Source organism: Clostridium tanneri (assembly GCF_033659955.1).
In the GTDB taxonomy this organism is placed as follows: domain Bacteria; phylum Bacillota; class Clostridia; order Clostridiales; family Clostridiaceae; genus Clostridium_AM; species Clostridium_AM tanneri.
Map to the genome: position 1 here is coordinate 57,672 of NZ_JARUJP010000003.1, position 57,671 is coordinate 115,342.

The 57,671-nt window shown below is 32.6% G+C and carries 50 protein-coding genes (1 of these 50 only partly in view); 36 read left to right on the forward strand and 14 right to left on the reverse strand.

What is annotated here, in order from left to right; translation table 11 throughout:
- Positions 1 to 24: 24 nt before the first annotated feature.
- From P8V03_RS03755 to P8V03_RS03770, 4 genes are all read left to right on the forward strand, one after another.
- The gene (locus P8V03_RS03755; protein ID WP_318796816.1) at positions 25 to 318 is read left to right on the forward strand and encodes an SdpI family protein; all 294 of its coding nucleotides are present in this window, start codon (positions 25 to 27) and stop codon (positions 316 to 318) included.
- A 652-nt stretch (positions 319 to 970) separates the two neighbouring features.
- The gene (locus P8V03_RS03760) at positions 971 to 1,420 is read left to right on the forward strand and encodes a 4Fe-4S dicluster domain-containing protein (protein WP_318796817.1); all 450 of its coding nucleotides are present in this window, start codon (positions 971 to 973) and stop codon (positions 1,418 to 1,420) included.
- A gap of 239 nt (positions 1,421 to 1,659) precedes the next feature.
- Complete coding sequence (locus P8V03_RS03765; RefSeq protein ID WP_318796818.1) at positions 1,660 to 2,250, forward strand: hypothetical protein; 591 nt, start codon at positions 1,660 to 1,662, stop codon at positions 2,248 to 2,250.
- Between the two features lie 349 nt (positions 2,251 to 2,599).
- Complete coding sequence (locus P8V03_RS03770) at positions 2,600 to 2,965, forward strand: hypothetical protein (protein ID WP_318796819.1); 366 nt, start codon at positions 2,600 to 2,602, stop codon at positions 2,963 to 2,965.
- A 147-nt stretch (positions 2,966 to 3,112) separates the two neighbouring features.
- Here the strand turns inward: P8V03_RS03770 and P8V03_RS03775 are convergent, their stop codons facing one another.
- On the reverse strand, positions 3,113 to 3,706 hold the full coding sequence (locus tag P8V03_RS03775; protein ID WP_318796820.1) for a TetR/AcrR family transcriptional regulator: 594 nt from the start codon (positions 3,704 to 3,706) through the stop codon (positions 3,113 to 3,115).
- A 170-nt stretch (positions 3,707 to 3,876) separates the two neighbouring features.
- On the opposite strand from P8V03_RS03775, the gene P8V03_RS03780 reads away from it, so the two are divergent.
- The 6 genes from P8V03_RS03780 to P8V03_RS03805 all read left to right on the forward strand — a co-directional run bounded on the left by P8V03_RS03780 (position 3,877) and on the right by P8V03_RS03805 (position 13,199).
- The gene (locus P8V03_RS03780) at positions 3,877 to 5,862 is read left to right on the forward strand and encodes an oxidoreductase (RefSeq protein ID WP_318796821.1); all 1,986 of its coding nucleotides are present in this window, start codon (positions 3,877 to 3,879) and stop codon (positions 5,860 to 5,862) included.
- 323 nt (positions 5,863 to 6,185) lie between these two features.
- The gene (locus P8V03_RS03785; RefSeq protein WP_318796822.1) at positions 6,186 to 7,760 is read left to right on the forward strand and encodes a DEAD/DEAH box helicase; all 1,575 of its coding nucleotides are present in this window, start codon (positions 6,186 to 6,188) and stop codon (positions 7,758 to 7,760) included.
- Between the two features lie 623 nt (positions 7,761 to 8,383).
- Positions 8,384 to 10,306, forward strand: a complete 1,923-nt coding sequence (locus tag P8V03_RS03790) for an OPT family oligopeptide transporter (RefSeq protein WP_318796823.1) — start codon at positions 8,384 to 8,386, stop codon at positions 10,304 to 10,306.
- Positions 10,296 to 10,646, forward strand: coding sequence for a PqqD family protein (locus P8V03_RS03795; protein WP_318796824.1), 351 nt, complete (start codon positions 10,296 to 10,298; stop codon positions 10,644 to 10,646). The genes P8V03_RS03790 and P8V03_RS03795 overlap by 11 nt, the downstream gene beginning before the upstream one ends.
- Before the next feature lie 293 nt (positions 10,647 to 10,939).
- On the forward strand, positions 10,940 to 12,859 hold the full coding sequence (locus P8V03_RS03800; RefSeq protein WP_318796825.1) for an OPT family oligopeptide transporter: 1,920 nt from the start codon (positions 10,940 to 10,942) through the stop codon (positions 12,857 to 12,859).
- Entirely contained in the window at positions 12,849 to 13,199 is a 351-nt protein-coding gene (locus tag P8V03_RS03805) for a PqqD family protein (protein ID WP_318796826.1), read from the forward strand. Before P8V03_RS03800 ends, P8V03_RS03805 begins: the two co-directional genes overlap by 11 nt.
- Positions 13,200 to 13,250: 51 nt before the next feature.
- Here P8V03_RS03805 and P8V03_RS03810 read toward each other — a convergent pair whose 3' ends face one another.
- Together P8V03_RS03810 and P8V03_RS03815 are read right to left on the reverse strand one after the other, a co-directional pair.
- Positions 13,251 to 13,862 carry a cupin domain-containing protein gene (locus P8V03_RS03810; RefSeq protein ID WP_428978961.1) on the reverse strand — a complete coding sequence of 204 codons (612 nt, stop codon included), beginning with the start codon at positions 13,860 to 13,862 and terminating at the stop codon, positions 13,251 to 13,253.
- 96 nt (positions 13,863 to 13,958) lie between these two features.
- On the reverse strand, positions 13,959 to 14,669 hold the full coding sequence (locus P8V03_RS03815; protein ID WP_318796828.1) for a response regulator transcription factor: 711 nt from the start codon (positions 14,667 to 14,669) through the stop codon (positions 13,959 to 13,961).
- Between the two features lie 193 nt (positions 14,670 to 14,862).
- Here P8V03_RS03815 and hdhA point away from each other — a divergent pair, with 193 nt between their 5' ends.
- From hdhA to P8V03_RS03850, 6 genes are all read left to right on the forward strand, one after another.
- Positions 14,863 to 15,654, forward strand: a complete 792-nt coding sequence (gene hdhA, locus P8V03_RS03820) for a 7alpha-hydroxysteroid dehydrogenase (RefSeq protein WP_318796829.1) — start codon at positions 14,863 to 14,865, stop codon at positions 15,652 to 15,654.
- A 279-nt stretch (positions 15,655 to 15,933) separates the two neighbouring features.
- Positions 15,934 to 16,722, forward strand: a complete 789-nt coding sequence (locus P8V03_RS03825; protein WP_318796830.1) for a pseudouridine synthase — start codon at positions 15,934 to 15,936, stop codon at positions 16,720 to 16,722.
- A 180-nt stretch (positions 16,723 to 16,902) separates the two neighbouring features.
- Complete coding sequence (locus tag P8V03_RS03830) at positions 16,903 to 18,156, forward strand: 4Fe-4S dicluster domain-containing protein (RefSeq protein WP_318796831.1); 1,254 nt, start codon at positions 16,903 to 16,905, stop codon at positions 18,154 to 18,156.
- A gap of 230 nt (positions 18,157 to 18,386) precedes the next feature.
- Positions 18,387 to 18,755 (forward strand): nucleotidyltransferase family protein, encoded by a 369-nt coding sequence (locus tag P8V03_RS03835; protein ID WP_318796832.1) that lies wholly within the window; start codon positions 18,387 to 18,389, stop codon positions 18,753 to 18,755.
- Positions 18,748 to 19,170 (forward strand): HepT-like ribonuclease domain-containing protein, encoded by a 423-nt coding sequence (locus P8V03_RS03840; RefSeq protein ID WP_318796833.1) that lies wholly within the window; start codon positions 18,748 to 18,750, stop codon positions 19,168 to 19,170. The genes P8V03_RS03835 and P8V03_RS03840 overlap by 8 nt, the downstream gene beginning before the upstream one ends.
- 400 nt (positions 19,171 to 19,570) lie before the next feature.
- The gene (locus P8V03_RS03850; protein WP_318796834.1) at positions 19,571 to 19,870 is read left to right on the forward strand and encodes a hypothetical protein; all 300 of its coding nucleotides are present in this window, start codon (positions 19,571 to 19,573) and stop codon (positions 19,868 to 19,870) included.
- Positions 19,871 to 20,103: 233 nt separating this feature from the next.
- Here P8V03_RS03850 and P8V03_RS03855 read toward each other — a convergent pair whose 3' ends face one another.
- The 4 genes from P8V03_RS03855 to P8V03_RS03870 form a co-directional block, all read right to left on the reverse strand.
- Positions 20,104 to 21,345: a HAMP domain-containing sensor histidine kinase gene (locus P8V03_RS03855; protein WP_318796835.1), complete on the reverse strand. Its 1,242-nt coding sequence runs from the start codon at positions 21,343 to 21,345 to the stop codon at positions 20,104 to 20,106.
- A gap of 28 nt (positions 21,346 to 21,373) precedes the next feature.
- Entirely contained in the window at positions 21,374 to 22,066 is a 693-nt protein-coding gene (locus P8V03_RS03860) for a response regulator transcription factor (protein ID WP_318796836.1), read from the reverse strand.
- A 285-nt stretch (positions 22,067 to 22,351) separates the two neighbouring features.
- Complete coding sequence (locus P8V03_RS03865; RefSeq protein ID WP_318796837.1) at positions 22,352 to 24,838, reverse strand: ABC transporter permease; 2,487 nt, start codon at positions 24,836 to 24,838, stop codon at positions 22,352 to 22,354.
- Between the two features lie 24 nt (positions 24,839 to 24,862).
- A complete protein-coding gene (locus P8V03_RS03870; RefSeq protein ID WP_318796838.1) occupies positions 24,863 to 25,549 on the reverse strand; it encodes an ABC transporter ATP-binding protein in 687 nt (228 codons plus the stop codon).
- Positions 25,550 to 25,775: 226 nt separating this feature from the next.
- Between P8V03_RS03870 and P8V03_RS03875 the strand changes: the two genes are divergently transcribed.
- From P8V03_RS03875 to P8V03_RS03915, 9 genes are all read left to right on the forward strand, one after another.
- Positions 25,776 to 26,378: a DUF421 domain-containing protein gene (locus P8V03_RS03875; RefSeq protein ID WP_318796839.1), complete on the forward strand. Its 603-nt coding sequence runs from the start codon at positions 25,776 to 25,778 to the stop codon at positions 26,376 to 26,378.
- Positions 26,379 to 26,679: 301 nt separating this feature from the next.
- Positions 26,680 to 27,594 carry a ketopantoate reductase family protein gene (locus P8V03_RS03880; protein ID WP_318796840.1) on the forward strand — a complete coding sequence of 305 codons (915 nt, stop codon included), beginning with the start codon at positions 26,680 to 26,682 and terminating at the stop codon, positions 27,592 to 27,594.
- Between the two features lie 58 nt (positions 27,595 to 27,652).
- On the forward strand, positions 27,653 to 28,414 hold the full coding sequence (locus tag P8V03_RS03885; RefSeq protein WP_261673542.1) for an IclR family transcriptional regulator: 762 nt from the start codon (positions 27,653 to 27,655) through the stop codon (positions 28,412 to 28,414).
- A gap of 327 nt (positions 28,415 to 28,741) precedes the next feature.
- A complete protein-coding gene (panB, locus tag P8V03_RS03890; protein ID WP_318796922.1) occupies positions 28,742 to 29,605 on the forward strand; it encodes a 3-methyl-2-oxobutanoate hydroxymethyltransferase in 864 nt (287 codons plus the stop codon).
- 24 nt (positions 29,606 to 29,629) lie between these two features.
- Positions 29,630 to 31,087, forward strand: a complete 1,458-nt coding sequence (locus P8V03_RS03895) for a sodium:solute symporter family protein (protein ID WP_261673541.1) — start codon at positions 29,630 to 29,632, stop codon at positions 31,085 to 31,087.
- A 63-nt stretch (positions 31,088 to 31,150) separates the two neighbouring features.
- Positions 31,151 to 32,800 (forward strand): amidohydrolase, encoded by a 1,650-nt coding sequence (locus P8V03_RS03900; protein WP_318796841.1) that lies wholly within the window; start codon positions 31,151 to 31,153, stop codon positions 32,798 to 32,800.
- A 385-nt stretch (positions 32,801 to 33,185) separates the two neighbouring features.
- On the forward strand, positions 33,186 to 34,079 hold the full coding sequence (locus P8V03_RS03905) for an ABC transporter permease (protein WP_318796842.1): 894 nt from the start codon (positions 33,186 to 33,188) through the stop codon (positions 34,077 to 34,079).
- Complete coding sequence (locus P8V03_RS03910) at positions 34,042 to 34,797, forward strand: ABC transporter ATP-binding protein (protein WP_261673538.1); 756 nt, start codon at positions 34,042 to 34,044, stop codon at positions 34,795 to 34,797. Before P8V03_RS03905 ends, P8V03_RS03910 begins: the two co-directional genes overlap by 38 nt.
- 15 nt (positions 34,798 to 34,812) lie before the next feature.
- A complete protein-coding gene (locus tag P8V03_RS03915; RefSeq protein WP_318796843.1) occupies positions 34,813 to 35,772 on the forward strand; it encodes an ABC transporter substrate-binding protein in 960 nt (319 codons plus the stop codon).
- A gap of 79 nt (positions 35,773 to 35,851) precedes the next feature.
- On the opposite strand, the gene P8V03_RS03920 is transcribed toward P8V03_RS03915, so the two are convergent.
- A complete protein-coding gene (locus P8V03_RS03920) occupies positions 35,852 to 36,742 on the reverse strand; it encodes a sulfite exporter TauE/SafE family protein (RefSeq protein ID WP_318796844.1) in 891 nt (296 codons plus the stop codon).
- Between the two features lie 410 nt (positions 36,743 to 37,152).
- On the opposite strand from P8V03_RS03920, the gene P8V03_RS03925 reads away from it, so the two are divergent.
- Entirely contained in the window at positions 37,153 to 37,926 is a 774-nt protein-coding gene (locus P8V03_RS03925) for a PhzF family phenazine biosynthesis protein (protein WP_318796845.1), read from the forward strand.
- 228 nt (positions 37,927 to 38,154) lie between these two features.
- On the opposite strand, the gene P8V03_RS03930 is transcribed toward P8V03_RS03925, so the two are convergent.
- Positions 38,155 to 39,186: a proline racemase family protein gene (locus tag P8V03_RS03930; protein ID WP_318796846.1), complete on the reverse strand. Its 1,032-nt coding sequence runs from the start codon at positions 39,184 to 39,186 to the stop codon at positions 38,155 to 38,157.
- A gap of 90 nt (positions 39,187 to 39,276) precedes the next feature.
- Between P8V03_RS03930 and P8V03_RS03935 the strand changes: the two genes are divergently transcribed.
- Positions 39,277 to 40,650, forward strand: coding sequence for an ROK family transcriptional regulator (locus P8V03_RS03935; RefSeq protein ID WP_318796847.1), 1,374 nt, complete (start codon positions 39,277 to 39,279; stop codon positions 40,648 to 40,650).
- Positions 40,651 to 40,813: 163 nt separating this feature from the next.
- Here the strand turns inward: P8V03_RS03935 and P8V03_RS03940 are convergent, their stop codons facing one another.
- Positions 40,814 to 42,865 (reverse strand): methyl-accepting chemotaxis protein, encoded by a 2,052-nt coding sequence (locus tag P8V03_RS03940; protein ID WP_318796848.1) that lies wholly within the window; start codon positions 42,863 to 42,865, stop codon positions 40,814 to 40,816.
- 264 nt (positions 42,866 to 43,129) lie between these two features.
- Between P8V03_RS03940 and P8V03_RS03945 the strand changes: the two genes are divergently transcribed.
- From P8V03_RS03945 to P8V03_RS03965, 5 genes are all read left to right on the forward strand, one after another.
- Positions 43,130 to 44,434, forward strand: a complete 1,305-nt coding sequence (locus tag P8V03_RS03945) for a protein kinase domain-containing protein (RefSeq protein WP_318796849.1) — start codon at positions 43,130 to 43,132, stop codon at positions 44,432 to 44,434.
- A 12-nt stretch (positions 44,435 to 44,446) separates the two neighbouring features.
- Positions 44,447 to 45,061: a vWA domain-containing protein gene (locus tag P8V03_RS03950; protein ID WP_318796850.1), complete on the forward strand. Its 615-nt coding sequence runs from the start codon at positions 44,447 to 44,449 to the stop codon at positions 45,059 to 45,061.
- 112 nt (positions 45,062 to 45,173) lie between these two features.
- Positions 45,174 to 46,544, forward strand: coding sequence for a YARHG domain-containing protein (locus tag P8V03_RS03955; protein ID WP_318796851.1), 1,371 nt, complete (start codon positions 45,174 to 45,176; stop codon positions 46,542 to 46,544).
- A 40-nt stretch (positions 46,545 to 46,584) separates the two neighbouring features.
- A complete protein-coding gene (locus P8V03_RS03960; RefSeq protein WP_428978962.1) occupies positions 46,585 to 47,457 on the forward strand; it encodes an N-acetylmuramoyl-L-alanine amidase family protein in 873 nt (290 codons plus the stop codon).
- Positions 47,458 to 47,658: 201 nt separating this feature from the next.
- On the forward strand, positions 47,659 to 49,602 hold the full coding sequence (locus P8V03_RS03965) for a molybdopterin-dependent oxidoreductase (protein ID WP_318796853.1): 1,944 nt from the start codon (positions 47,659 to 47,661) through the stop codon (positions 49,600 to 49,602).
- Between the two features lie 112 nt (positions 49,603 to 49,714).
- Here the strand turns inward: P8V03_RS03965 and P8V03_RS03970 are convergent, their stop codons facing one another.
- The gene (locus P8V03_RS03970; RefSeq protein ID WP_318796854.1) at positions 49,715 to 50,395 is read right to left on the reverse strand and encodes a hypothetical protein; all 681 of its coding nucleotides are present in this window, start codon (positions 50,393 to 50,395) and stop codon (positions 49,715 to 49,717) included.
- Between the two features lie 411 nt (positions 50,396 to 50,806).
- On the opposite strand from P8V03_RS03970, the gene P8V03_RS03975 reads away from it, so the two are divergent.
- The 3 genes from P8V03_RS03975 to P8V03_RS03985 all read left to right on the forward strand — a co-directional run bounded on the left by P8V03_RS03975 (position 50,807) and on the right by P8V03_RS03985 (position 54,963).
- The gene (locus P8V03_RS03975; protein WP_318796855.1) at positions 50,807 to 51,583 is read left to right on the forward strand and encodes a sporulation protein; all 777 of its coding nucleotides are present in this window, start codon (positions 50,807 to 50,809) and stop codon (positions 51,581 to 51,583) included.
- Positions 51,584 to 51,666: 83 nt separating this feature from the next.
- A complete protein-coding gene (locus P8V03_RS03980) occupies positions 51,667 to 53,457 on the forward strand; it encodes an aminopeptidase P family N-terminal domain-containing protein (RefSeq protein ID WP_318796856.1) in 1,791 nt (596 codons plus the stop codon).
- A 213-nt stretch (positions 53,458 to 53,670) separates the two neighbouring features.
- Positions 53,671 to 54,963, forward strand: coding sequence for an NCS2 family permease (locus P8V03_RS03985; RefSeq protein ID WP_261672444.1), 1,293 nt, complete (start codon positions 53,671 to 53,673; stop codon positions 54,961 to 54,963).
- Positions 54,964 to 55,085: 122 nt separating this feature from the next.
- Here the strand turns inward: P8V03_RS03985 and P8V03_RS03990 are convergent, their stop codons facing one another.
- Positions 55,086 to 56,168, reverse strand: coding sequence for a GerMN domain-containing protein (locus P8V03_RS03990; RefSeq protein ID WP_318796857.1), 1,083 nt, complete (start codon positions 56,166 to 56,168; stop codon positions 55,086 to 55,088).
- A gap of 50 nt (positions 56,169 to 56,218) precedes the next feature.
- Entirely contained in the window at positions 56,219 to 56,938 is a 720-nt protein-coding gene (locus P8V03_RS03995; RefSeq protein WP_261672463.1) for an AAA family ATPase, read from the reverse strand.
- Positions 56,939 to 57,119: 181 nt separating this feature from the next.
- On the opposite strand from P8V03_RS03995, the gene P8V03_RS04000 reads away from it, so the two are divergent.
- Positions 57,120 to 57,314: a hypothetical protein gene (locus tag P8V03_RS04000; RefSeq protein WP_261672442.1), complete on the forward strand. Its 195-nt coding sequence runs from the start codon at positions 57,120 to 57,122 to the stop codon at positions 57,312 to 57,314.
- 79 nt (positions 57,315 to 57,393) lie between these two features.
- Here the strand turns inward: P8V03_RS04000 and P8V03_RS04005 are convergent, their stop codons facing one another.
- Positions 57,394 to 57,671, reverse strand: the end of a protein-coding gene (locus P8V03_RS04005; protein WP_318796858.1) for a MerR family transcriptional regulator. The gene runs 544 nt beyond the window's last position; the window shows 278 of its 822 coding nt (coding positions 545–822); its start codon lies off the right edge, out of view; it ends in the stop codon at positions 57,394 to 57,396.

The following is a 57,671-nucleotide window of genomic DNA, read 5'->3' on the forward strand; positions in this document are numbered from 1 at the left end:
TTTATTTTTTGTGGGTTTATTCTGATGAAGTTTCCACCTGAAAGAATTAATGGAGTTTACGGCTATAGAACGCCTTTTGCAATGAAGAATCAGGAGACTTGGGATTCAGCGCAGCAGTATGGTGGCTTCAGCATGATAATATTTGGAATCATCAATGGTTTTTTTTGTGCATGGTCATATCTTCAGCCCATGAATGTGAATAACCAAAACGCACAGTTACTATTCTTAGTAATAGGCTCTGTACTTATGATAGTTATTGATGAAGTGCATTTAAGGAAATTATTTAACAGGGATGGGACTAGAAAAGAGAGATTATGATAGAAAAATATATTTAGTTTGTAAATTCCTATCTAACGTAACAACTTAAAAAACCAATAATTTAAATGGGCACCGCACTATTCATGAACTGAATTTTGCGGTATTTTTACGTTATATTTCAAATATCATGTCTACTTGCTGTAAAACTGCAGTGGTTGGGCATTAGTAATTTATTATGACATACAACAGTATGAGATTGTTTTTGGCAAAGACGATTTGTCTGTTATTGTAGACATATATGCTAATAACTCTGACAGGATTTGTAGTTAAGCCCTGCCAAAAATACTGGAAATAATCTTATTGCAATTCTTGGGAATTTTACTTTGCAACAAACAATGAGATCAAGGAAACATAAAACAATAGACATTTGTTATAAGTATAAATTATAATTGTCTATATAAACCAAATATAGAATGTATTGTACATTTTAACATAAGAAAGGGGCTAGGTTTTTTATGAGAAAGCTTATTATGCATGCATAGCAAAGGCTATACAAAGGATTATTTCAGAAAAAAAGAAGATTAAATAATATAAAATGCGCTACATAATCTGTTATGTTTAGCGCATTTTCATTTATGAATCAAGTATGAGGTTGCTGTATCAATAAACGAAATGTTACCATTTAAGCAGAAGTTTTATAAATAAATTTATAATGGATAACCTGATTAGAGGTGTTATATATGTTGAACGAGGTTTTAAAGCCTTTGCTCAATCGGATGGAAATATAATAAATGGGTATTTTGAAGAAGCTACAAAAACTTCTGTACTCCCACATAAGAAAATTGCTATATTATCAGGAGTGGGATGGATTGGTAAAAACAACTTATTCATTACTAAAGAATATGGGTGTGCATTATGTATAGGCACCGTTTTAACAAATGCACCATTACCTATTGAAAATAGTCAGATAATAATACCTAAATGCGCCGGTTGTACTGTTTGTAAAGACATATGCCCTGCGAATGTAATTCATGGCACTACTTGGGAACCAGGTATGAATAGAGATTTAATAGTTGATGTATACCACTGTGAATGCTGCTTAAAATGCTTGGTACATTGTCCATGGACGCAAAAATATATGGAGAGTAATATAAAATTGTAATATGAATTAATTTACCTTTTTCTTTTTTCGCCTAACTATCGTAAGTCTAGGATAGTTAGAGATTATGAAAGTAAAGCCAAGTAACTTTTGAAAATGAAAATAGAAACAATGTTCTTTGAAAATTGAATAATGCGGTATAAAAATCAGAAGGAGTTTACGTTTATTACAGAAACAACCATCTAAAATGATATAACTATGATACAATTAGCAGTAGTTAAGTAAGTGAGGGAGAATGAAAAATGATTTATAGCGAACTATTGAAACAACAACAAGAGCTTCAGGTTGAGGTTAAAGAGATATTAACAGAATTAAAACTCAATGACCTGCTATCGCCAGTTGGGGAACCAGTTCAAGTTGGTAGCTCAGCTCTCGGATTAATGGTTTGGAGGGACATAGACATCACAGTGGTATGTTCTAAGCTCGATATTAATGCTGTAGCTCAAATAGCATCTAAATTAATTAGTTACAAAGGTATGCGGGAGGTTAAATTTATCAATGATTCTGGCATTTTCAACAATAGCTCTGATTACCCCGATGGACTATACCTCGGACTTAAGTATAAATCTCTAAAAGGAATGAATTGGAGCTTAGACATCTGGTTCGTTGATAGACCAGAAAAACAACCCGACCTTATGCATATTAGGGTTATACCTAAACAGCTTACTCCGGAATTGCGAGAATCAATCCTAACAATTAAAAGTATTTGGGTTACGAAGGATGAATACGGAAAAACAGTGAGGAGTTATGACATCTACACGGCAGTACTATATGATAATGTGCGGACACCATATCAGTTTCAAGAATGGTTAAGAATCAAATCCAAAATATAGTAGAAACGCAATAAAAAGATTTCAACAGATTTAGAATATTATTGTTTAACACAACAACTGAAAAAACGAATAATTTACATGGACGGCGCATTATTCATAATTTTGCCTAACTATCGTAAGATTGCTATAGTTAGGGATTATGAAAACAAAGTGACGTAACTTTTGAATATGAAGATAGAAGAAATTTTCTTTGGAAATTAAATAATGCACTGGTGAAAAGTAAAATTAAGTTACACTTGTTATAACAACAATCATTTAAAATTATGTAAATATGATATAATTATGATTGATTAAGTGTAAATAGCAAATTAATATAAGCTAGATAAATATGAATTTGAGGTGAAATGCTATGGACAAATATACAAGAGAAGAATTGTCAGAAGCGCTACAGGTTGTATCTTCAACTATCAGCAAATGTGAAAAAATGCAGCCTAAATTTGCAGAAGGTACCTCTCAGCACACACTCCTTAAGAACAGGATAAAGGCAATGTATATTTCAAAATCATTGATAACAGATGAAAATGCTATGGACAAATATACAAAAGAAGAATTGATAGAAGCACTACGCCCTGTATCTTCAGTTATCAGCAAATGTGAGAAAGCACAGCTAAAATTTGCGGAGGGGACGCCCCATCACACTGGTTTAAAAAAACTAATAAAAGCGATGTATACTTCTAAATCATTAATAACAGATGAAATTAGCAAAAGAGGTTAACTTCCAGTTACATACTGTTGCATATTAATGAAATATTGCCCTTAAGCAGAGTCTATAAGAAAAGACTAGGGACCAATTTTTATTAAGTTGGTCCAAATAAAAAACTCCAGTCTCTTCTTCTGGAGATTTAACTTCTGGTAGTTTTGCTTATATCTGATATGACCTAATATAATTTGAGGTCATTCTTCTTGCATACTCTAACATATCAACATTTCCATCACTAACACACCAATAATAAATAATTCCCCTAGCTAATATCAGTAGTTCTTCTATTAATAAATCTGCAGGAACATCTCTTCTAATTTTGTTTTCATCAATGGCTCTAAGAACCAACCTTCTTAACCCTTCAGGAAGCCCTCTTTCCTTAGATAAAAAAAATGTATTACCATTTTCTATCTGAGCTTTATATATATTTTTTACTAGGTCTTTTCCTGAATTTAGGGCATACTGACATTGAGTAACTAAATAAAGGATAATTGCTTCTATTGGTTCTTCATCTGTTACAGATTCCAAAACTTCATTAAAGAAGAATAAATCAATATCCCTATAAATCTCAACAACAATACCTGTTTTATTTTCAAAGTGATGGTAGAAGGCTCCAACAGAAACATCCGCTTTTTTACAAATATCCTGAATGCTTATTTCATCAAATGTGCGATGTTGTAATAATTCTTTTGCAACAGCAAGTATATGTGCCTTTGTATTTTCAGCTTGAATTTGTCGTGAAGTTTTCTTTATCACTTAATTCAACTCCTCTCTAATAGAATATTATACAAAAAAATATTCCCAAATAGAAGAAAAAGTTATTTTCAGAAAATTACATAAAGTATATTGACAAAACTATAACAGAGGAATAAAATGTTAATATAATCAATTCGCCGAATACGTTATGTGAAAGTGAGGGGTTTATTATGAAACGTTATCCACAGTTATTTGAATCTGCTTATATTGGTAAGCTAAAAATTAAGAACAAACTCTCTATGGCTCCAATGGGACCTGTAGGCTATGCTGATGCATTTGGAGCATTTAATCAGCGACTCCAAGATTACTATGTAGAACGTGCTAAAAATGGAGTTGGTTTAATTATTACCGGTATTTGCAATGTAGACATGGGAACAGAAGAAATGCCAACTATTGGATTACCTTGCCCTACTTCTAATCCAATTGCATTTATACATAGTACTTATCAGATGAATGAACGTGTACATGCATATGGAGCGAAAATATTTATCCAGTTAACAGCTGGGTTAGGTAGAAGTGCATTGCCTGGATTTGTAAACAAAAATATTGCACCATCAGAAAATGAAAATCGTTTTGATCCAAGAATAATCCATCGTGAAATGACAAAGGATGAAATTAGAACTTTAATCCAAAAATTTATTGCTTCTGCGGTAATTGCTAAGAAATCAGGCTTTGATGGGGTGGAAATTCACGCTGTTCATGAAGGTTATTTATTAGATCAATTTGCCATTTCTCTCTTTAACCATCGTACAGATGAATATGGCGGTTCTTTAGAGAATAGACTTAGAATTTCTACTGAAATAGTTAAGGGAATCAAAAAAGCCTGTGGAGAAGATTTCCCTGTAAGTTTACGTTACAGCCTTAAGAGTTGTATGAAGGGGATACGACAAGGCGGGTTACCAGAAGAAGACTATGAGGAAGCAGGTAGAGATATCGAAGAGGGAATCGAGGCTGCAAAAATATTAGTGGCGGCAGGATATGATGCCCTAAATGTGGATGCAGGAACTTATGATTCTTGGTATTGGAATCATCCTCCAATGTATTTTGAGGATGGAATGTACAGACAATTTGGAGAAATATTAAAGAAACACGTTAATGTACCAATTATCTTAGCTGGAAGAATGGATGATCCAGAGATTGCAATCTCTGCACTTGGAAAAAGCTGTGACATTATAAGCTATGGAAGACCTTTGCTTGCAGACGAAGAATATGTAGAAAAGCTTCGTACAGGAAGATTAGATGAAGTTCGTCCTTGTTTAGGTTGTCACGAAGGTTGTCTAGGCAGAATTGGCAATGCACCTATAAGTTGTGCAGTTAATCCAGCTTGTGGAAGAGAAAAAATATATGGTATTGAAGCTGCAGTCGCTAAAAAGAACATTCTTATTATAGGCGGTGGTGTGGCTGGATTGGAAGCAGCTCGTGTAGCAGCTATTCGCGGACATAAAGTAATGCTATGTGAAAAATCTGATCAGCTTGGCGGAAACTTGATTCCTGGTGGAGTTCCACATTTTAAACGTAATGATCATAAATTAGTTTCATACTATAAACGCCAGTTAGAGCTTCTTAATGTTGATGTAAAATATAATACTACTATTGCAAAAGAGGATATTAAAAAATATGATGTGGATGTTGTAATTGCTGCAACAGGTTCAACTCCTAAGAATATTAACTTTGAAGGTGTACAAGCTTCCTTTACTGCAGATCAGATATTGCTTGGAAAAGCAGAAGTTAAGGATGAGGTTATTATTGTTGGCGGCGGGTTGGTAGGATGTGAAACAGCTCTATGGCTAGCTCAGAAAGGTAAAAAGGTGGCTGTAGTTGAAATCGCAAAGGAAATTTTAGGCGGACATGGATCTTTACCTCATATGAATGAGTTTATGCTTTTAGATTTATTAAAGTATTATCATATAGATATTTACACAGGTACTTCTATTGTTAAGACAAAGGAAAATAGCGTAGAAGTAAAACAAGGGGACAAAATATTTGAACTTCCAGCTGAAACCATAATTACATCAGTAGGTTATACATCAAATGATAACTTATATAAAGAAATAAAAGATTTAGATATACCTGTTTATAATATAGGTGATTCTAATAAAGTACACAATATTATGTATGCTATTTGGAATGCCTACGAAGTTGCAAGGAATGTGTAGTTTGTGGAAAGTTATAACATAAAGCTTACATTAAGGAATATGGAACCATTATAGTTAATGAATAACGTTTTTTGTTAAAATAGATATAGAGTGAAGCATCTGCTGTGAAAATAGCAGGTGCTTTTTATCTGCTTAGGAAGAAAGCAAAAAGGTCATATATTATGCATAAAGGGAAGGATAAACACTGTAAATACATTAGTTAAGGGTTAAATAAAGTTCAAGAGACATACTTACCACATTTTACTACTATTATAAGATATGTTTTTTTATTTAAATTTTAAAAATTGCAAACACTAAAAATAAAACAGAAAGAAGGGTTTGCTATGGAAAGTAAAGGATTTAGTGAATTAGGTCTTGATGAAAATATTCTTAAAGCTTTAGATGTAATGGGTTTTGAGGAACCATCTAAGATTCAAGCTGAGGTAATACCCATTCTCTTAGAAGGGCATGATGCAATTGGGCAGGCACAAACTGGTACAGGAAAGACATTGGCATTTGCAGCACCAATCTTAAGTAGCTTTAGAAGGTCAGAGGGGAAGATAAATAGTATTATACTAACTCCTACAAGAGAGCTTGCCATTCAGGTAAATGATGAACTGAATCGTATAGGAAAATTTACTAAAGTTAAACTAATTCCTTTATATGGAGGTCAACCTATTGAAAGGCAGATTTCTGCTTTGCGTAAAGGTATAGATATAGTGGTAGGAACTCCTGGAAGAGTATTGGATTTAATTAGAAGAAAAGTTTTAGATTTAAGTTCTATTCGATTCCTTGTATTGGATGAAGCAGACGAAATGCTTAATATGGGTTTTATTGATGATATAGAAGAAATAATAAAAAATTCCAATGAAGATAGGCAGACAATGTTATTTTCTGCTACAATGCCTCCAGAAATCAAAAAGCTTGCTAAAAGATATATGAGGCCTGAAGCGAAACATATAGCTGTCTCAAAAGGCACAATGACGGTGGCCACAGTGGAACAATACTATTATGAAGTTAAGAATAGAGAAAGATTTGAATCACTTTGCAGAATATTAGATGTAGAAGAACCTTCAGCTGCTATTATCTTCTGCAAGACTAAGAGAGGCGTAGACGAACTGATGGAAGGTTTGCAGAGCAGAGGCTATGGTGTTGAAGGAATGCATGGAGATATGAATCAGAATCAGAGGATAAATGCCTTAAGAAGATTTAAGGAAGGAAGTTCAGAGTTCCTTATAGCTACTGATGTTGCTGCAAGAGGTATAGATGTTGAAAATGTAAGTCACGTAATAAATTACGATTTGCCTCAGGATGTAGAATCCTATGTTCATAGAATAGGTAGAACTGGCAGGGCAAATAAGGAAGGAGTTGCGTATACACTAGTTACTGCAAGAGAATATACTTCCCTTAAACATATTGAAAAGGCTACAAAGAGTAAGATAAGAAGAAGAGAGATTCCTACAGTAGATGAAATATTTGTTTCCAAGTATAAAACCATGCTATCCAGGATAAAAGAAACCTTAGAAGAGGATAGCTATAAAAGATTTATCCCACTAGCAACAGAGCTTGATGAAGAGTTTAGTCTTGTAGAAGTAGCAGCGGCTCTAATGCATATGTTATACAGCAAAGAAGTAAGCTATGATTACAGCGAAAATGCAATAGGTTCAGCGTCAGAGAGTAAGAGGTTGTTTTTAACTGTAGGACGTATGGATAAAGTTAATCCGAAGAAGTTAGTGGAATTCTTTAGTGAAAATGCAAAAATAAACAAGGAAGACGTTGGAGATATTGATATTCTTGAAAAGTTTTCTTTTGTAAATGTAACAGAGGCTGCAGCGGAATCTATAATAAAGTATTGCAGTGGAAAGAGGTTCGCTGGAAGAAAGTTGAATATTGAAATTTCAACAAAATCAAGGAAGTAATCTGTTCAAGAGCTTTAGTATTTAGCTATCTTCACTAAGATGGACTGACATATTGAAGTTACGATAAAACTGCAGATAAAATATATTCTCTCAAGCTTATGGTATGCACCTCAAAAGTTAGACACCAGTATAACTTTTTGGGGTGAATTCATTGGGTTGGGGGAATTTTACTTTATAGGTCATATTAGTATAAAATGCTGTAAAGTATTTTACATTATAGGTAGGTTATGGAATATGTATATTTTTTAGAAATGTATGAAATTTGAAGTTTTACTTGCGCTATTTAGTGACTAATCAGTATAGTGAATTCAATAATATTTAAAAATTCAAGGCAATGGTAAAACCTTTCAATAATTACATCAGTTACATGTTAAATTTTTCACCAAAAATAATTAATAACAATTTATTAATTTGTGCCTTTGCCTTGAAAATTAAAACTTAATAGAGAATTTAAAGGTATGCATATAAGCTGATTCATACTTAAATCGTATAATTCTAATTAGTGACACTATTGCTATTTTCTAAGCAAATCTATGTTCTTAATTCGTAAAATTGCAAAAAACTCCTTTTTACGATAATCATGTTATAATCATGTCGTAAAATAAAAAAGGAGGTACATCTTTATGGATAATAAATTGTCTAAAGATGCATATGGTGGCGTAGCAGGCAAAGACTACGTTCCTTATATTTCCAGTGGTTCGAAATCCGGTGGAAATGTTACTGTATTAATAATTGGTATTCTTTTAGCTGTTTTATTTGCAGCATCAACTGCCTATTCAGGTATGAAGTCAGGACTTACAGTTGCAGCTGGTATACCTGGTTCAATAATAGGTTCAGCCTTTGTAGCTGCATTTGCTAAACAAAAAGGTATTCTTGGAAAAAACTTAATTCAAGGTATGGCAAGTGGTGGAGAATCAATTGCTAGTGGTATGATATTCGTTTTACCAGCAGTTCTTTTAATAGGATCAAAGGTTTCCTTCTTAGAAGGTTTTGCTGTTGGTGTAGGTGGAGTTTTATTCGGTATAGGAATAGCTTCTCTTGTACACAATTACTTAATAGTTGAAGAACACGGTAAATTAATGTACCCTGAGTCAATGGCTATATCTGAAACACTTGTTGCTTCAGAAGGTGCTGGAGACTCAATGAAGTACATGGGAATAGGATTTGGAATAGGTGGTATCATAACTGTTATAACTGGTTCGTTCTTAAATGTAGCTAATAACGTTATAAGCTATGTAAACGAATCCTTCTACAAGTGGAAACTTGAAGTTGAAGTTAACCCTCTATTATTAGGTATAGGATTCATAGTTGGTTTAGATGTTTCTTTAACTATGTTTGCTGGTTCTATATTATCTAACTTTGGTATTATGCCTTTAATAGGTTACTTCTCAACTCTTGCGAATGATGGAGCAACAGTATGGAATGCTCCTGGTGTTGCTATAAATGCTATGAAAGTTAATAACATAGCTGGTAGTTATGTAAAATATATCGGTGCTGGTATGATGCTTTCTGGTGGTTTAATAGGTGCTATAAAGCTTATACCTACTATAATATCTTCTATAAAAGAAACTCTTAACGCTAAGTCTTCAAATAGTGGTGCTGGTAGTTCATCTGCTGGAAACATAATATTACTTGGTGGAGTAGTGGTAGGTTTCATAGGAGGATTCCTAATATCTGGTGGTAATATAGTTATGGCAATAGCTGCTTCTGTTTTATCATTATTCTTATCATTACTATTTGTTATAGTTTCTGGTCGTTTAACTGGTACTATAGGAACTTCAAACCTTCCTGTATCTGGTATGACTATAGCTTCTATAGTTCTTGTAACATTATTATTTGTTGTAATGGGATGGAAAGACCTTGAAAGTAATAGATCATTACTTTTATTCGGTACATTTATAGTTGTTGCTATATCTGCAGCTGGTGGCTACTGTCAATCACAAAAAGTTACCTTCGTAATAGGTGGAGACAAGAACGAAATGCAAAAATATTTTGCTATAGCTGGTGTGGTTGGTGTTGCAGTAGTTGTTGGTACTATATTATTACTTTCTAGCCAACTTTCAATGACTGGTGATAACGTTCCGTTTGCATTACCTCAAGCTAACTTAATATCAACATTAACTGCTGGTATAATGTCAGGCAGCTTACCTTGGGTTATGATAATTGTTGGTATCGTTATGGGAGTTGTTTTATTCTTATTAAACCTTCCTGTAATGACAGTTGCTATAGGTTTCTACTTACCAATAGCTACAACTTCTATAATATTAATAGGAGCATTAGTTCGTTTATTCGTAGAAAGAGCTTCTAAATCTGAAGAAGAGAAAGAAGTTAAGATTGCTAATGGTATAAGCTTATCTTCTGGACTTGTTGCTGGTGGTTCTATAATAGGTCTTATTGGTATAATACTTCAAGTAGCAGGTGTTATAAAAGGAAAGGGACCAAGCGGATTTGCTGGTTCTAACGGAATGGCATTTATACTATTGATAGCTTTAGTAGTAGCTACTGCAATACCTTTACTTAATAGTAAAGTGAAAGATGCCCAATAGTAACGAAGAGGTTTTAAATATAATATTTAAAATCTCTGATAACTTAGAATATGAAGTTGATAAAGACAATATTGTGACCATACTTGAAAAACAAGATCATAAGGTGCAAAATTTCTTTAGAAAACTTAAATTTAGAATTCCAGAATATAAAAAAATCACTCTAGACGAATATGGAAGTTATGTGTTTTTACAAATAGATGGCAAGAAAACTATAAAGGATATAGGAGAGAGTCTTGAAGCGAAGTATGGTGAGGAAGCTAACCCGCTTTACGAAAGATTACTGTTATTCTTAAACCATATCGATGTTAATTGTCACTACATAGAGAAAACAAACTTCTAACACAGAAGATGGCACTGCATTGCAGAGGCCATCTTTATTTTTTTGTATTATAAAGACAAAATTATCACAACCTAAGATACTTTCAGTAAAGATATAGGTGTTAGCCGAAGCTACAGTTAAGGAGTTAGTGAAGGAATATAAAATTCATAGGGAAGATGCATGTGTCCAATCATTTTTTTTATTCCTAAAATTAGAAATTGAATGTAAAGCATCTGCAAAAAAATGAAAAATATACCTTTTTGACCAAAATTATGTTATAATACTTAAATAAAACAAAAAAGGGGGTACGTCTTATGGATAAAAAACTATCTAAAGATGCATATGGTGGCATAGCTGGTAAAAACTATGTCCCTTATATTTCCAGTGGCTCAAAATCCGGTGGAAATGCTGCAGTATTAGTAATAGGTATTGTTTTGGCTGCTTTATTCGCAGCATCAACTGCCTATTCAGGTATGAAATCAGGACTTACAGTTGCTGCCGGTATACCTGGCTCTATAATAGGCTCTGCCTTTATAGCTGCATTTGCTAAGCAAAAAGGTATTCTTGGCAAAAATCTACTTCAAGGTATGTCAAGCGGTGGAGAATCAGTTGCCAGTGGTATAATATTTGTTTTACCAGCAGTTCTTTTAATAGGATCAAAGGTTTCCTTCTTAGAAGGTTTGGCTGTTGGTGTAGGTGGAGTTCTATTCGGTATAGGAATAGCTTCTCTTGTTTACAACTATTTAATAGTTGAAGAGCATGGTAAGTTAATGTATCCTGAGTCAATGGCTATATCTGAAACACTTGTTGCTTCAGAAGGTGCTGGAGAATCAATGAAGTACATGGGAATAGGATTTGGAATAGGTGGTATTATAACTGTTGTAACTGGCTCATTCTTAAATGTAGCTAATAACGTTATAAGCTATGTAAACGAATCCTTCTATAAGTGGAAATTTGAAGTTGAGGTTAATCCTCTATTATTAGGTATAGGATTCATAGTTGGCTTAGATGTTTCTTTAACTATGTTTGCTGGCTCCATATTATCTAACTTCGGTATCATGCCTTTGATAGGTTACTTCTCAACTCTTGCAAATGACGGAGCAACAGTATGGAATGCTCCTGGCGTTGCTATAAATGCTATGAAAGTTAATAACATAGCTGGTAGTTATGTAAAATATATCGGCGCTGGTATGATGCTTTCTGGTGGTTTAATAGGTGCTATAAAGCTTATACCTACTATAATATCTTCTATAAAAGAAACTCTTAATGCCAAGTCCTCCAATAGTGCTGATAGTTCATCTGCTGGAAACGTAATATTACTTGGTGGAATAGTAGTAGGTTTCATAGGCGGATTCCTAATATCCGGCGGTAACATATTGATGGCAATTACTGCTTCTATTTTATCATTATTCTTATCATTACTATTTGTTATAGTTTCTGGTCGTTTAACTGGTACTATAGGAACTTCAAACCTTCCTGTATCTGGTATGACCATAGCTTCTATAGTTGTTGTAACATTACTATTTGTTGCAATGGGATGGAAAAACCTTGAAAGTAACAGGTCTCTACTTCTATTTGGTACATTTATAGTTACTGCTATAGCCATGGCTGGTGGATATTGTCAGTCACAAAAAGTTACTTTTGTAATAGGTGGAGACAAGAACGAAATGCAAAAATACTTTGCTATAGCTGGTGTGGTTGGTGTTGCAGTAGTTGTTGGTACTATATTATTACTTTCAAGCCAACTTTCAATGACCGGTGATAACGTTCCATTTGCATTACCTCAGGCTAACTTAATGTCAACATTAACTGCTGGTATAATGTCAGGCAGCTTACCTTGGGTTATGATAATTGTTGGTATCGTTATGGGAATTGTTTTATTCTTATTAAACCTTCCAGTAATGACAGTTGCTATAGGTTTCTACTTACCAATATCTACAACTTCTATAATATTAATAGGAGCATTAGTTCGTCTATTTGTAGAAAGAGCTTCTAAATCCGAACAGGAAAAAGAAGTTAAGATTGCTAATGGTATAAGCTTATCTTCTGGACTTGTTGCTGGTGGCTCTATAATAGGACTTATTGGTATAATACTTCAAGTGTCAGGTGTTATAAAAGGAGCTGGACCAAGTGGCTTTACTGCTTCTAATGGAATGGCAATTATACTACTAATACTTCTAGTAATAGTTACTACAATACCAATAGTAAACAGTAAGGTTAAAAATGCCAAATAGCAATGAAGAGGTATTAAATATAATATTTAAAATCTCTGATAACCTGGAATATGAAGTGGATAAAGATAATATTGTAACCATACTTGAAAAACAAGATCATAAGGTGCAAAATTTCTTTAGAAAACTTAAATTTAGAATTCCAGAATATAAAAAAATTACTCTGGACGAATATGGAAGTTATGTGTTTTTACAAATAGATGGCAAGAAAACTGTAAAAGATATAGGAGAAAATCTTGAAGCAAAGTATGGTGAGAAAGCTCACCCACTTTATGAAAGGTTATTGTTATTCTTAAACCATATCAACGTTAATTGCCACTACATAGAAAAAACAAATTTCTAATACAAAAGATGGCACCCATTGCAGGTGCCGTCTTTGTTTTTAGTACACTTATTAACGATTGTGTTTATCTTCACCGGCTTGTGCAGCTGCCTTAGTTTTTTGAACTGTGCCACGTGGATGTTGAGGTGGTGCATAAATAGAATACAATTTAATTGGTTTGTTGCCTGTGTTTATGAGATTGTGCCATGTGCCGGCAGGTATGATAAAGGCAAAATCATCATAGACTTTTTGTTGGAAGTCCAATTTATCTTTCCTATTACCCATTTTAACAATTCCTTGACCTTCTTCAATGCGTATGAATTGATCAAGGTTAGGATGAATTTCCAAACCTATGTCTTCTCCAGGCTTAATACTCATCAAGGTAAGCTGCAAATGTTTTCCTGTCCATAAAGCGGTACGGTAAGTATCGTTTTGCTTAGTAGCCTTATCAATGTTAATTACAAAGGGTTCTGGTCCATAATCCTTCAATTGAAGTAAATCATTGTCTCTTAGTGGTTCTGAAAAATCAGATGTTGGTTCATATTCAATTTCATCGGTAAAAGATGGATACTGATCAGCAAATTGATCGGAAAAGTCTGAGTTGTACCTTGATGCGTTAACCCAGTAAGGACATGGATATTCCATGCAGTAAGAGCAGGGACATGGATTATAAGAGTTGTTCACATAGATCATTCCTTTCATAAACTTACAGTATCATCATATGCTCTGTATTTAGAGAAGGTGCAAAATTATTAGCTGCATTTCAGGGCAGCTATACTTCTAAGTTCTCTTTTTATCAACATCACAAAAAATTCTAAACCCGTAACCTCGTACCGTTTGAATAGCCACATTAGAATTGTAGAAAGTTAGCTTTTTTCTAAGTCGTTTAACAGCATCATCAGTAGCTCTTGAATCTAATTCCTTTAATTTAAAATTCCATATTTTTCTTAATAATTCTTCTCTACTAACTGCTCGATTTGAATTCTTTATTAGATATGTTATCAAAGAAAATTCCGTTTGAGTGAGATTAACCTTTTCGCCTTTAATAGAAGCACTTCTCTGTTGCTCATTAATAGTGATGTCTCCGAAGACTAAATCTAAGGAAAATACTTGAGGCTCTTGATCCAGTTGAATTCTTCTAAATATGGCCTTTACCCTTGCAACAAGCTCAAGATGTGAAAAGGGCTTGGAAATATAATCGTCACAACCTAAGGTAATTCCAGTGACTTTATCTATTTCACTATCAAGGGCAGATACTATTATTATTGGAACATTGCTAAGCTTTCTAAGTAAAGCACATATTGAAAGCCCATCCATTCCAGGCATTATTATATCTAGAATAACTAAATTAGCGGGGCTTACGTAAAACTCGTCAAGAAGGTCTATACCATTATTAAAAGTTTTAACTATAAAACCCTCCTTCTTAAGAAGAGAACTCATAAGCTCCAGTATGTTTTCCTCATCATCAGCTATATATATAGTTTTACTCAAAACAAGCAACTCCATTTCCGTAGTAAAATATATAAAAATATAACACAATAAAGCTTATATGTTAATACTTTGCCACAAAATTGCCACAATAGCTCCTTTGTTATGACAGAATTGCCACAGTATTATATAATCATGACTTGCAATTTATCATCACATATCATAAATTTAATTAATTTTTATGGAGGTAATAATTATGAAAAAGTTAGAAAATAAAGTTGCTATCATAACAGCAGCTACAAAAGGAATAGGTTTAGCATCAGCAGAGGTACTTGCCAGAGAAGGGGCCCTAGTCTATATAGCTGCTCGGTCTGAAGAATTAGCAAAGGAAGTAATCATGAATATACATGAAAAAGGTGGGATAGCCAAATTTGTTTACTTCAATGCTAGGGAAGAGGAGACTTACACTACAATGGTAAATAAAGTCGTAGAAGCAGAAGGCAGATTAGATATACTAATAAATAACTATGGTGCAACCAACGTTAGGCTAGATCATAATGTTACTGAAGGTGACAGTGATGAATTCTTCAAAATATTAAAAGATAACGTACAAAGTGTATATTTACCATGCAAAGCAGCAATCCCTCACATGGAAAAAACAGGAGGAGGAAGTATAGTTAATATATCAACTATAGGTTCAGTAGTTCCAGACCTATCGAGAGTAGCTTACTGTGTATCAAAGGCAGCTATAAATTCCTTAACTCAAAATATAGCCCTCCAGTATGCTAGAAAAAATATAAGATGTAATGCAGTGTTACCAGGTCTCATAGGAACTAAGGCCGCTCTTGAAAATATGAGTGATGAATTTAGAGATTCATTTTTGGGACATGTACCTCTTAATCGTGTAGGAAGACCGGAGGATATTGCAAATGCAGTTCTATATTATGCTAGTGATGATTCTTCATATGTAACAGGAATGCTCCATGAAGTTGCTGGTGGTTATGCTTTAGGAACTCCCCAATATTCTGAGTATTCCACAAGAGATTAATCAGCTTCTAAGGATTGTCTTTAAACATAGAAAAAAGCTAGAGTCGGCTAACTACTGACTTTAGCTTTTTTATTAAAGAGTAATAGAATGCTTGTGGTATAGTGATAATCTTATGAGCGTTCGAAAGAGAATTAGACAAGTTTCGACTTTGTGTTATAATAAGGCTATTAAATAAAGAGAAGATAATAGGTGGGAATATAGCATTTTATATTGCAACCTAAAAATATCAATCTAATGAAAAGGTAGATTTAATTTTCAAAGAAAGAGAAGTAGTAAAACATGAGATTAGATAAATTTTTAGCAGAATCATCTATTGGAAGAAGAAAAGAAGTTAGGATTTATATCAAAGAAGGTAAGGTTAAAGTTAATGGACAGGCAGTAACAGAACCAGCAGTAGAAATTGAAGAAAACTCTGATGTTATTGAGTACCTTGGAAAAGTAGTTGAGTATACTGGAAAAGTGTATTATATGTTTAATAAACCTGCTGGATGCATTACTGCAAGAGAGGATGCAGTTCACAAAACGGTCTTTGATTTTTTTGCTGATCTTAAGATGAAGGGAGTATTTCATGTTGGAAGATTGGACAAAGATACAGAAGGATTATTATTGCTTACCAACGACGGTGCCTTTGAGCATAAGCTAATGTATCCGGAAAAGCATGTTGAAAAAACCTACTTTTTTTGGGCCTTAGGCTCTTTAAGTGAAGAAGACAAAAAGCAATTAGAGCAGGGAATTTACATCGGAAAAGATGAAATGCCAACAAAGCCAGCAAAAATTCAGGTAGAAAACTGTGGAATATATAAAGATCTAAAAGATGAAACCGCTGCTAAGGAATTATGCAAAATAGATTTAAATCATTATAATCAGCCAGTTGTTTCTGGGTATCTTACCATTTCAGAGGGACGTAAGCATCAAGTAAAGCGTATGTTAAAGGCAGTAGGTTGTTATGTGGTGTATTTAAAAAGGGTTTCAGTTGGAGAGTTGCTGCTAGATGAATCATTGGAGAAAGGTCAGTATCGACCTTTAACAGAAGTAGAGATTCTAAATTTATTGGGACAATGTGAATAAGCCATAATTTTCATATTATATTTTAGTAGGAAATTGAAATTGTGCTATAATAATTACTATGGAAACTGGAGCACAAAGGTGAATAAAACTAATGGGCAAACGGGTATATCAATAAGAAAAATGATACAGATAAAATAATCTAAATAACATAGTAATGATTTAGAGAAGGGCTGTGAAAATATGTCACATATTTCAAATAAAGAAGCCTACAGGAGATTAGAAGAGCGTATTAATAGATTTCCACAAGGGGCACCTCCATCAAAAACATTGTATAAAATATTAAGCATGCTTTTTACTGAAAAGGAAGCTGAACTTGTAGCAATGCTTCCTATTAAGCCATTTACGGTTAAAACTGCAAGTTATATTTGGAAAATGGATGAGGTTCAAACTGAAAACATTCTTCAAAAGCTGGCTTCAAAAGCTATACTTTTAGATGTTGATTATGATGGAAAAAAAGAATACTGCCTTCCACCGCCTATGATTGGTTTTTTTGAGTTTTCTCTTATGAGAACTAGAGATGATATTGATCAAAAGGTTTTGTCGGAACTCTATTTTCAATATTTGAATGTAGAAGAGGACTTTATTAAAGATCTATTTTTAAGTACAGAAACAAGATTTGGAAAGGTTTTTGTGCAGGAAGGAGTTCTTTCAAATCAGAATCAATTGGAGATAATGGACTATGATAGAGCTAGTAATGTAATTAAAAATGCTAAATTTATAACTGCCAGTATGTGCTTTTGCAGACATAAGATGAAGCACTTAGAAAAAGCATGTAGTGCTCCCATGGATGTTTGTTTAACCTTTGGAGATAGTGCATATACCCTAAGTAAACATGGTTATGGCAGAGCTATAGAAGCAGCTGAAGGTCTGGAAATATTGAATATGGCATATGATTATAATTTAGTACAATGCGGTGAAAATGTTAGGGATGGGTCAGTATTTCTTTGTAATTGTTGTGGCTGCTGCTGCGAAGGCATGCAGGCAATTAAAGAATTCGGGTATTTAAATCCCATTCAGACTACTGCATTTCTTCCTAAGGTTATAGAAGATAGCTGTGTAGGCTGTGGTAAATGTTCAAAGGCATGTCCCATAGAGGCCATAAAGGTTGATCCTCTATCTAAAAAAGCTAAAGTTGATGAAAAAATATGCCTTGGTTGCGGCATATGTGTTAGAAATTGCTATAAGAAAAGCATATATCTAAAACATAGAGAAAAGGAAATAATAACTCCTGCTAATACAACTCACAGAATAGTGCTGCAAGCTATTGAAAAAGGCCAGCTTCAAGAGCTAATTTTTGATAATAAGGCATTATTTAGTCACAGAGCTATGGCAGCAGTTTTATCAGCTATTTTAAAACTTCCACCTATTAAGAGGGCTATGGCAAGCAAACAGATGAAATCGGTATATCTAGATAGACTATTAAGTAAAAAATAATAGGGATAAAATTTAGTATATTCGCCATCTTCTTTGTGAAGAAAGTAGATCTAAGTAAACAGGTAAAATCATTAATTGCAAAATATTGTTAAAAATGCCCACTTCGGATATAATTAAAATAGTTAAGAAGAATGGAGCAATAGAAAAGATATAAATATCCTATGATTATAAAGTATAAGAGTTTTTGCAGTTCGCTATTGTGTTTAGAAAAAAGAAAGCGAGGCTATTATATGGAGTTACAAAAACTAATAGTAGATATTGCAGATAAATATAATTTGCAGTCTGCTGGCATATTTGGAAGTCGTTCTAGGGGGGATTATAGAGAGGATTCGGACTATGATATCTTTATAATCGGAAATTTGACTTTAGCTGAAGAATTAAATTTGGAATCAGAATTAGAAAAACTACTTAATTACAGCGTTGATATAGTAAAAATAGATGAAAATACTGATAAGCTGCTATTAAAGAACATTCTTAATGATGCTGAGATTATTTATAACAAAAATAATTCTTATGAAAATTTATATAAATTGGTAGAGAAATTTTTTAAAGAAAACAGCGATTTTATTCGCCTAAGGGAGGCTGACTTGCTTGATTAATCGAGATAGGACATTAAAATTAATTAGTGATTTCAAAGAATGGGAACAAGATTTTAAAGAATGTTTAGCTTCAATAGATTCTAGTGGGGACAAGATAAAGAAGTTTCTTTATCATAGTATAAGAGCGTATTTTTTAGATTTTCATATACTATGTGAGGACTATATATCCATAACTTTAAAATATCTAAATAAATTTAAAATAGACATATCGGCAATAGAGGGTATGGAGATAATCAAAAATTCTAATAAAGTAAGCGAAGAGTTTTTTGAGTTTTATAGTTCATCAAGAAAGTTAAGAAATAGATTAGCACACAGATATAAGATGCCAAAAGACGAAGATTTGCTTTTAAATTTGAAAGATAATGTAAAATATTTAGAAGAATTAGAAGAAGCATTAAAAGAACTGCTGAAATAACAATAAAAAAGAAATTTAATATTTTATGTCCCTACATAAGTAAGTTACTAGAAAGATAGTTTGAAATATAGCTATCTTTTTATTTAGCTTATACATTAAGAGGTGTACTCTTATTAGAAAAGATAAAAACTCACCTTGGTTAATTGACGAGATAGGAGAAGGCTAACTATATTATAATAATTGAGCCACAGTTGTAATTTAAAACGAAGTAACTATTGAAATGGAACATATGAACAATGACCTTTGATAATTGAATAATACTGTGTTAAAAAATAAGAGAATGTTATATTGTAAATATATCTTGCTGTAATAATGTGGGAAACATGATATAATTTTTATAGTAGTTAAGTCTGAGTGGTAAAAAAATATCATGCGACAATACTATAGAAAGGTGAATAAAATGAGAAGAATCCAAACTTGGGAATTTAAATTAAGCATACTAATACTTATAATTGTTTCATTTATTGTACCAGCAAATATAAGACAAAACGGAACTTTAATAGTATATAATTTTGGGTTTCCCTGTGAGTATTGGTCAATATATCAAGGTAATAAAGGAAGTTCTCAACTCTTTAGCAATCTATTTAATGGAAATAAAGGAATGATGATTAATATACTAGGCCTATTTGCTAATGTGTTTATTATTTATGCCTTATTGGTAGTAATAAAGAAAATATATATAAAAATTAAGACAAAATAGAAAAACTGAACAATTCATCCGGACACCGTATTATTCTTATGTAGAGTTATAGCTGATGTATCTAAAAGATTTAGATATACTGCTTGATAACTTCTCAAAAAATAATATATTAGTTAAATGACGTTAATGCTCAATGTTTTTTATTATTTATAAAATTATGAGAAACTACTAAATAAGGTCGCCTATATAAAACAACCTTATTTCAGCATTTACTATAATTAAATGAGCTATTTCTAAAACTTCAGAAAGGTTAAAGTAAACCTAGTGCCGATACCTATCTTGCTCTCAGCTTCAATAATACCATCATGTGCTTCTACTATAGATTTAGCAAGGGCTAGGCCTATACCAACAGAATCACTTTTTTTAGAGGTCCTTGCTTTATAAAACCTTTTGAAAATATTAGGTAAATCATCTTCACTTATACCTTCTCCAGTATCCTCTATTATAATTCTTCTATAAACAGGATTTTCATAAAGGTTTATAGTTACTTCTCCGTCTTCCAATGTGTGCTCTATGCCATTCTTAATAATGTTAATTAATGCCTCTTCAAGCCACAACCTGTCATGTTCAAAGTTAACTTCTTCTTTTTCTATGAAGTTAACCTTAACTCTATGCTCTAAAGCTTTGCTTTCCAAGGAATCTATTGCTTCCTGTATGGTTTCATTTAGACTTTGTTTTTCTCTATCAAGTTCTATAGCTTTAGCATCTATCTTGGCTAGCTTTAAAATACTATGTATAAGGTGATGCATTCTATCAAGTTGATTTTGATTACTTAGCAAAAATGTCTTACTTTGCTCTTTAGAAAGCTCCTTACTTAGCATAATGTCATTGTATACAACCATTGAAGCTAGTGGGGTTTTAAGCTGATGAGATATATCTGACAAAAGGTCAACTAAAAACTGCTTTTCCTTCTTAAGTTCACCTATATTATTTTTTATTATTTCTCTCATAGAATTAAAGGAAACTGCAAGCTTAGACAGGTCTCCTTCCTTGTTTTCATTTATAGTTAAGTCGTAATCTCCATCCACAACTTTTTTTGCACCAATAGTAAGCCTTCTTATCTTTTTATAGAAAAAAGCATACTGCAAATAGTTAAGTAGTAAGAATAGAGCAGTCATCACTATAAATATTAAAAGAGTAAAATAGTTGCTCTTTTTAGAGGTTTCATTTATATAAGGAAAAAGTCCGTTATCTAAGTTTGTTGTTAAACTATATTGGCTTAAGAAAGCTTTTCCTTTTGATTGATCTTCTTGTGATATTTCCTTTGTAACAAGGGGCATAATTTCTTTCTCTAAGCTAGGATTATGCTCCACTATTCTTGCAGCAACAGCTCCTACACTTCTAAGGTAGTCATTTTTTAAATCATTATAATAGAGCCTTTGAACAAATACATTTGCTATGAAAAATAAAATCATTGATAAAAAAAGAATAACTGAGCTCATTTTAAGCTCAGGATTTGTAAAATATCTCTTCATATTTTATACTTCTCCTTATATGAATATCCTAAGTAACTTCTTTATCCCACTTATAGCCTAATCCCCTTAAGGTAACTATATACTTAGGTTCTCTAGGGTTATCTTCTATTTTTTCTCTTACTCTTTTAATATAAACAGATAGTGTATTTTCATCAAAGAAAACCTCAGAGTCTTCTGTAAGTTCTCTTAGTATCTTCTCACGCTTCATTAAAATCTTTGGGTTATTCATAAATATCAGTAAAAGTTTATACTCCTGAGCTGTTAAAGTAACTGGCAAATCCCTTTTCTTAACTATTGCAGTTCCCAAATCAACTTCTATTTCTTCACTTATAAGCTTATTGGAAGGGGACATAGTGCTATTAGAGCTTCGTCTTAACAGAGCCTTTACTCGTGATAAAAGTTCTCTTACCCTAAAGGGTTTAGTTATATAGTCGTCTCCTCCAATTTCTAATCCAAGGATTACATTAACTTCATCATCCAAGGCAGTTAAGAATATTATTGGTACGTTACTTTTTTCTCTAATATATTTGCAAAGGTCGTATCCGCTTCCATCTGGTAAATTTATATCTAATATAAGAAGATCGAAGGGCTCGGAATTAAATAGACTTTTACTTGCTTCAATAGTTGCAGCTCTTGACACCTCATAACCTTCATCCCTAAGTGAGAATTCTATGCCCAATGCTAAAGATTCATCATCTTCAACTAATAATAGTTTATTCATCTGTTTCACCTCAAACTATATTATACCAGAATACCACATTCCTCAAAAAATTTATTTCTACTGTCAATATTCTTGTTAACCAATTCTTTTGAGAAAAACATTAATACGACGCATATATAAATAGTTTCTAACATATTTTTAATTTTAACCATTTTTTGCTTTCCTCCTATAAATTTTTTATTTACTATGCCTTAATTATATATAGTAGAGCTTTTTATATCTATATCTCTTCTCTTACAAAATAACAGGCTGTCTTACAGTTTAGTAAGACAGCCTATAATAATTTTACTCTTCTCTAATAGCTTCAATTAAATTTTCATTTTTTATTCTTCTAAGTGGTGCTAGCACTGAAATATATCCAATAACTATTGCAGAAGCTGCCGCAATAGCTATGGCATCCCAAGGAATAGTCCATGGGAACTCTCTTACGCTGCCTAGGCCTATATACATTCCGTAGGAGGCTGCGCATCCTATAACAGAACCATATATAGAGCCTACAAGACCATATAGAAGCCCCTCCAGAGTAATCATTTTCTTAAGTCCTTTTTGAGTTAAGCCTATAGATTTTAAAGCTGCAAACTCTCTTTTTCTTAATATAATGTTTGTAGTAAGTGTATTTATAATGTTAACGCTTCCAATTAAAGATACTACTACAACAAAACCATATACTAGAATCTGCATCATAAGTATTGAGGTTTTACTTTTTCTATTATTGTCTATATTGTTTATTGTTTTTAAAGAAGGGTCTGATTTTATCACATTTTCAATGTCATTTAAGGCTTTCCCTTCACTTTGTATATCTTTAATTTTAATATTTAAATTTACCGGCTTAATATCCTTTTTGCCAGATAAAGCCTCTGCCACCTGAGAAGTAGATATCATTTTAAGACCGGATTGATTTCCACGGTAGTTAAAAGGTTCAGTATCAAGTATAGCCATAACCTTCACCCTTTTAACTGCATCTTTTCCGAATTCTTTTCTTTCAGGCTGTTCTACCTTATCATCATAATATTGGAGTTCTATTTCATCTCCAACCTTTACATCCGCTATTGGACCCATATAGGATTTTTTTGTTGCACCATTAAATATTTTATTTTTGTTTATTAAGATTACTCCATTTTCTTTATTAATTTTCTCTATATCAATATTACCTGATGACAGGTATTTTTTAGCTGCCTCTAAGGACTCACTGTCATATACTACTAAAGAACTAGATAAAATACTTTTTTCATTAACCTGAGTATATATACCACTAATTTCTTTAACTTCACTAATCTCTTTATCTTTGCTAATTGCAGCATCAAAGGAGAAGGAATCAAATACCCTATAAACCTTGTCAACAGTACTTAGATTATTTAAAGCTTTCACCATTTTTTCATCTATTACCTTATTTTCTTCTGTAGCTTGATAATCTCTTATTACAGAAAAGTGCATATCCTTTGATTCATTTGGTGTGCTTGTAATATTCAGACTCATATCCATAAAAGATTTAAAGGTAATAAAGAGCACAACACTTATTACTACAGAAAAAACAGTAATTCTATACCTTTTTCTGTTTCTTCTTATATTTTTACTGGCAAGGGCTCCTTCAAAACCTAATATTCCTTGCATAAGCCTGTTTTTTCTTCTCTTTATTTTTTCCTTTGTTATAGAGTTTCTGCTGCTTATAGCAACTAAAGGGGATATCCTGCCTGCAAAATAAGCTGGTATCAATGCAGAAATGTATATGGATAGGAGACCAATTACTCCGCTTATAGCAAGTACTTTAAATGAGATGTCAATACTCATTGGAAATACTGAATCTCCACCTATTATATTGAAAGAAATAATTATACAATTCACTGCTAGGATTCCAAATAATAATCCTAAAGGAATGCTGATTAATACCAAGAGGGTAGCTTCCCTTAACACAAGCTTTCTGATTTGCTTTGGTGTTGCACCTATAGCTCTCAACAACCCAAATTGCTTAATTCTTTCTACTACACTTATCTGGAAGGAGTTGTATATAACAGCAATGGTACATATAACCACTATTCCAATTATTATACCTAAGGTTAAATACAATCCATTCATACTATTACCTTCACCTACGCCCAGCATCATAAGAAGTTCAGCGTTTTCAGCAACAGTGTCCTTTGGAGCCAAAGCCTTAAGTTCACGTAGAGCAGTATTTAAATTTGTTTTGCTGCTAATTTCTACAACTAGCATTGAGTTACTCTTATCAATGTTATTGCTTTTAGATAACAGTATTCCTTTATTATCTACTTGATTGCTTATATTGTTTTCTAGAATACCTGTAAGTTTATATTCTTTGTTATTAAAGTTAATTATGCTTCCTACTTTGGCAGTTTTATCAATATAACTAAGAACCCAGTTTTCAATTGCTACTTCCTTATTATTGTCAGGAAGCTTTCCCTCTTTGACTCTATAAGGAAGCAGTTCTAAAGCGCTATCTGTAGCAGCTGTTTCTGTAACCTTTAATTTATTTGTCACATCAACTGGCTCGTTAAAACTTAAAAAGCCATATCTTGAAACCTTAGGATTATTAGCAATTTTTGAAACCAAGCTTTCATCTGCCTTTTGAAATATTAAATGAAATGCCCCATAGTTGTTTTTGGCCTCTTGAACTTGCGATACCTGCATACTGTGAAAGAAAAGCCCTATAGTTGATATTAGTGCAACAGATAAAACTATTCCTAAAATAGTAAGGGCAGTTCTCTTCTTAGTTGCTCTTAAATACTTTCCAGTAAGCTTTCTATATGAATCTATCATTATATTAACTCCTTTTATAAAATTTTAGTTGTTTTTCATATACTTATCAGAGACTATCTCGCCGTCCTGTATTGTGATTACTCTATCAGCCATAGAAGCTATGTTTATGTCGTGAGTAATTAAGATAAGTGTTTGGTTATACTTTTTAGCAGTGAACTTTAACAATTCAATAACCTCCTTTGAATTTTTACTGTCTAAGTTTCCAGTAGGCTCATCTGCAAGCACAATAGAGGGTCTGTTTAATAGCGCTCTGCCTATAGATACTCTCTGCTGCTGTCCTCCGGAAAGCTCTGAAGGAAGGTGATTTTTTCTATCTGTAAGTCCTAGCAACTCTATAATCTCATTGAGGTAAGTACTATCAACCTTCTCATTATCTAAAAGAGCTGGAAGTGATATGTTTTCCTCTACATCTAAAACAGGAATGAGGTTAAAAAATTGAAAGATAAATCCTATCTTACGTCTTCTGAATATGGCAAGCTTTTCTTCTTTATAATCATAAATATTTTCACCATCAATAATAATGCTGCCTGTTGTAGGTTTATCCAGCCCTCCTAATAAATGAAGTAATGTACTTTTACCGGAACCTGATGCACCTACAATGGCAACAAATTCTCCTTTGTTAACGGATAAATTCACGTTTTTAAGTGCTTCTACCTTGTTTTCTCCACTACCATAGGTCTTATTTAAATTTTTAACTTCTAATATCTTCATAAATATCGCTCCTTTTTTATACTATGGATTAATTATATCCAATTACTGTTTTTAGCTCTATGTCTATAGACTTACAAAAGTCTCAAACTATCTTACAATTTAGTAAGAGAGTTTGAGGCTAAGTTTTTCCTTATTTCATTTAATAGAGCATATGTTAAACCGTATTAAAATTTCATAATGATAAATAATATGAAATATCTATGAATTTGCTTAAGGAGGAAAAAATATGGACTTAAGTTGGGTTTGGCAAGCAGCTCTAATATTTATCATAGGAACATTTGTTTTAAGAATAGGTGGAAGAAAATCAATTTCTCAAATGACAATATCACAAACTATTGTGATGATAGGATTAGGTTCATTGCTTATTGAGCCTGTAGCTGGAAGAGGTCTACTTATTACATTTTTGGCAGCACTAGTTCTAACTGTACTTATGATGATTACTGAATATTTACAAGTGAAGGTAGATTTTTTAGAAACCATATTTTCAGGCAAAGCAGTAATTGTTATAGAAGATGGTAAACCAAATATTGAAAATCTAAAAAGGCTTAGGATGACAATTGATAAACTTGAAACTCGATTAAGACAGGCAGGTATATCGTCTATAGAAGATGTTCAATATGCAACAATTGAAGTCAGTGGTCAGCTTGGATATGAGTTGAAAAGCAATAAAAAACCCTTAACACAGGAAGACTTTGTCAAGTTAATGGGTGAAATATCTGAATTGAAAACAATGATTAATAGCAAAACAAAATCAACTAATGAAAGAAATGATATTTTTAAAGAGATAAAGAATGAAAGCTTTGAAGGAAACAAAAATGAGCCCCAATAAGTATTTTGTGTAACAACTATCTTTATCTGAGGAAAATAACATGATGAATAGAGAAACTCCCTATAGGTATTGCCTTTGCAGTAACGGAAAATACAAAAATCAATATTAGGCGATGTAAATTTGATGAAGAACTTAAAACCCGTTGTGTTAATATTTACCGTATTGGTAGGAATTAAAAAGTTTTTACTGAATATCTTTATAGTAAAGGTGGAACTGAGTTCTACTGTATAGAATAAAAGCAATGTATGATACATGAAAGTTTTTCATCAAATAAAACAATATATATGAGGGGGTATTTATTGTGAAAATTGCTATAATAGGTGCAGGGGCAATGGGTAGCTTGTATGGCGGCTATCTTTCAAAGGTTGCCAAGGAGGTATATTTAGTTGATATATGGCAGGAACATATAGAGGCCATAAATAAAAGTGGTCTTAAGATAGAAGAGGCAGATAAAGATATAGTGGTTCATCCAAAGGCTGTAACCACTGCTGAGACTGTTGGACATGTTGATTTAGCTATAATCTTTGTTAAGTCTATTATGACAGGTATGGCACTAGAGAAAAACTCAGCTCTTTTGGGCCCAGACACTATGGTACTTAGCCTGCAGAATGGTTACGGAAATATAGATCAGATATGCAAATATGTAAAAATTGATAATGTTATAGCAGGAACTACTGCCCATGGAGCAACAATGTTGGCACCGGCTCATATTAAACATGGAGGCACAGGAGAAACTCATATTGGCTTAGTTGTGAAGAAGGAAGATAAAAGAATTCATAATATAGCTAAGCTTTTGAGAGAGGCAGGCTTTAGTACTATTATTTCAGATAATGTTATGGAACTTATATGGTCCAAGCTAATAATCAATGTAGGAATCAATGCTCTTACCGCTATATTTAAAGTGGAGAATGGAAAACTTCTAAAATTTGAGGAAACAAAAGATCTTATGACAATGGCAGTTAAGGAAGCTGTTAAAGTAGCAAAGGCATCAGGGATTATTTTTGATGAAGAAGCTATGATAAAAAAAGTTATGGAGGTTACCTATAATACTTCTGAAAATAAATCCTCTATGCTTCAGGATATTTTAAATAAAAGAAAAACAGAAATAGATACAATTAATGGAGCTATTGTAAAAGAAGGTGAAAAGTATTTAATTAGTACCCCTGTAAATCTTGTACTTACTAATATGATTAAATCATTAGAAAAAGGTATTTAAGCAATAGATAAAATAGATTACCGTAGAGCTTCACTATATATTGAAAGGGAGATAAGCAATGGAGCAAAAAAATGATTATAATATAAATTCACTTATTAGGTCTTTAAATATACTAGAATATTTAGTAGACAACGGTGAGGTAAGTATATTAGAGATGTCAAACTCCTTTGGCATGGGAAAAAGTACAGTACACAGAATACTTGGAACCTTTAAGACAATGGGATATGTTGATCAAAACAAAGAAAACAACAAATATTATGCAACACTAAAAATATTTGAACTAGGTAATAAAGTTGCAAATAGAATTCCATTAAAGAAAATCGTAAGACCATACTTAGAGGAATTATTTGAAAAGTGTCATGAGACTGTTAACTTTGCCATTGTAGATAAAAATGAAGTTGTATTTCTAGATAAAATTATTACTGCAGAGCCTTTAAGAATAGAGCTTGAGGTAGGGAAAAGGGTACCTGTTCACTGCAGCGCCCTTGGAAAGGCATTTATAGCTTTTAAAAGAGATTTAGATATTTCTCAATTGAAGTTAACTAAAATAAACAATAATACTATAGATTCTGCAGAAAAACTTATGAGTAATCTGGAAGAGATAAGAAGAAATGGATACGCCTTAGATGATGGAGAGTATATAGAGGGGCTTATATGCATTGCAGTACCAATAAAGGATCAATTAAACAATGCTATTGCTGTAATAAGTATTGCTACCCCTGCAGTTAGGATGGAAGAAGAAAAAAAACAGATATATGTTAGATTATTACAGGAGACTGCCTTAAGGATATCAATGCATAGTGGATTTGTATCCAACTGATAGTAGGAGAGAATCCTGCCAAATTAGATTAAGTTTTATTAAGAAGTTTATAGTAAGGCCTGCAGTAATTCATATAAACAGAGTTTAGCACTGAAGATAATCTTATTTTCAGTGCTAAAGCTTTTATATTAAAAGTAGCTAAAAATATCTTATAAAATTGTTTAAATTCATAAGTGAATTCCTATTAATTTTTAATTTAATAATAAAATGTGAAAAATAATGGTAATTTTTCAATTTATAAAGAATATATATTAAATATAAAACAATAATGGAATTCAGTTCTACAATGTAGAACTGTTAAAGGGAGGAATAAAAGTGAAAAAGAAAATGACTGTTTTAGATTTCCAAAAGTATAAGGATGAAGGTAAAAAGTTTACCTATGTAACAGCTTATGATTATACAACAGCTTCTATTGTAAATGACAGTGAGTGTGAGGTTATTCTAGTAGGTGATTCACTTGCTATGGTTATGTTAGGCTACACAAGTACAACTGCTGTTACTATGGAAGACATGATTCACCACATTCGTCCAGTAGTTAAAGGTGCTCCTAATACATTTATTGTTGGAGATATGCCTTTTGGATCTTATAATGTTAGCTGTGAGCAGGCTATTGCCAATGCAAATCGACTTATTAAAGAAACTGGCTGTGACTGTATAAAGTTAGAAGGCGGCATTGAAATGGCAGATAAAATTGAAGCCATTGTTAAAGCAGGAATACCGGTAATGGGCCATTTAGGACTTACACCACAAACTACCAGCCAGCTTGGAGGTTTCAGAGTACAGGGCTCTACTCCTGAAAGTGCTGCAAAGCTCATTGAAGATGCTAAGACAATTGAAAAAGCAGGTGTATTTTCTATTGTTCTTGAATGTGTTCCTAGTTGTGTGGCTAGAGCAATGGCGAAGGCTGTTAAAGTCCCTGTATTAGGTATTGGAGCGGGACCTGATGTGGATTGTCAAGTATTGGTTACACAGGACTTATTAGGAATGTATGGAGATTTTAAACCAAAGTTTGTTAAACAATTTGCACAAATTAGAACTGCCATGGTAGAAGGCCTTAATCAATTCCACAAAGAAACTCTTGAGGGAACTTTCCCTTCACCTGAATTCAGTTTTAATGCAAAGGTGCCAGGATATGAAGAAGGTGCTTGTGCAGGAGAACTGAAGGAAGAAGTACTAAAAAAACTATATTAAAATATTATTAGGGGGCATAAAAATATGAATATTTATATATTGGGAATTGCCTTATATTGTATAGCTCTAATAATTATAAGCGTAGTGGTATCTAAATTTGTAAAGAGTGGAAGTGACTTTATAGTTGCAGGAAGAAGATTTAATTCTGGACTACTCTTTGCTACATTAATAGGAGGAAATATAGGGGCTGGCTCTACTGTTGGTATTACAGGGCTTGCATATACCTCTGGTATATCAGCAGTTTGGTGGATGATCATGTCAGGTATTGGAAGTTTAGTTCTTGCATTTTTCGTAGGACCAAAGGTTTGGGAATTATCTGTTAAATATAACTTACTTACAGCCGGTGACTTTTTAGATAAGAGATATTCCAAAAAGTTTAAAGGTGTTTTTTCTACAATGATGGCAATTGGAACCTTAGCACTATTTGCAGGACAGCTTATGGGTGTTGCTTGGATATTAAATGTTATTGCAGATGTGCCTAAAACTACAGGAGTAATTATTGGTGCATTAGTTGTTACAATATACTTTGCTTTTGGAGGAATAGTATCTGCTGCATATGTAGGAATATTAAAATTAGTAGTAGTCTTAGCAGGATTTATAATAGCGGTGCCTTTTGCACTAGGACACGTTGGAGGTTTTAGCGGACTACACACAATGGTATCAGCAAATTTGGCAGATGTAGCTAAAACAAATAGTTATTTTAGTTTCTTTGGTTTAGGGGCTACCGTAATAATAGGATACTTCTTTATGCTTACTCCTTCCTTCTTTGTATCTCCTGGTCTAGTTGGAATAGTATTTGGTTCTAAGGACAAATCTACCATAAGAAAAGGCACTACCTATAATGCAATTGTGCAGTTTGTCTTTGCATTTATTCCAGCAATACTTGGAATGTGTACCTTCGCAATGTTTCCACATTTAACACAACAGGATTTAGCATTGCCTACAGCAATGAAAGAGTTACTACCTACCTGGGTGTCAGCAATAGCTTTAGCAGCAGTTTTTGCAGCAGAAATAAGTACCGCAGATACTGTTCTATATATGTTAACCACATCCTTCACCAATGATATATATAAAACCTTCTTTAAGCCTAAAACTACAGATATTGAACTGCTTAAACTAAGTAGATATGTTACTTTTATTTGCGGAGTTCTTGGTGTTGGAATGTCCCTATTACTTCCTAATATAATAACTGCTCTTTCAATTTTCTATACGCTAATGTCTGTATCCTTAACAGCACCATTACTTTTTGGTATATTTTCAAATCGTCCTACTGCAGCAGCAGCTTCAGTTTCAGCAATTTTAGGTGTTGCAGTTACAATTATTCTAACCTTTGGTATCAAAGTGAAACTATTTGGAATTCTAAATGCTCAAACTACCGGAATGATTGTATCACTTATTATAATGGCTATAATGATGTATGCATTCCCAGCTAAAGCCTTTAAAGAAGGAAAGAAAGAAATAGAGATGGAGTCGATGCAATAAATAAATATAAGTAGTATTTATTTGTTTTGATTAAAATAGTTCTTAGAATTGGGAGGAAATAAAATGGTTTTTGATTATTCATATGCAGACTATGCTTTTAAAAATGGAAAGGTAATTACAGTAAACCAGAAGGATGAAATTGCCGAGGCAGTAGCTGTAAAGGATAACAAGATAGTTTACGTAGGGGATAATGAAGGATTAGAAAAGATTATTGATTCTAATACTAAGGTTATTGATCTTAAAGGCCGTGCTTTAACGCCTGGCTTTATTGATACCCACTATCATCCTATCTTAAACGGATTCTTCGGAAATACAGAAGATGCTGCAATTATAAACACTGGATATGCTAATTGTAAATCAATTAAGGATATTGTCGAATTAATAAAAAAAGCTGCTGCAAAGAGAAAACCTGGTGAGTGGATTTCAATGATGGGCTATGATCAAAACAGAGTAGAAGAAAAAAGGCATATAACAATAGAAGAAATGGACGAAGCTGCACCAAATAACCCTGTACAGTGTATGAGAACCTGTGGACATATTTGCATGTATAATACAGCTGCTCTAAATGCAGTAGGAATATACACTGCAGAAGATGCTAAAAAGTTTGCTCATGATGAGGTAGTAGTTGAAAATGGCAAGTTAACTGGTATGGTCAAGGATCACACACATTTTTACCTTTGGAGCAAGGTAGTTTATACTGATGAACAGCAGAAGGCTGCTGCTATGAAATCAAATGATTTACTTCTTAGAAATGGAGTAACTTCTGTACATGATGCAGGGGAGTGTGATAGACCATCCTATCACATTATGCAGAGTCTTTGTAGATCTAGAGAATTTAAGCCTAGAGAATACATGATGCTTCATAGTATCTTTGGAAAGCCAGTTTCCCTTGAAGATAACGATCATTTCCTTAAACTAGGACTTCAGTCTGGAATAGGAGATGAACATTTCAAAATTGGTACTTGTAAATTTATGATAGATGGCGGCACCAGCGGACCTTCCTGTGCAACAAGAGAGCCTTACTGTCACGATCCTAACATGCCTGGTATTCTTGGCTGGGAAAGGGAAGAGGTAGCAGATTATATTAAGATGATAAACGATGCTGACTGCCAAGCATCAGCTCATGCTGTTGGTGACTTGGCTGTAGAGTTTATGGTGGAAGGTTATGAAAAGGCCTTTGAAACCAATCCAAGACCAGGTGCAAGACACAGAATAGAACACTGTGCCATTGTAGATCAGGATCTCATTGACAGGATGGCTAAACTAAATATTTGCCCAAGTGTAAACCCTGGATTTATCGCATGGAATGGAAGAAATTATTTCAAGTTCTATGGTGAAAGAATGAAATATTTTGCTGCTCTTAGAAGTATGATTGATGCAGGAATTATGGTTTCAATCGGAAGTGATGCTCCTTCAGGCCCTGTAGAATCAATGTCTATACTAGATGCCTGTGTAAATAGAACTGACAGAGTAACAAATGAACCAGTAGATCAGACTCAGAAAATCACTATGCTAGAAGCAATAAGACTTTACACCTATAACGGAGCTTATTCAAGTTATGAAGAAAAAGTTAAGGGAAGTATCGAGGTTGGCAAGCTGGCTGATATAGTTGTTTTATCTGAGGATATTCTAGCATACCCACAGGATAAGATACTTGATATCAAAGTTGATATGACTATGATTGATGGAAAAATTGAGTATGAGAGAAAATAGGTGCTGTAACAATAATACTGTAATATTATCTTTTAATAAAAAGTTACTTGACTTTAATAAATGAAAGTGATACACTGGTAACAATAAATTTTTAGGAGGAATTAATTATGAAAAACTTATCAATTATAACAATGCAAGTTGTCTTTAATAGCCAATTTAGATAGGTTTGTACCTAATAATTTTACATAGGTGCAAACCACCTAATTCATGGAATTAAAAGGTTTGTATCTATGTTGGCTATAAAGTATAAGTTTTTCAGTAATTATTTTATAGAAGCCACATAGATAGTCTATGTGGCTTTTTCGACTTTTTGTATGCATTTACAGGCCACATGGAGTACCATGTGGCTTTTTGCATACAAAAAAATATGGAAGGGAGAATTTTTATGGAAGCAGCATCAGGTGTATTAGTTCAAAGCTTAATCTTATCAATTATGGTATTGGGGGTTTATATAAGTTATAAAATTTTAGACTTTCCTGATTTATCTGCAGATGGAAGTTTTACTTTAGGAGCAGCAATAATAGTTACAATGTTAAAGAAAGGAGTATCTCCTGCCTCAGCTATGTTGATTGCTCTATTAGCTGGATTAGCAGCAGGGTTTTTAACAGGAATACTACATGTAAAGCTTAAGATATCAAATTTACTTTCTGGAATTTTAGTAATGGGAATTTTGTATTCATTAAATTTAAGAATTATGGGAAAGGCTAATATTCCTATATTTAGCCAAGCAAATATATTCTCTGATTTTAATCCTTTAATAATTGCCTTTATTCTTGTAGTCATAGTTAAAGTTTTCATTGATGTATTTTTGAAAACAGGACTAGGGTATACCCTGAAGGCTGTTGGAGATAATCCTCAGATGATTAAATCCTTAGGAATAGAGGTAGGAAGCATTAAAATATTAGGACTTATGCTATCTAATGGACTTATAGCACTTTCAGGAAGCATGATGGCTCAATACCAAGGCTTTTCCGATATTTCTATGGGAATTGGCACACTAGTTTTAGGAATAGCATCAATAATTATTGGAACATCAATAATAAAAAAGAGAACTCTTATTAAGGACACAACTCTTGTAATATTAGGCACATTGATTTACCAAGTTACTATATATTTTGCCATGAATGTAGGACTAACTCCAGTTGACCTAAAGATGATAACATCCTTAGTAATTATTATATTCTTAGCTGTCAGAGGAGTTAAAAACAATGAAGAGAAAAAAATGGGGAGGTGGATTATAAATGTTAAAAATTCAAAACTTATCAAAAAGCTTTCATAATAACTACATAGGTGAAAACAAGCTGTTCTCAAACCTTAATCTAAAGATTAATAAAGGTGACTTTGTAAGCATAATTGGCAGCAATGGTACTGGTAAATCAACGCTATTAAATATAATTTCAGGGGTAATTGAAGAAACTTCAGGCAGCATTTTACTTCAAGATAAGGATATAACTAAAATGCCTGAGCATAAAAGAACTAGGATTATAAGCAGGGTTTTTCAAAATCCAGCATTAGGTACATGCCCTTCTATGACAGTAAGAGAAAATTTATCTTTAGCACTAAATAAGGGAAAATTGACTAACCTTAAATATTGTCTAAGATACAAAACAGACTACCTAAGAAAATTACTAGAAGGCATATCCCTAGATTTAAAAGGCATGCTAGATGTAGAGGTGAAATATCTTTCAGGAGGACAAAGACAAGCTTTATCACTAATAATGGCAAGCATATGTGAACCAAAACTATTGCTTTTAGATGAACATACCGCTGCCTTAGATCCTAAAACCTCTAAAGAGGTGATGAAACTTACGGAAAAAATTGTGAAAGAAAAAAATATTATTACGTTGATGGTAACTCACAATTTAAAAGATGCAATAGAGTATGGTAACAGACTTATTATGTTACATAAAGGTGAAGTTATCTTGGATTTAGATGAGAAGAAAAAGAAGGAAATAACTGTAGAGGACATATTAAAAAAATTTGAATATGCAGTATAAAGAGGAGATGGGATTATGAAAAAGATAGTTGTTGGAATATTAATAGCCGCTAGTGTGATGACAGGCTGTGCAAAAACAGAGAGTAAAAAGAAAGTAATAAATATAGGTATAAGTCAAATTGTAGAGTATGTTGCCTTAGATGAAAACAGAAAAGGATTTATAAAAGCTCTTGAGGAAGGGGGATATAAAGAAGGAGAAAATATAAAAATAGACTATCAAAATGCTCAGGGAGATATAGCAGTAGCTCAAACTATAGCAAAGAAATTTTCCTCAGATAAGAAAGATTTAATTTTTGCTATAGGTACTCCAGCAGCACAGGGGGCATTTAATACAACAAAGAAAATACCAATAATGATTAGCTCTGTTACTGATCCAGTAAAAGCTGAATTAGTTAAATCTGTAGAAAAGCCTGAAACTAACGTATCGGGAACCTCAGACTATTTGCCGGTGGAAAAACAGTTGGATTTAATAAAGAAACTTGTACCAAAGGCGAAGAAAATAGGATTTATATATAATACAAGTGAAGTAAATTCAGAAGTTCAATTAAATGAACTAAAAAAGGTTGCCAAGGGTTACGAAATTATTCCAGCAGGAGTAACCAGTACGAATGATGTAAACAGTAATATAGCTAGTTTAGTAAAAAAGATAGATGTACTATATGTACCTACAGACCAATTAGTTGTATCATCAATGCCTATAATAGCTAAGCATACATTAGAGGCAAAGGTGCCTATAATTGCAGCGGAAAAGGGAAGTGTAGAAGCAGGAGCCCTTGCTACCGTAGGAATTAATTACTATAAATTAGGTTACGAAACAGGAAAAATGGCAGTTTCAGTATTAGAGGGAGAAGATATTTCTAAAATACCAATTAAAATATCAAATGAAACTGATGTATATATAAATGAAGATAGCCTAAAAAAGCTGAATATTGAAAAACCTTCAATGGAGAATGTTAAATATATCAAAACCAAATAATTTTCAAGTATAATTATTAAGACAGGAATTAAAAAAGGAATGCTGTGACACATTCCTTTTTTAATTCTGATATATGGTTTTAAGCTGTATAAACATCAGATTGTTTTTTACTATTAGCCTTTGAGGATTTAAACATAATAAAGGAGGTATATACTATTACGCAGGCAACTACCCATTTTAAAATATCTAAAGGCAGTGATTTTACAACATATGCAGCTATTAATACGCCTATAGAACCTAAAATAGCTATAGCCACTGAGGCCTTTGTTGAATAGGCTCCATTTTTTATGAATTGATAAGATGAAAAAGGCATTAACAATGCACAGGATCCCATCATTATAGGGAAAGCTACTTGAGGCCCCATGCCTAGTGCAAAGACTAAAGCCATACAAGGAGCATAAAGTCCTATACCTATGGTCATAAGTGCACCGAATAGGAAGTTACCAGCAAGTCCAATTATTAGCTTGACTCCTGTAAGAGCAGTTTCATTTCCGCCTACAGGGAAAAGCTTTAATTGTCCTGCAACCATAAGTGCAGCTACTGCTAAAAGGGCTAAACCCATGGAAATCTGAATAGTTTTTTCATCAAATTTGGAAACTACTTTAGCACCTACTACAGCACCTAGAACTGCAGCTGCTAACATACTAAAAAGTGTTACAGGTTCTACCTTTATAACTGTCATAAATATAAGTGCCTCTAATATAGTAGGTATAGTATTAGCCACATTCAAGGTTCCTGGAAGTTTTTTATCCTCTATTAACTTGAAATTTTTGAATAATGAAGTTTCTATGGCAAAACTTCCTATTCCTAGAGTATCAAAAAAGTTAGCTAACATACCAATAAGTCCAAGTTTTATAAAGCTTCCTTCCTCTAAAGTACCTTCCTTTTTCTTTTTAATATAGTCTTTGATGAGTATGAAAGAATACCAGATACTGCTTGCTACCATAAATAATAGTACGATTTTTAACATATTTATCCCCCTTGTTTTTATTGTTTTCGAGTATTTTCTATTTATAGTGATTTAATTTTACAATAAATTCTCTCTTTTTTCAATATAGTTTAAATTTGTGAAATTGAATTTTTGATATTGCAAATTTAAGCACTCAATTATATAATTGAGCTTAAAATATTAAGATAAGAATGGATGATGTCTATGCCTGTGAATTCTTTTGAAAATTACCCCATGAGTTGGAAACCAAAATTGACTGAGAGTAGTCAACCGTTATACTTAGCCATTGCAGAGCTGTTGGAGGTATAGATTTGAAACAAATAAGTACCAAAAATACACCAGCAGCTATCGAACCTTATTGCCAGGCATGTCTAGCTGGGTATTATATGTTTACATTAGGATTTGGAAAATTAGAGGAGGGAGATTAAATTATGAGACAATATGTAGTGGATGCATTTACTGACAAAGTATTTGGTGGAAATCCAGCAGCAGTTTGTGTTATGGACAAATACCTTGATGATGAAACTATGTTAAAGATTACTATGGAAAATAACTTATCTGAAACTGCCTTTGCAGTAAAGGAGGGTGAAAGCTACAAGCTTAGATGGTTTACTCCTGGAGGTGAAATAGACCTTTGCGGGCATGCGACCTTGGCTACGGCATATATAATAACAAGATTTGTAGAACCAAGTTTAAAGGAGGTTCGTTTCGAAACTTTAAGTGGCATTTTGACAGTTAATAAAAATGATGAACTTTTAGAAATGAACTTTCCAGCATATGATTTAAAAAAAGTGGAAGTAACGGATGCCATGGCTGAGGTAATTGGTGTACGCCCCCTTGAGGCATGGATGGCTAGAGACCTTCTTTGCATATTGGAAAATGAAGAAGATGTTTTAAACATGAATCCTAATATGGAAAAAGTTAAGGAATTAGATGGTCTGCTTTTACATGTTACAGCGAAAGGAAAAAATTTTGATTGTGTATCACGCTCATTTGCTCCTAAACTGAATGTACCCGAGGACCCGGTTTGCGGATCAGGCCACTGCTATATAGTTCCCTTTTGGGCAAACAAGATAGGAAATAACAACATTATTGCATATCAGGCTTCAAGAAGAGGTGGAACCTTGTATTGCAAAGTTGAGGTCAACCGCATTAAAATGAGTGGAAAAGCGGCACTGTATTCTATAGCAGACATCAATTTCTAGTAAAACTTTTATGCAAAGTTAGGTACTTTATAATAGTGTCAAATCAACACCATAATTTATTATTACTTAGTATAGATGACCAAGCATAAGAAAGTATTAGAGGGTATTTTGTGCCTGTTAACGGTAAAACTACGATAGTTGAGTATTAGTAATTAAGAGATGTATGGTAAAAACCAGCACCATTTAGGTGCTGGAAATGTCCTTATAGAATTTAATTAATCCAAAATACTATTTTCCAACTTGGAAACCATATTTAAGAGGATCATCGTTGTCGATAATATAGGTAGATACGCCTGTTAAATAAGCACTGCCTGTAATCTGTGGAATTACTGCAGGAAACTCACCGGCTTTTGTTTCTTCTTTGATAACGCCCTTAAATGTTGTTCCTATAAAACTTTCATATACAAATGGTTCACCAATTCCAATTTTACCTCTTCTATAAAGAGTTGCTAACTTTGCACTTGTACCAGTTCCGCATGGAGAGCGGTCTGCCATGTAATCACCGAAAATAACCACGTTCCTCATGTCACATCCAGATGTAGAGGTTGGACAATATAATTCTGCTAAATCTACAGATGTAATATCAAGTTCAGGGTGTTGGATATGATTTTCTTTATTTGCATTCTCAATTAATTTCATACCAAATTCCGTAAGTGAAGGAATATTTTCAGGCACTATATCAAGTCCAATCTGAGTAACATCACATAAAGCAAAAAAGCTTCCACCAAAGGAAATATCATATGTAACTTCCTTACCATCTATAATTGTTTTTAAGTTTTCTTTATAAAGGAAAGCAGGAACATTTGTAAGGGTAACATTTACAACTTTTCCGCCTTTTACTTCTGCCTTTGTGCGAATTAATCCTGCAGGAGCATCAAGAACGACTTCTGTATAAGGCTCCTTTGCTTCTAGGAGTCCACCTTCTATGATGGCAGTAACAGTACCAATGGTACCATGTCCACACATATTTAAATATCCACCTGTATCCATGTAGATAACACCGTAATCTGCTTCTGAGCTAATTGGTTTTGTTACTATGGAACCGAACATATCGTGATGTCCACGTGGTTCAAACATTAAAGCTTTTCTGTACTCATCGCAATGTTCTTCTAGATATTTTTTCTTTTCAATCATAGTGTTTCCTGGAATTTCAGGAAATCCTGACAATACTACACGAGTAAATTCTCCTACGGTATGAGTATCCACAGCAGTAAAGCTTTTTTCGTAAATACTTAAATTAACATTTGGTCTTAATTCCATAAAAATACCCCCATAAGTTATAAAATAATGTTTCGTAACGTTATTTTATAACTTATTTTTAGAAAAGTCAACAGGATATAGAAAATATAAATGACAATGCTGGAAATGAGAATAGAAATATGGTATCGTATACCTAAACAAAATGAAAAATTAAAAAAATACATAGAAAAGAAGTTTTATAAAAATGAAAATATGAGGTGGAGCATGGGAAAAGAGGAAGAAAAGTATACAAAAGACGCATCCATGCCTTCTGATTTGAAGTATTTAAACAGGAAGCGTATTTTGCAAATGATAAGAAATGAGCAAGTTGTATCTGTAAATGATATAAGTGAAGCTACAAGGATCAGTCGCCCAACGATAAAAAGAGCAATTCAAAGTTTTGAAGAGAAGGGGCTTTTAGTTTCGGTAGGGAAAGGATCTTCTACAAATACCGGTGGAAAACGTCCGGAATTATATACCTTTTGCTGTGAAAAGGTGATTTTGTGTATATATTTAGAAAAGAAATACATTCATTTTGCGATTTTAAATATGAAAAATGAATGTATACGAGAAAAAGAGGTTTTATTTAATTACGAGGATACTTTCGAAAAATTTCAGCATATCTTAAGGCATAATATATATTTAATTTTACAAGAAGCGGAAACTTCCTATGAAGACTTATATGGAATTAGTCTAGCAATAGGGGGATTTGTAGACCGTAAACTTGGAATTGTACGGTTTTGTGCGCTGGCTCCAGAATGGGGAAGGAATATTCCGATAAAAGCTTGGTTGGAAGAATTATTTCCTAAACAAGTTATTGTTGTAGAAAATCTTGTAAGAATTGCAGGAGGTTCTCTTCTTCTAGAGGAAAAATATCGTAGTAAAAGGATAGTTGCCATATATACTGAGGAGGGTATTTCTGCATGCTACATAGATGGAGAAGTCCTTACTGGGAGAAATGCATTAATTGGTGAAATTGGACACATGACAATTGATTATAGTGACAAAGAAGTATGTTCCTGTGGAAGTAGAGGCTGTTTTGAAAGAATGGTCAGTGAAGATAGAATAAAAGAGAAACTAAAGGAAAATCCTAAAAAGCTACCTTGTTCCACTATGAAACAGTGGATTGAATCAGATGAACTTATACGACATTTGTTTGAGGAAGCTGATAAAGGGGACGAATTAGCAAAGGAGATTGTCAGTTATGTTGCGGAAATGTTTTCTTTGATATTAAAAAATATAGCTATTAATTTTGATCCAGAAATCATTGTAGTACAAGGAAAGTATGCTTATGCGGGGGAGTATTTTGAAAGTGAGCTTAAAGAAGCAAGAAAAAAGGCAGGCTTTTTTCCAGAAGAAACAGCTTCCAAATTATACTATGATATGCGTCCACTAAGAGAATTACAAAGGTTTGGAGGATACCATGAACTGGCAGAAATGTTTTTTGAAAATCCACAGTTTTATGAAGGAACTACATTAGAATAGAATATTAAGTGGAAAAATCTGCTATTTTCATTAAAGTACTAATCAAGGAATATACTATAGTAATTTTGAATCATTTTAATTAGAGATTACTTTGACAACAAATAGGTAGCCTAAAGGGGCTGCCTATTTGTTTAAATGCACAGATTAATAATTTAAGAAAGTTTTATATTTTAAATTTTGAGATTAAATTTTTTAAGGAGTTAGTTATAGTGTTTAGTATATTTGAACTTTCATTTAAAGTATAAACCGTTTCCTCTTGTTTTACGTTATATTCCAATATGTCGTTTATAGAGAGTTCTATCTTATTAGAAGAATCGGATATATCCTTTAAGGACTTATTTATTATGCTGCTTGCTTTTTTCTGAGTTTCTACTAAATTGCTTAGTTTTCTTGAAAACTCCTCAAAGGTACTTAAGTTATTGACTATATCATTTAAGACTAATTGAGAATTTTTTATTTTACTTAATTCCTCCATAGTATTTTTTACATCCATATTCATAGATTTAGCTGCAGAATTAGATTCAACTATTATTTCATTTATAAGCTTTTCTATATTTCTTAAAACCCCTTCTGTTTCATTTGAAAACTTTTTAATTTCCTGCGCAACTACAGCAAAGCCCTTTCCTGATTCACCAGCTTTGCCAGCCTCTATACTTGCATTTAAGGACAACATCTTAGTTTGTTTAGATATTTTCTTTATTGACTCCAAGGTTCCTTCTATTTGCTTTGTTCTCTCTTCCAATTTATTTATGGAATCCACTGCAAATTTTACTAAATCTATAACATTACCTAGCTCTCTTATAGAGGTTTCTGTAATATCTTTAGTAGTATTGATAGCTTTAACACTTTGTATGGTTTTGTTTACATTCTCCTCTGATAAGTTATATATATTGTCCATAAAGCCATCAATTTTATGAAAACTAGCATAAATGTCATCAATGTTTTTATTTTGAAGGTTTATATCTGACTGTACACTTCTTATTTGGGATATTATATCACTACTTGTCCTAGATATGCCTACGCTGCTATTTTGTAATTCACTTACTATGCCATTTAATCTGAGAATATCCTTACTTATACCTCCTACAATAGTTCTTATAGACTTGGAGGATTCATTCATAGCGTTTATCAATATACCTATTTCATCCTTCACCTCTAAGTTAACATTATAGGTCAAATCTCCAGTAGAAAGAGCTTTTGATAATTCTACACCTTTATTAATATTTTTTAAGATACTTTTACTTATTAATATAGAAGTTAAAATCGTAAGCATAATCCCTATAAACAACCCTACTATATCTGTTAACAACAAGGCATAAAGTTCATTGGTTATTATATCAACTGGATAAGCTATCAATAACTGCCATCCCGTAGAACTAATTTTTTCATTAAATAGGTAATATTCCTTATTTTCCATAACCACATTACTAAAATCCTCTGAATTCTTACTAAGTTTACCGCTTAACGCTGATAAAGGGTCATTGGTATCGGATATTTTTTTCTTTAGCACATATTCCTTATTAGGGTGATATATATAGGTTCCCTTTTCTGAAACTAAGAAACAAAAGGCTCCTTTTTCCAGCTTTAGTTCTTTCATTATATTTTCTATTCTATCCATATTTACATCTATTCCTGACACACCTATGAAATTTCCATCTTTATCTACCATTTTTTGTACACCGGATATAAGTTTTCTGCCAGTGGCTTCTTCATAATAAGGTTCTGTCCACTTATAGCTTTCATAACCTTGTCCTATTTTATACCAATCCTGCTCCCAATATTTAAAGTCATTGATATCTGATGCTGTAAAAGGAATAGCGCCTTTTTCTTTATCTCTCATAATACACTCATAAGGCAGCTCATTATCTATCCTCATTTCTGGTTTAAAGAAGGTATAGGCAGTTTCTAGGTCTTTATTACTTTTTAATATTTCTGATAAGGATTGTTGAAGATAATCCTTTACTTCTACATAATTATTCTTATCATATTTAAGCCTTTCACTCATCAGGGAAATAGAGGAGCCTATACTTTGAATTTCTTTCATATTTTTATCTATGTCACTACTTATCTTTTCAGCAACAGCCCTCTCATTTGCTTGTAGTTGATCCTTAAGTTTATTCTTAGTTAGATTAAAATTCAGCATACTTGTAAATATTAAAATAACACTCATAGACAGAGAAAACCACAGAATTAATTTCCTCTTCACACTCTTCATAGGGGTAAATCCTCTCCTTTAGGCTTACTATTAAACATACCTAATATAAACTATGCTTTTTAGCTTAAAGTGTACTATTATTAAAAGTTTTTTGTATTTTAGAAAAGGCTAAAAGGCTCTTATAAAATTTAGCGGCCATAGCTTCTTTTCTTAGCATAGGCAGAAATACAATATTTGCTTAAATAATTGCATAATAATATATAGGTATGTATAATTTTATATAAAAGGTATTAATAAGCAAGTATTCTAATTGGAGGTTTCGACATGGCTAGCTTATTAGAGATTGGAACTATACTGCAAAGTAACACAGGGCAAGTGCTGGTTGTAAATGGATTACTAGGCTGCGGTGGACAAGGACAAGTCTACGAGGTTATTATAGGCAATAAAAGGTATGCCCTAAAGTGGTACTATAGCAGTCAAGGAATTAAAAAACAAAGAGATATAATAGAGAGATTAATACTGACGGGGAGTCCAGATAGTAGGTTTTTGTGGCCTATAGATATTGTAGATGCTCCTAATTTGCAAAGCTTTGGATACATAATGGAAATTAAAGGTATAGAGTATAGAAGTATGTCAGAAATAGTGGAGAAAAAAGCAGAACTTACATTCAGAACTCTATGCAATGCAGCTATAAACCTAGTAGATAGTTATTTAAAACTACACTCTAAGGGACTTTGTTACAGAGATATATCTCTTGGCAATATATTTATAAATCCACAAAGTGGAGATATTCTCATATGCGATAATGATAACGTAGCAGTCACAGGAACCAGTGAGTTAAGTGTATTAGGTACTCATAGATTTATGGCACCAGAAATAGTAAGGGGAGAAGCAGTTCCATCTACAGAGACAGACTTATTTTCATTAGCAACTTTGCTGTTTTATATGTTTATGTTTCACCACCCTTTAGAAGGAAAGGCCTCTGTAAATGTTGATACAAGAAATATCAATGTTGGTAGGGAGATCTATGGCGACAAACCTTTATTTATTTGGGATGAAAATGATTTTTCAAATAGACCTGTCTTTGGATATCATATAAATGCTTTAATTTATTGGGATATATATCCTCAGTTTATAAGAGAGCTATTTATTAAAGCTTTCACGAAGGGACTTTTTGATCCTAAGTGCAGGCTTTTGGAAGTGGAATGGAGAAGGGGATTTATAAAGTTAAGAGATAGTATATTATACTGCAAAAATTGTGGGGCAGAAAACTTTTATGATGCTTTGAGAATAAAAAACGGGGAGCAGCATAGGTGTTGGTATTGCAAGGGCAAAATTTCTATCCCGCCAAGAATAAAGGTAAATGATAATGTGATTTTATTAAACTTAAATAGTAGAATATACTCACACCATATAAAAGAAGATTTAAATTTTAATAAGGTAATAGGAGAAGTTACAGCTAATCCTAAAAATAAAGATATATTAGGAATTAAAAATTTATCTGAAAATCCTTGGAAAGTACTAAAGGTAAATGGAGATGAAGTTAAATTAGATAAAGATAGAACCATGATGTTAACAAGTATAAGGAAAATAGATTTTGGTTCGGAGATAGGTGAACTAAAATTATAAAGGAGGGTTAAATTGGAAAATAAAATTTTACATTTTATATGGATGTTAGACTGTTCAGGATCTATGACTGGTGAAAAGATACAGTCCTTAAATTACGCAATAAGAAATGCTCTTCCAAGTATAATTGATATTGCAGAGAAAAATAAAGATATACAAATTTTCATGAGAATTATTAAATTTTCAGATGGAGCACAGTGGCTTACAGAAAAGCCTGTAGAGTTAGATAAATTCATATGGTCAGATTTACAGACAGGAGGGATAACAGACCTGGGAGCTGCCTTAGACATGGTTAACGAAGAACTCAGTAAATTAGATAAAAAAACTAACTTACCACCGGTGATTATATTAGTTACTGATGGACAACCTACTGATAATTATGAAGAGGGACTACGTAAGTTATTAAGCAGCGAAATAGGAAGTCAGTCAGTTAGGATTGCAATTGCCATAGGAGAGGATGTAGATAATGATATACTTCAAGATTTTATAGGAAATAATGATGAAAGGCCTTTACAGGCTGGTAATTCTCATTCATTGATTAATCTTATTAAGTGGTCCTCTATAAATGCTGTGGATAAGAGCTTTCAGCAGGTAAAAGAGTATAACTGTGATGACGACGAAATTTGGTAGTACTAATAATTAAATTTTAAGTATAATAAGGAAAGGCAGGTGAATCCGTTATCATATATAACCTTATTACATCGGATAAAAGGTTATATGATATGGGATAACGAAAACTATAGTGAATAGAGAACTTATAATAAAAGTGAGAGAATTGATAAACAAACAAGGAGAAGAATTATATACTAATAGTAAAAAACTAAAGGCTTACCTAAATGACTATTTTCCAAACCAATATAATAGAGAAAAAAGATTAATAGTAGATTCTATAGAACAGAAGATACCAGAAGCTATAATAAACTACTCTGATTCAGAGATAGACAGCATAATGTACAATAATCTAGTGAAAAAGTTATATGATAACTTAGGAATATCACAGGAATTATCAGAGGGGACAGTACAATTTTGGTGTCAAGTTTTCGATAAAACTTATATAAAAATTAATAATACGGCTCAAAATCCTGCTAGCTACAGCCAAGGCAGTATTGGCTATACTAATAGCGGTATACCTAATGTAAATGGAAGCTTTCCTTACACAAACAATGGAGCAGCAAATATGAGTAGCGGTGGATTTAATGCAATGCCTCAAAACAGCATGTATAGCCAACAGGGTATACCAGCTGTTCCTGTTAACGCCAATCAGCAGTTCAATGACCAACAGACTGTGTTATTGAATAATAATAATATTACAGCTCCAAAATCAGATGGCAGAAAAAAAATTATCCTAGGGGCAGCAGCTTTATTAGCAGTAGTTATTGTTGTAATAGCATTAGTTTTTAATAATACAAATAATAAAAATGTAAGTGCAAATAAAAAAGAGGTAGCTACAAATGAAGGAACTAAGGAAACTAATACCACTAGTGAAGCAAAGGAAGAGACTGAAAAGCAGCAACCAAACAGAACTATAACAGCTAATAATTTTATTTTTAAAGATAGCAGTCAAAATAAAATAGAATCTTACAGATTATATAATTTAACTAGTGATCAGCTTTTTATAGCTCGAAATGAAATTTTTGCAAGACACGGTTTAATATTTAAAGATAAAAAACTACAAGCTTATTTTGAAAAACAAGCTTGGTATAAGCCAGATCCAAATGCTGTTGGAACTACAAATGATCCTATAGAAAAATATAATGTAGATCATATAAAAGATATAGAAGAAGTGAAGCTCTGCTTTAAAAATGCCCCTGCAATAAATAGGGATTATATATTATATGATAGCTATTATTATAAGCTTACCACAGAGGAAATAGAGAGATTAAGTAATTTGGAAATTTTACTTGCTCGAAATGAAATTTTTGCAAGACATGGATATATTTTTGGAATACCGGAACTTAATGATTATTTCCAAACTAAACCATGGTATACTAAAGTATCAAATGATGTTAACTTAAATGAAGTGGAAGAGTACAATGTACAAGCTTTAAAGGCTGTAGAAGATAAGAGAGTATACAATATGATATATAACTATACTTTAGGTGACGGTTACTAAGATATGTCTTAAGATAAGGCTAAGATATATCTAATAAGGGGTGGACAATTTGAAATTTAAACTAAAAATTATTTCCTTAATCCTTGGTACTACTTTGTTGTTTGCAGGATGCGGTGGTAATAAGGCTGATTTATCAACAGAAAATAAACCAGAGGAAACCAAAGTAGAAAGCAGTAAAGAAACAAATAATAATAAGGAAAATAAAAAAGCAGCAGAGGTAAAAAAACCTACAGAAGCGAAACCTGTTACAGAAGTTGAAAAGCCAAAAACAGAAGAGCCTAAAGTTGAAAAGAGAAAGCTTATTGTTTTAGATCCAGGTCATGGAAATAGATCTAACTTAGAAAAAGAGCCTATAAGCCCAGGAGCTTCAGAGTTAAAGATAAAGGATGGCGGCGGAGCTGAAGGGGTAAATAGTAAGACACCAGAGTATGCAATAACAATGGGTATAACTATTAAGCTTAAGGCAATCCTTGAAAAAGAAGGATATAACGTAATAATGACCAAAACTATGGATAGTGAAAGCCTTGGTAATATAGAAAGAGCAGAAGTTGGAAATAAAAACAATGCAGATTTGGTTTTAAGAATACATGCAGATTCATCAGAGTCATCAAGTGCTTCTGGAGCATCAATGCTCGTACCAGCACCTATAGGTTATGTAAAAGATAAGGTGGATATCAGTAGGAGGTACGGACAGATAATACTGAAAAGCCTAACGGATGAAGTTGGTATGGCTAATAAAGGAGTAGTGGAAAGAGCAGACATGACTGGATTTAACTGGTCTAAAGTGCCGGTGGTCTTAGTGGAAACAGGATTTTTATCTAATCCACAGGAAGATAAACTCTTAAATAGTCAGGAATATCAGCAAAGGATAGCAGAAGCATTGTGTAATGGCATAAAAAAGGCTTTAAATTAAATACAGAAAAAAACTGGAGGCTGCCAATGATAACTGGCAGCCTAAAAATTATGTATAAAAACTATTAAACTTATCTTTATTCTTATAATAAACTTTAATTTTAAACTAAAGCATACTACTAGCGTAATGATTTTTGTTCTATTATCAATTTTTCAAAAATATGCTATAATTTTAAAAACGTACAGGAAAGGTGTTGAAGTTATGAAAAGTCATGGATGTACTCTTGATTGTTTTGGATGTTGCAAACTAAATGTTCATGTTGAAAATAATAAGGTGGTAAAAATAGAAGCAGATAAAAATCATCCTTACACAAAGGGAATAATGTGTCAAAAGGGAAGAAATCATTTAAAAAGACTAAATGATAAGGACAGACTTTATTCTCCAATGAAAAAAGAGGATGGAAAATGGGTAAATATAAGCTTTGAAGAAGCTATAGATATAATCGCCAGTAAATTAAAGTATTACAAAGAAAAGTATTCTTCAAATGCTGTACTTCATTATAGTGAATCCGGTTCCGGTTCTATATTAAAGGCAATAGAGGATATATTTTTTAATTTTTATGGTGGTATAAGTAAAACCGATGGAGGAACCTGCTGGAGCGCTGGTACTAAAGCACAAAAGTATGACTTTGGATATAATAAATCCCATGCTATAGATGATGTTTTAAATTCAAAAAATATAATACTTTGGAGCAAAAATCCAGCAAACTCCCACATACAGTTGTTCCACAGAATAAAAAAGGCAAGGGAAAAGGGCATAAAAGTAATAGTAATAGACCCTCTTTCCACTGACAGTGTAAATATTGCTGATATTCATATAAAGATAAATCCATCTACAGATGCTGCTCTTGCTATGGCAATGACAAAAATAGTAATAGAAGAAAATCTTCAAGATACAGAATTTATAAAAGAAAATATCATAGGTTTTGAGGAATACAAAGCTTATTTAGACACTCTGGATATAAATTATCTATGTGAGGAATGTGGAGTAGATATATCTACAGTAAAAGAGCTTACTTATCTCTATGCTAAAGAAAAGTACAGTTCCATACACCTGGGATATGGACTTCAGAGATATAAAAACGGAGGTAATGCAGTAAGGGCAATAGATGCCTTAGCAGCAATAACTGGAAGTATAGGTAAAAAAGGCGGGGGAGTAAACTACAGTAATAAGGTATATCCAGATGTGTTAAATTTAGATCCTTACAATAGCCGCAAACATGCCTTAAATGAAAGAGAGTTTGATTTAAATGATTTTCCAGGTTTTGCAAAGGAGAATCTTAAGGCTATATTTATAAGTAAGGCAAATCCTCTTAACCAATGGCCTAATTTAAATGAATTCACTAAAGCTTTTAAAAGCATAGAATTTAAGGTGTGTATAGACATGTTTTTGACGGATACTGCAAAGCATTGTGATTTGGTTATTCCCTGCACAAATACTTTAGAGAGTGAAGATTTAGTATACACCTCAATGAGCAACCCCTATATAGTATACAATGAGAAATGTGTAGAACCAAAGCATAAGTTAATGGACGAATACTATTTTTTCAGAGAGCTTGCAAGGAAAATGGAAATAAAAGAATATCCTTATGTAGCTAAAAAGGAATATTTAGCACAGATTATAAAACCTTTAGAGGATAGGGGAATAACCCTTGAAAAGATAAAAAATGAATATGTAACTATACAAGAAGATGATGTTGCCTGGAAGGACTTAATATTTAAAACCACATCAAAGAAAATAGAGATATATTCTGAAAATGCAAAAGAGAATAATGTAAGCCCAATACCAGTTTATACTAATGAGAAAAATCCTAAACTCAGGCTTATAACTACCCATCCTAAAGCTTCTTTAATGTCTCAAGGCTTTAAAGATATAGATACCATGGCAATAGCTAATATAAGCGAAAATACTGCTAAGAATCATGATTTACTTAACGGAGAAGTTATCACGTTAAAGTCCGCTAATGGGGCAATAGATGTACAAGTATCCATAAATAAAAAGCTGATGGACAGCATAGTCCATATGGAAACAGGCTGGTGGGAGAAAAGCTCCAACCCAAATTTCTTAACAGAAGGGGACGCTTCTGATATAGGAAAACAAATAGCCTATTATGATACTTTTGTAGAAATAAAAAAGAAGATTTAATTTATAAGTAAATAGCTAGAAAGTTAACTTATGGGCAGCCGCATTCTGGCTTATAAGTTAACTTTCATTACTATTACCCTAAATTATTTCTATTTTTCTTTTCGCTTTGATATTAATCTACTATGGTGTCCTCTGATTCTTCCACTAATGGTACATTATTTAGGTTAACTTTTCTGTTATCTAGAGTGTTATTGTTTATATGTTTTGTAATCATACCTTCAGAAGGGTTCATTAAAAAGCTTTCTAAAAAAATCCTGCCCTTATGGGAATTGGCTACAGCATGATGCTCTCCACGACTTACATAATGAACCCAAGAGTAGCCACTATTTATTACTTTATCTAAGTCTTCCTTATCAATTAAAGTTTTTTCTTTTTTCCTTCCATATTTATCTCTAAGAATTACAGCAGTAGTTTCTGAGTCCACATCTTCATAATCATTAACTGCTTCATTTTGATTATATACCTCTATATTACATCTTCTATTGTCTAAAGTATCTCCATTAATATGTCTAATGGGAGTTTTAGTATGTACGCCTAGAATAAATGAGTGTAAACTTTGTTTTTCTTTAGTCTTTTTTCCAGTAGCAGGAGAGGGTTGTAAACTTTGAGCTAAATAGCTGTTAAAATCTTTATGCCACTCTGCAAACCAAAGACCTTTATCTAGTACCATTTTTAAATCGTCAACATCTACTTTACTATCAATAATTGAGCCATCTTTTTTTCTTAATTTTATATATGCAATGTTTTCCTTTACTTCATATTCGTTAGCTTTTAATTTCTGTTTATTATTCATAATAGTCACCGCTTTCTTTTGTTACTAGTATTATGTATATAATTTTTGTGTCAGTATTTTTTATTATACCACATATATGAAATTTTTTGTCTCAATAAAGAACTAACATAAATCATACAGGGAAAATCCTATATGCTGCGAAGTTGCTTTTGTTACAATTATAAGATTCTTAGGTAAAACTAAACTTCCTATTATTCATATACTTGTTAAGTATATGAATAATTAGTACTCTGGCAGTATGTGTTAGCCTTTCACACCGGCTTTTTTCTTATTGATACTTATGTTCTAATAAGTATATAATAAACATAATGAAAAATTACAAATTTGTAATTTATTGTGCAATTTCGCCGATACTAAACTAAAAGTTCTATTAGTATTTAAATAAAAACAATTTTAAAAGGAGGAAATAATATGGGGTTATTTAAGAAAATATTATTAACTGTAGGTGTTGGGGGAGCTGAAGTAAACACTGAGATTCTACAATCTACTGTAAGGATTGGAGAAGATATAGAGGGGGTTGTAAATATTCTAGGAGGCTCTGCAGAGCAAAATATTGATAGGGTAGAAGTAGAGCTTAAAACAGAATACATCAAAGAAGTAGATGATGTTAAACAAAAACATAGGGCAACACTAGTAAAATTAGTAGTAGGTAGGGATATAGCAATTTCGCCTAATGAGAGAAAGCAAATTCCTTTTACCTTTAGAGTGCCTGAACATACACCAATTAGTATGAATAGGAAAACTGTATGGGTAGAGACAGAATTAGAAATTCCACTGGCAATAGATCCTGAAGATAGAGATTATATAGAAATTAGGCCAAGTAATACAATGGAAGTTGTTCTAGATGCAGTTCTAAATGTATTAGGATTTAGATTGAGAGAAGTAGAGTGCAAAGCAGGATATATTGGTAGAAGTGAAGGTGGTTTCTTACAGGAGTTTGAATTTGTGCCTCAGTCAGCATTTAGGGGAGTATTAGATGAACTAGAGATTACTTTTTTACCATCCTCTGAAGGGGTTAACCTTTTTATGCAAATTGATAGAAGAGCGAGAGGCTTTAAATCCTTCATGCAAGAAGCAGCAGGGCTAGATGAAAAACATATAATACTTACAATTAGTGACTATGATGCATCACAAGGCAGCAGATATGTAGCTGAAATTTTAGAAAATACAATAAATAATTATTGTTAAAACATTAAATATTTACTATTGACCATAGTTTTTGTGGTATACTTTTCCTGAGAACACATAAACATTGAAAGGGGATTAACATAATGAAAGTATCTGAAAGAATTACAAAGTTAAGAGCCTTGATGGCAGAAAAGAATATCAACATGTATATTGTACCTACTGCTGATTTTCATCAGAGTGAGTATGTTGGTGAACATTTTAAAGCTAGAAAGTATATAACAGGTTTTACAGGTTCTGCAGGAACTGCTGTTATTACAATGGACAGTGCAGGACTTTGGACAGATGGAAGGTATTTTCTCCAAGCTGGAAAGCAATTAGAAGAAACAACTGTTGAATTATTTAAAATGGGTGAACCAATGGTTCCAACTATAGAAGAATTTATCGAAAGCAATCTTCCAGAAGGGGGAACACTTGGATTTGATGGTCGTGTTGTTTCTATGGGAAATGGACAGGATTATGAAAAAATTGTTGAAAAGAAAAACGGCTCTATAAAATATCAGTGCGATTTAGTTGACCATATATGGGAAGACCGTCCACCGCTTTCTGAAAAACCAGCATTTGCCCTTGATATAAAATATACTGGTGAGTCTACAGCCTCTAAATTAAAACGTGTTAGAGAAGCAATGAAAGCTGCAGGTGCAAATGCACATATAATTACATCTCTAGATGATATAGCATGGCTTCTTAACATACGTGGAGATGATATTGAGTTCTTTCCTTTAATTTTAAGCTATGTAATCGTTACGATAGATGAGGTACATCTTTTCATAAATGAAAATAAATTAAGCGATGAGATAAAATCTGACCTTATAAAAAATGGTGTAACAAATTTCCATCCATATAATGATGTATATGAAGAAGCTAAGAAATTCACTGCTTCTGATGTATTATTAATTGACCCTGTTAGAATGAATTACGCATTATATAACAACATCCCTAAAGATGTTAAGAAAGTAGAAAAAGAAAATCCATGTGTTTTATTTAAAGCTATGAAAAACCCAACTGAAATTAAAAATATTAAAAATGCTCATATCAAAGATGGAATAGCAAATACAAAATTTATGTATTGGTTAAAACAAAATATAGGCAAAGAAAAAATTACAGAAATAAGTGCCTCTAATAAATTAGAAGGACTACGTGCACAGCAGGAGGGATTTATTCGCCCAAGCTTTGAACCAATATGTGCCTTTGGTGAACACGCTGCTATCGTACACTACACTTCTTCTCCTGAAACTGATGTAGAGCTTAAAGAGGGAGCTTTATTTTTAACAGATACAGGAGCTGGTTACTATGAAGGTTCCACTGACATTACAAGAACTATTGCACTTGGAGAAATACCACAAATAATGAAAGACCACTTTACTCTAACTTTGCAAAGTAATCTTCGCCTTGCTCATGCAAGATTCCTTTATGGATGTAACGGTATGAATTTGGACATAGTTGCACGTGCTCCATTCTGGGACAATAACTTAAACTTTAACCATGGAACAGGTCACGGTGTTGGATATTTAATGAATATTCACGAAGCGCCAACAGGCTTTAGATGGCAATACCGTGCACATGAAATTCATCAAATTGAAGAAGGTATGGTTCTTACTGATGAGCCAGGAATATATATTGCAGGTTCCCACGGAGTTAGAATTGAAAATGAACTTCTTGCCTGCAAAGGTGAAAAAAATGAGTATGGTCAATTTATGTATTTTGAGACAATTACTTATGCACCTATAGATTTAGATGCAGTAAACCCTGAAATGATGAGTGTACAAGAAAAGGCTTGGTTAAATGAATATCACAAGACAGTATACGATAAAATTTCACCATACTTAAATGAAGAAGAAAGAGAATGGCTAAAAGAATATACTAGAGAAATCTAATAACTAAAATCAATGGAGTAGTATGAAAATAATTATTTTCATACTACTTTATATTTAGAATACTATTAAAAAATAGATATATCATAGAGATTGTAAAAAAAGATTGTTATTTTCTCGTAAATATGTATAATATTTATGTAAGTGGTTTGCTGATAGCTGCAGATATCAACAAACGGGTCGGGAGAGGGATACCAATAAAGAGGAAAACTAAATATGTTACATGAAATGATAAAGAGAAGATTACATTTATATGACTGTAACCTTGATATAAAGAAAGAACTCGTTGCTGGGGTTATTTCTTTTTTTACGGTAGTTTATATAATTGCAGTTAACTCGTCAATTTTATCAGAAACAGGAATTCCTATTGAAGCCGGTATGGTAGCAACAATTGCAGCCTCGTTTTTTGCATGCATGGTAATAGGATTTTGGGCCAATGTGCCTATTGTTATTGTTCCAGGTATGGGAATTAATGCTTTGTTCTCCTATACAGTTGTTAAATCCATTGGTCTTTCCTGGCAAGAAGCTTTAGCTGTTGTTTTTGTTTCGGGAATTTTATTTACAGTGATTGCTTCTACTTCTCTTGCTGAAATTATATCAGATTCCATACCTCATTCTTTAAAGGAAGCTATTACCGTTGGACTAGGGTTATTTTTAACGTTAATAGGTTTAGAAAAGGGTGGAATGGTTATAAGAGGCACCAACTCTATATTAGCTTTAGGACATTTAAACAATTCTTATGTACTTGCAACGGTTATTACACTAGTAATAACAATAGTTCTTTTTATAAGAAATGTTCCTGCAAACTTCTTATTAAGTATACTGTTAGGTACGGTAGTGGCTATAATGTTTGGTGTTGTAAATATGCAGGAGCTTAATGGAGCAAGCTTTGATTTAAGCAACTATGGAAAAGTCCTTGGAGCAATGTCTTTTTCAAAGATTTTATCCTACAAGTTTTGGATGGCAGTATTTTCTTTAACTATGGTAATGGTCTTTGAGAGTATAGGTTTAATACATGGACAACTTAGCTTATTAAAGCAGCCGGAAAAATACAAAGCTTCTATTCAGGCTGTTGCAGTATCAACTATAGCTAGCGGAGTGTTCGGTACAAGTCCAACAGTTCCAGCTGTTGAAAGTGCAGCAGGAATTGCTGCTGGTGGAAAAACTGGAATAACAGCTATTACAGCTGGAGGTTTGTTTCTAGCATCATTATTCTTTCTTCCTGTAATTAAGATAATTCCGGGAAGTGCCATTGCACCAGTACTAGTTATTATAGGAGCACTAATGGTTCAAAATGTGAAAAACATTGACTTTGGAGATTTGTCAGAGGGAATTCCTGCTTTCTTAATAATAGTAATGATACCATTTACTTATAGTATTTCTGATGGGATAGCTTTTGGTTTCATTGCATACCCCATTTTAAAGGTAGCATTAGGAAAGGCAAAGAAGGTATCAATGCCTCTATATATAATCTCTTGTCTATTTTTAATAAGTTTTATTTTTAGATAGCACTAATCAAAATCACACTTAAATTCATATATTATAAAAATCAAAAGCTATATGAAGATGAACTACTTTGTTCAAAATTCATATAGCTTTCATATTGGCAATTTAGAGAATTACTATTCGTACTAGTCTAGTGATACTATATTTTTATAGTCTACATCAAAGGCTTCTCCTGACTTCTTTATTATATGACCAGAAGTATAGGGCTTACCCTCTATGGTAATACACACCTGACCTACGTTATAATAGTTTCCTAAAGTATTAGTTACAGAGGTTAATACTGACATCTCTGTATATGTCCCTTTATTCGTTATAGAAATAAATTCCTTTGAAAAATCCACATAAACCTTATTTTCGCTTTCATTAAGATAAAGTTTATTTATCTTAGTATTAGCAGTTATTAAAGGAGTTGTAGAGGAATTTGGAGCTTTTTTAAAGTTCTTTTCAAAAAATGCTTTTGTTTCATCATTAGTTTTAAAGCTTGCAACTACTTTCTTTTCTCCAATTTTATCCTCTGCAGGCATAGGATAATAGAATTTAACGGTCTGAGTAACAACTGCAGCTTTATCTATTTTTTCTAAGGTAGTAGTAACAACTAATCCATTAGATTGAAAGGTACTTTTTATTAGACCTACTCCTAATCCATAATAATCTTTTGTAGTGGAGTCCTTTTCTTCTGTAGTAACTTCTATGGATTTAAACTTTCCTGCTGGAGTAGTTACAAGGTCGTTAACAGCTGTTATAGTTCTTTTTCTACCATCAGATAAAGTCCATGTAGTTCCTTTTACTATTGGTTCTTTAATTAAAGTTTCCCTTATATTTGAATTCTCCTTTGTCAAGTCATCCCTATAATAGAACTCTCCTCTGGAAAATACTATTTTTAGTTCTCCGTTTTTATTTTCAAGTATTTGTCCTGCTGTAGTACCTGCATTTATAATTCGCAGCTGAATTTTATTTTCTCTTAAATAGTCAACATATACATCCTTTGACGCATATTCGCTTCCTGATCCAGAATATTTCATTCTAACATTTTCCTTCATTGGGAAAAAGTCATTTATTGTATATTGCTTTGATTCACTTTCTGTGTTGGGTTTAGTTTGATTTTGAGTCTCTATAGGCTTAGATTCTGCTGATAAATCTGCCGGTTTACTACAAGCTGTTAGCAGAGCTAAACCCAAAGACAACATAATTACCATTAGCTTTTTCATAGTATCATCTCCTATAATGTTTTATAGATAATATAATATTTTTATCTCAGCTATGAATTTATAAGTATATCTAACATTTTTTCAGTGTTATTTACAAATTGTTTCATTACCTGAAAATGTTCAGTGTCTTTATATATTACTTTTTTAAACCCGTCTTTTAGTTCATATATTACAGCATGTGGATAGGACATTATAATAGGTGAATGGGTAGCAATTACAAACTGAGAACCTTGTTCTACTAGTTCATGCATCCTTGCAACCATGGTCATCTGTCTTGTTGGTGATAAAGCAGCTTCTGGCTCATCTAAAATATACAGGCTATTTCCTCTAAATTTATTAATGAATAATGATATGAAAGATTCTCCATGTGACTGGTCATGTAGTGAAACCCCTCCGTATGCTCTTACAACATCTAATTCATCAATTTTAGTGGCAACGTTATAAAAGCTTTCTGCTCTTAGAAAAAAGCCGTCCTCTGGCATTTTAACACCTTTTATTAGCTTTAAATATTTATATAGCTCTGAATGAGTCTCCTTAGTTGAAAAGTTGAAATTTTTTGTTCCACCTTCAGGATTAAAACCATATGCTGTGGCAATTGCTTCCAGTATCGTTGATTTTCCTGTACCATTTTCACCTACAATAAATGTTACCTTGGGATGAAAATCTAAAGTAAATAAATTTCGTACTGCCTCTAAAGAAAATGGATATTCAGAAAATGAGTTTATATTTTCTCTGCACAACTTTACCGTTCTTAAATATTGATTTAGCATAAATTTATCCAATTACAATCGACTCCAAACAAGATTTTACATATATTTAATTATACTGTATACAAACTTAAACATCAAATATTTCACATAACTATACAAATATTAATTTTGTTATTGAATATGTTGTTTAATTGCATTATAATTTATATTAAACACAATTAATTGGCAAGAGGGTGTAATTATGGCAATTAAAATGATATTATTTTTAACATTTTTATCACTTGCAGCATTATATACTGTATACAAAGTTGGGTATAACCAAGCCAAAGAAGAAGTAGAAGAAACAACATGCCAAGATTTTGAGGTGTGTAACAATCTATGTTACCAATGTAAAATCTCTCAGAAGTGTTGGGAGTTGTCTAATCATATGTATTAAGTAAAAACATATATCTATTAAATTAAATCAAAAAAGGCAAGTGGCAAAACTAAGTTTTACCACCTGTTAGCTTCTAGTTCTATTGAATTTTTTCAACTGGTACCTGAATTTCAGTAATGTATTCCTCAGGATTATTAGTTGACCATTCTCCATCTAAATATAATTCTCTGTTAGGTCCTACAATTTTATAACCATTCTCCTCAATCCATTTAAGCAAAGCATTGTATGCCATATTTATATTTTCATAGCTTCCTTTGTGTATTACACAGGCTGAACTTTCTACATAGGGAAGTTCTTTAACCTTTATTCTATCAGTTTCAGGTACATTGCTAGCTATACAAGACATAACCTCAATGT

Bases quoted from the DNA above. Each gene is read 5' to 3' on its own strand.
- P8V03_RS03755 (WP_318796816.1), top strand. From the start codon at position 25: ATGAAGTTTCCACCTGAAAGAATTAATGGAGTTTACGGCTATAGAACG.
- P8V03_RS03760 (WP_318796817.1), top strand. From the start codon at position 971: ATGGATAACCTGATTAGAGGTGTTATATATGTTGAACGAGGTTTTAAA.
- P8V03_RS03765 (WP_318796818.1), top strand. From the start codon at position 1,660: ATGATTTATAGCGAACTATTGAAACAACAACAAGAGCTTCAGGTTGAG.
- P8V03_RS03770 (WP_318796819.1), top strand. From the start codon at position 2,600: ATGGACAAATATACAAGAGAAGAATTGTCAGAAGCGCTACAGGTTGTA.
- P8V03_RS03780 (WP_318796821.1), top strand. From the start codon at position 3,877: ATGAAACGTTATCCACAGTTATTTGAATCTGCTTATATTGGTAAGCTA.
- P8V03_RS03785 (WP_318796822.1), top strand. From the start codon at position 6,186: ATGGAAAGTAAAGGATTTAGTGAATTAGGTCTTGATGAAAATATTCTT.
- P8V03_RS03790 (WP_318796823.1), top strand. From the start codon at position 8,384: ATGGATAATAAATTGTCTAAAGATGCATATGGTGGCGTAGCAGGCAAA.
- P8V03_RS03795 (WP_318796824.1), top strand. From the start codon at position 10,296: ATGCCCAATAGTAACGAAGAGGTTTTAAATATAATATTTAAAATCTCT.
- P8V03_RS03800 (WP_318796825.1), top strand. From the start codon at position 10,940: ATGGATAAAAAACTATCTAAAGATGCATATGGTGGCATAGCTGGTAAA.
- P8V03_RS03805 (WP_318796826.1), top strand. From the start codon at position 12,849: ATGCCAAATAGCAATGAAGAGGTATTAAATATAATATTTAAAATCTCT.
- hdhA (WP_318796829.1), top strand. From the start codon at position 14,863: ATGAAAAAGTTAGAAAATAAAGTTGCTATCATAACAGCAGCTACAAAA.
- P8V03_RS03825 (WP_318796830.1), top strand. From the start codon at position 15,934: ATGAGATTAGATAAATTTTTAGCAGAATCATCTATTGGAAGAAGAAAA.
- P8V03_RS03830 (WP_318796831.1), top strand. From the start codon at position 16,903: ATGTCACATATTTCAAATAAAGAAGCCTACAGGAGATTAGAAGAGCGT.
- P8V03_RS03835 (WP_318796832.1), top strand. From the start codon at position 18,387: ATGGAGTTACAAAAACTAATAGTAGATATTGCAGATAAATATAATTTG.
- P8V03_RS03850 (WP_318796834.1), top strand. From the start codon at position 19,571: ATGAGAAGAATCCAAACTTGGGAATTTAAATTAAGCATACTAATACTT.
- P8V03_RS03855 (WP_318796835.1), bottom strand. From the start codon at position 21,345: ATGAAGAGATATTTTACAAATCCTGAGCTTAAAATGAGCTCAGTTATT.
- P8V03_RS03860 (WP_318796836.1), bottom strand. From the start codon at position 22,066: ATGAATAAACTATTATTAGTTGAAGATGATGAATCTTTAGCATTGGGC.
- P8V03_RS03865 (WP_318796837.1), bottom strand. From the start codon at position 24,838: ATGATAGATTCATATAGAAAGCTTACTGGAAAGTATTTAAGAGCAACT.
- P8V03_RS03870 (WP_318796838.1), bottom strand. From the start codon at position 25,549: ATGAAGATATTAGAAGTTAAAAATTTAAATAAGACCTATGGTAGTGGA.
- P8V03_RS03875 (WP_318796839.1), top strand. From the start codon at position 25,776: ATGGACTTAAGTTGGGTTTGGCAAGCAGCTCTAATATTTATCATAGGA.
- P8V03_RS03885 (WP_261673542.1), top strand. From the start codon at position 27,653: ATGGAGCAAAAAAATGATTATAATATAAATTCACTTATTAGGTCTTTA.
- panB (WP_318796922.1), top strand. From the start codon at position 28,742: ATGACTGTTTTAGATTTCCAAAAGTATAAGGATGAAGGTAAAAAGTTT.
- P8V03_RS03895 (WP_261673541.1), top strand. From the start codon at position 29,630: ATGAATATTTATATATTGGGAATTGCCTTATATTGTATAGCTCTAATA.
- P8V03_RS03900 (WP_318796841.1), top strand. From the start codon at position 31,151: ATGGTTTTTGATTATTCATATGCAGACTATGCTTTTAAAAATGGAAAG.
- P8V03_RS03905 (WP_318796842.1), top strand. From the start codon at position 33,186: ATGGAAGCAGCATCAGGTGTATTAGTTCAAAGCTTAATCTTATCAATT.
- P8V03_RS03910 (WP_261673538.1), top strand. From the start codon at position 34,042: ATGTTAAAAATTCAAAACTTATCAAAAAGCTTTCATAATAACTACATA.
- P8V03_RS03915 (WP_318796843.1), top strand. From the start codon at position 34,813: ATGAAAAAGATAGTTGTTGGAATATTAATAGCCGCTAGTGTGATGACA.
- P8V03_RS03920 (WP_318796844.1), bottom strand. From the start codon at position 36,742: ATGTTAAAAATCGTACTATTATTTATGGTAGCAAGCAGTATCTGGTAT.
- P8V03_RS03925 (WP_318796845.1), top strand. From the start codon at position 37,153: ATGAGACAATATGTAGTGGATGCATTTACTGACAAAGTATTTGGTGGA.
- P8V03_RS03930 (WP_318796846.1), bottom strand. From the start codon at position 39,186: ATGGAATTAAGACCAAATGTTAATTTAAGTATTTACGAAAAAAGCTTT.
- P8V03_RS03935 (WP_318796847.1), top strand. From the start codon at position 39,277: ATGACAATGCTGGAAATGAGAATAGAAATATGGTATCGTATACCTAAA.
- P8V03_RS03940 (WP_318796848.1), bottom strand. From the start codon at position 42,865: ATGAAGAGTGTGAAGAGGAAATTAATTCTGTGGTTTTCTCTGTCTATG.
- P8V03_RS03945 (WP_318796849.1), top strand. From the start codon at position 43,130: ATGGCTAGCTTATTAGAGATTGGAACTATACTGCAAAGTAACACAGGG.
- P8V03_RS03965 (WP_318796853.1), top strand. From the start codon at position 47,659: ATGAAAAGTCATGGATGTACTCTTGATTGTTTTGGATGTTGCAAACTA.
- P8V03_RS03970 (WP_318796854.1), bottom strand. From the start codon at position 50,395: ATGAATAATAAACAGAAATTAAAAGCTAACGAATATGAAGTAAAGGAA.
- P8V03_RS03975 (WP_318796855.1), top strand. From the start codon at position 50,807: ATGGGGTTATTTAAGAAAATATTATTAACTGTAGGTGTTGGGGGAGCT.
- P8V03_RS03980 (WP_318796856.1), top strand. From the start codon at position 51,667: ATGAAAGTATCTGAAAGAATTACAAAGTTAAGAGCCTTGATGGCAGAA.
- P8V03_RS03985 (WP_261672444.1), top strand. From the start codon at position 53,671: ATGTTACATGAAATGATAAAGAGAAGATTACATTTATATGACTGTAAC.
- P8V03_RS03990 (WP_318796857.1), bottom strand. From the start codon at position 56,168: ATGAAAAAGCTAATGGTAATTATGTTGTCTTTGGGTTTAGCTCTGCTA.
- P8V03_RS03995 (WP_261672463.1), bottom strand. From the start codon at position 56,938: ATGCTAAATCAATATTTAAGAACGGTAAAGTTGTGCAGAGAAAATATA.
- P8V03_RS04000 (WP_261672442.1), top strand. From the start codon at position 57,120: ATGGCAATTAAAATGATATTATTTTTAACATTTTTATCACTTGCAGCA.